Raw genomic sequence first — 57671 nt, 5'->3', positions numbered from 1 at the left:
TGGCTAGGGAAGATGCACGCGATGCCTTTGTTTCTAATGATTACGCCAGTCTTGAGGATCTTCCTCATGGGGCTATTGTGGGCACATCGAGTTTGCGACGTGAGTCAGTACTGCGCGCAAAGTTTCCACATTTGGTCATACAGCCATTACGCGGCAACTTAGATACTCGCATGAGCAAATTAGATCGAGGTGAATATCAAGCTATTATTTTGGCTGCTGCTGGCTTAAAGCGTTTGGGTTTAGAGTCCCGCATTCGTGCTTTTTTGCCATATGATCCCTACACTCCCGCTGCAGGCCAGGGTGCCTTAGGTATCGAAACTTTAAGCAAACATCCCAATATCAAACAGTGGCTTACTCCACTCAATGATTTGCCGACTTTGTTTGCTGTTTCTGCTGAACGTATGGTGTCTCGCCAATTAGGCGGGTCATGTGAAGTGCCGCTGGCTGCACACGCAGTATGGGATCAGAACCAAATGAACATTCGCTCTTTTGTAGCGAGTGTTGATGGCCAAGCAATTTGCCTGGCTAATGGTAGTGCTCAAGTGAAATCAGTTGAAGATGCCGAGGCCTTGGGCCTTGCAGTGGCAAAAGACTTGCTGTCACAAGGCGCCGCAGATTTAATTCCAGCACTTCCTAAGTAATACAAAGCGCAATCTTCGTCAGCATGAGCACCAAAACAATCATTGTTACTCGGCCTGCTGGTCAAGCGCGTCAATTGATTGAAGTGCTCACCAGGGCAATCGAGGCAAGCGGTGTAGGAAAGCGTAGTCTTCCAGAAATACTCTCTCTGCCTTTGCTAACGATTGTTCCAAAGTCGGATGGGCATTTAGCTGACCATATCGCTAGCACCCTGAGCGACGCAGATCTTGCCATCTTTGTAAGTCCTAATGCCATCGAGAGTGTGATGCGTTTATTGGAGCGAGATTGGCAAGATTTTTCTAAGAAGATTATTCCGATTGGTGTGATGGGTGGCAGCAGTCATCTTGCCCTGAGAAATCATGGCGTCGGATCGGAAGACAATCCCACTCCCATCATCATTCCAGGAAATAACGAAAACTGGGACTCTGAAGGTTTGTGGAAAGAGCTTCAATCCCTGAAATGGAATTGGCAGGGTAAAAAAGTAGTGATCTTTAAAGGTGAGGGTGGCCGTGATTGGCTGGCTGACACTTTGAAAAAGGCAGGGGCAACTGTGGAGGCTATTTCAACCTACACGCGCGTACCTTTGGATATTGATAACCCTGCTTGGCAACTTGTGCGAGAAATGGATTTGAGTAAATCACTTTGGTTGCTCACTTCTTCTGAGGCGGTGCGTTATCTCGGCGAAGTTATGAAAGACCAATTTACGCAAAACCTCAATGTCGCCAGTGCACTATGTCCACACCACAATATTGCGGATGCGGCCGAAATGATTGGGTTTGGTGAGGTCTTTACGAGTGAGCCAGGCGATGAAGCTTTGATCAAGTCAACCTTAGCTTGGCTGACAATCTAAAAGAAAAAGCGAATAACTAACGCTTTGCGGTCTGTAGTAAGGCAGGCAAGAAAATCTCATTTACCAAAATAGGATGACCCTTTAAGTGATAGAGGGTGCGTCTTGCCCATAAGGGTGAGTCCAAGCCAGCAAAGTGCTTAGAGCACTTTTTCCACAATTCACTGCTTTTATCTAGACGTGCAATATCGCGCGGTGGCTTGGCCTTGGAGTGTTTGCGAGTTTTGCTAAACAAGACTGCGCCCAAGGGCTTAGTGCCTAAGCGCAAGACCTGATGATTACTGCCACTGGAGCTGAGTGTTGGAATAACGCTGTGTGCCATCACTAAAGGAATGCCATTTGAGCAGAGCAGTACTTCACGTACTCTGCAGCGTCTGAGCTTTAAATGAAAATAGCGACTTTCGTCGCTATTAAGTGATTGAGGACAGTCGCGCAAAACCTGAACTTCTAGCTTTTGCCCAATTGCCTTCTCAATTTTTTGGGTGAGAGACCCTATATCGCTTAGCCAAGGTTGCCACTCGCGTGGCGCCCGATGGATTTCACCGGAACCGACTCGATTCCATGCAGAACGGAGACGATTACGGTGAATCATTTTTAGCTACCGCTAAAGCTGCGACGTTGACCGCCGGCCTTTGGTTTAGCAAAACGCGGGCCGCCTGCTGGACGTGAGTCACCAGAGCGTGCCGGACGTGAGTCAGCAGAGCGAGCTGGACGTGAATCGCCTGAACGACCACCACCAGCATTACCACCACCGAAGCCACCGCCAGAGCGAGACTCTGAGCGAGCGCCTGAGCCATAACGACCGCCGCCACCGCCAGAGCGATTGCCACCGCCGAAGCCACCACCAGAACGACCGCCACCAGAGCGATTGCCACCACCGCCACCACCAAAGCTTGGCTTGGCTTGTGGCTCAAGACCAGCGATGACTGAAGCAACGATATCTTGCTGTGTGAAGCGTTCGATATTGCGGATCTTCGCGCGATCACGATGTTCAACCAAAGTGATAGCAACACCATTGCGACCTGCACGACCTGTACGACCGATGCGATGCGTATAGTCTTCTGGTTTCATTGGCAAGCCAAAGTTAATCACGTGACTAATACGTGGCACATCGATACCACGAGCTGCTACGTCAGTCGCAACCAAAATCTTGGTGTGACCCTTACGTAAGGACTCGAGACGACGCATACGTACAGCTTGAGGCATTGCACCGTGTAGGGCAGTAGCTTCATAGCCATTGGCACGCAATGTGTCAGCAATTTTTTCGCTCTCAACCTGAGTGCTTGCAAACACAACCGCTTGATCCAAATCAGCATCAGCCAAAATGTGCTCGAGCAATTTATGCTTGTGTGACATGCTGTCAGCCCAATGTAACTTCTGTTCAATGTTGGCGTGCTTTTCACCTGCGTGAGCAAGTTCAATACGCTTGGCATCTGTAGTCAACTCGTTTGCTAAAGACATGATCTTTGGCGCAAAAGTTGCAGAGAACATTAAAGTTTGATTACGGCCTGCGCAACGCTTATCAATTGCCTCAAGGTCATCAGCAAATCCCATGTCAAGCATGCGGTCTGCTTCATCGATAACGAGTTGTTTAACATCATCTAAGCGAATTGCTTTGCTATCGCACAAGTCGAGCAAACGACCTGGAGTTGCAACAACTAACAACGCACCTTTCAATGCCTGGATCTGCTTGCCGTAAGGCATGCCACCCATCACAGTTGCAATACGGATACCTTTCATGCCACGAACTAAGTTCACTGCATCAGCGGCAACCTGTTGAGCCAATTCACGAGTAGGGCAGAGCACTAACACTTTAGGTTGTGCGCGACCTGGTACAGGTGAGTTGTTCGGGTTGTCTTCGATGAGTTGATTAATCAAAGGCAATAAAAAGGCTGCGGTTTTACCGCTACCGGTTTGGCTGCTGACCAATAAGTCACCACCAGCTAAAGCCGCAGGAATCACCTGAGCTTGCACGGATGTGGCTTGGGTATAACCCAGTTCAGCAACGTTTTTAAGGAGTGATGCCGCTAGGGCAAAATTCTGGAACTCAGTTCCAGTGCTCTTTGAGTCTTTCGACTCGTGATTAGTTTCTTTAGAAAAAGTCATGCTATTACACATCCCCTTTAAGGGATGTCTCCGTATGTTGCACCCATTGTTTTTTATAGGGTGCGATGGTCAAAGGCATCGACCATCAGACAAGCGGCAGCGCGTTTTGTGACTTCTGTGTTTATGACTTCTAAACGGTACGCTGAAATAGAGCTGGGGGGCGATGAATCAAATTGCTTTAAAAAGCCTCCTATTATGGCATTTTCAGCACTCGATTACAAGGGTTTTCCCGACTTAATTCAGAAATAGAGGTTTAAAGCTTCATCTTCTGAGCTTAGTAATAGAAGTATCGCTTGTTTATCTCTTTATTTGAGATAACGCAAAAGCCACTCAGTCATCTTTCCATATGGAGGGCGCGCAGTTTTAGTTCCCTTGAAAAGGTTTAAACCAAAGAAGCCGCGTACTTCCAGAATCGACTTTTGATGACTAAAGGTATTAAAGCCTGCTTTGCCGTGATAACTTCCCATGCCACTCGCACCCACTCCACCAAAAGGAAGGTCTTCAATGGTGATATGTAGGAGCGTGTCATTAATGGTGACGCCACCAGAACACGTTTCATTTAAAACCCGCTTCATATTCTTTTTATCTTTGCCAAACCAATATAGAGCCAAGGGATTGGGTTTGTTGTTGACATAAGTAATCGCTGCCGAGGTATCTGCAACAGTCACGATCGGCAGAATGGGCCCAAAGATTTCTTCATGAAGAACGCGGGCTTCCGGCGGAACATTGACCAATGCAATGGGCTCGAATGGTCTTGCACCAGCACCAGGGTTATTGAGCAAAGGAATCACTTTTGCACCACGGTCTAGAGCGTCGCTGACTAGATGCTGCCAGTATTCCAGTTGTCGCTCATCAATAGGGCCTGTCAGTTCTTCAGGGTTGCTAAATTGGGTTTGAGCTGCAGTTTGTAATTCTTGAATAAATTCTGCTTGAATGCCTTGCTCTAGCAAAACATAGTCAGGGGCAATGCAGGTTTGACCGCCGTTCAGTAATTTGCCGTAAGCAATAGAGGCTGCAGCATCTTTGAGTTTGGCGCTCTTATCAATGATGACGGGTGTTGTACCGCCAAGTTCCAAAGTGACTGGCGTCAGATTTTCTGCGGCAGCACGCATCACTTTTTTGCCAATGGCTCCTGAGCCAGTGAAGAAAAGATGATTAAAAGGCAGTGCTGAAAATTGCTCGGCTACTTCTGGGCCACCAGTGGTGACGCAGAACTCGCTAGGGTGGAAATACTCTTGAATTAAGCTAGCAATAAATCCAGAGGTGCGTGAGCTTCGTTCAGATGGCTTGAGCCAAACGCGATTACCAGCAGCAAAAGCGGCGATTGCTGGAATGAGCGCTAATTGAACTGGATAGTTCCATGGACTCAGAATGCCAACTACGCCTAGTGATTGACTTTGAACCCAAGCCTGCGAGGCGCCCATGTGTGTTGGAACTTCTCTTTGCTCAGGCTTCATCCATTCTTTGAGATGCTTGCGGGTGTGCTTGCAGGTCTGATAAATCATCTGGCATTCAGCAAGTCTCGTTTCTACTGGGTGGCGCACCCCGAAGTCAGCCTCGAGGGCTTTGCAGATTTTTTCTTCATTTGCCTCAATCATTTTTTCAATGCGAGCAATTCGATCCAGTCTCACTTCGAGGGTAGGGTTTGGTTCTGCAGCGTAGGCTGCTTTCATTTCATCGAGCTGGATAGTGAAGCGATTCATAGTCTATTAATAGTTGGCAGGTATTGGAATAAGGCATTAGGATAAAGCCATGGAAACAAATTTAGATAAAAAAGAACCACTTTTAGAGCGTGCCACCTTAGGTGGGGGCTGTTTTTGGTGTTTGGAAGCGGTTTACCAGCAAATTTCTGGGGTTCGGTTTGTGGTTTCTGGTTACGCCGGTGGCGCTAGACCTAATCCAACTTATGAGGCTGTTTGCACGGGTGTATCAGGCCACGCCGAGATTGTCGATATCTTGTTTGATCCGCAAATTGTTTCATTTAGGGATTTATTAGAAATCCTTTTCGTGATTCATGATCCGACTACCTTGAACTATCAAGGTAATGATCATGGCACGCAATATCGCTCAGTGATTTTTACGCACAGTGAAAAGCAGTCTGAGATTGCGCACGAGGTAGTGAAAGAGCTTGAGGATTCAAAAATCTATGCCAATCCAGTGGTGACGCAGATCGATGCTGCGCCAACCATTTATCCCGCAGAAGACTATCACCAGAATTATTTTCAGCAGCATCCCAATCAAGGATATTGCATGGCGGTAGTCGCACCTAAGCTGGCTAAATTTAGGGCGAAATTTAAATCGCTTATAGCGCCGCAATATTCCTGAGGGTTAACAGTTTCTAGGGTGCTAGGCGATTCACTCGCCAGTCGGCACCTTCTAGTTTGTAGTGCATGCGGTCATGCAATCTAGATGGGCGTCCCTGCCAGAATTCAATTTCAGTAGGGCGTAAGCGGTAACCACCCCAATGCTCTGGGCGTGGAGGTGTGTCACCAAACTCTGCCTTAAAACGTTTTTCCGCTTCTTCTAAGAATTCACGGTTTGGGATAGCAGTGCTTTGAGGCGAGGCCCAGGCACCAATTCTGGAGGCGGCTGGGCGAGAATGGAAGTACTCATCACTTTCGGCTGTACTAACCCGTTCAACAATACCCTGAATACGTACCTGGCGCTCTAATTCATGCCAATGGAAGAGGAGGGCTGCTTGAGGGCGGATGGCCAAGTCTTTGCCTTTTTGACTCTCGTAGTTAGTAAAAAAGGTAAAGCCATTTTGGTCTGCGCCTTTTAGTAAGACAATACGGGCTGATGGATTGCCAGCTTGGTTAGCTGTTGCCAAGGTCATTGAGTTGGGTTCAGGACATTCTGCTTTCACAGCTTGATCAAACCAAAGCTTGAAAAGCGGGAGCGGGTCTTGGGGAACCTCGGTCTCTGAGAGCTGACCAAAGGTATAGTTTTTGCGAAGTTGTGCAATGGAGTCCATTTATTCAGTATAAAGAGAAGCTATGGCAGAAGACAAGGTAGAAAGTAGCTTAGAAAATCGTCGTTTTGGCGGGGTCTCACGACTCTATGGGCCAGAACTGCGCGAGCGCTTTCTGAATGCAACGGTAGTGGTGGCTGGTCTAGGGGGTGTTGGGTCCTGGGCGGCAGAGGCCTTAGCTCGCACGGGTATTGGACACCTTGTCATTATTGATTTTGATCATATCTCCGAAAGCAATACCAATCGACAGCTGCACGCCATAGAAGGGCAGTTCGGCAAAGCAAAAGTCGAGGCGATGAAGGAGCGCATTCTGCAAATTAATCCAGAGATCAATTTGACTGCTTGCGATGAATTCTTGGAGCCAGAAAACTTAGATCGACTTATTCCAGCAAATGCATTGATATTAGACGCGACCGATTCAGTACAAACCAAAATTGCTTTATCAGTGTGGGCCGTGAAAAATAATCGTGCTTTAGTCATGTGTGGTGCTGCTGGTGGTAAGTCAGATCCCACATCGGTGCGCTGCGAAGATCTTTCTCGTACCGAACAAGATGCTTTATTGGCTAAGGTTCGCCAGGGACTCAGACAAGATCATGGGTTCTCCAGAAATCTGAAGAAAAAAATTGGCATTCGTGCAATTTATTCGCATGAACCACGAGCGGGAGCTTCCAGCGGAGGTCTGGCCTGCTCGGGCTATGGCTCCACCGTGATGGTAACGGCTGCTTGTGGGCTTGCAGCTGCCGCAGAAATTCTGAATCTCATCTCTGCACAGTAAGTTTTTCTCAAAAATTACTGTAAATCCTTAAGGGGATTCCCTGTAGGAAATTACTGATTCTGTTGCAATCAGAAATAATTTATTTCAAACTCGGCGTTGATTTCAAAGACATTTCAATATTTTCCTAAATAGATTTATTTAATTAATCACTTTAGTAATTTTTCTCCCCTAGTACTGATCACCAGTCCTCCCTAGACTTTGCTCCGTTGGCAAGTTGCCAATGACAAATCGAAAGGAGGTCTCCCTTGCAGACTGAACACTCTGGCTTAAAACGTCACCTCAAAGTGCGGCATATTCGTTTGATGGCCTTAGGCTCAACGATCGGCGTTGGATTATTTTTAGGGTCGGCAAGCGCAATTCAAATAGCAGGCCCATCCATTCTTCTAGGTTATTTGCTGGCAGGCATTGTTGCTTTCATTGTTCTGCGGACACTTGGTGAGATGGCGGTGCATGAACCTGTAGCCGGTTCTTTCGCAGCCTACGCCAATACCTATGTGGGTCCGCTGGCGGGGTATATGGTGGGCTGGGGATACTGGACTTATTGGATTGTGGTTGGAATTGCTGAAGTTACTGCGGTTGGCATCTATATGGGCATTTGGTTTCCCGAGACCCCGCAGTGGATTTGGGCACTTTCTTCTATTGTGATGATGGGCTTAATCAACCTGATTGCAGTAAAGGTATTTGGAGAATTTGAGTTTTGGTTTGCTCTGATCAAAGTGGTAGCGATTGTCGCCATGATTGCACTTGGAGGTTCGGTCATCTTGTTTGGCTTTACCAATGATTGGCAGCCCATTGGTCTGAATAATTTATGGCAACACGGCGGCTTCTTTCCAAATGGCATTAGCGGAATGTTGTTGTCATTGCAAATGGTCTTGTTTGCTTATGTTGGTATAGAAATGATTGGTCTCTCTGCAGGCGAGGCTGAGAGTCCACAAAAAACCATTCCGATGGCCATTGATTCATTGGCTTGGCGGATTCTCATTTTCTACATGGGTGCCATCCTGGTTATTTTGGCAATTTTTCCTTGGAATCAAGTTGGGCAGCAAGGCAGTCCATTCGTAGTGATGTTTGAAAGGCTGGGTTTGCGAGAAGCAGCGGGCTTAATTAACTTTGTCGTGATCACTGCAGCACTCTCTTCATGTAATGCAGGCATCTTTAGTGGTGGACGCTTGCTCTACTCCTTATCGTCTAACGGCTACGCTCCTAGATCTTTTTCAAAGCTCTCACGGCATGGCGTTCCTCATCGAGCGGTGATGACTACAGTCGGGGTCTGTATGTCAGGTGTAGTGCTGAACTACTTTGTACCTGACAAAGCCTTTCAATACATGATGGCTGCAGTGACCTTTATTGGACTAATGGTCTGGATCGCGATCTTAATTACACAGATCAAATTCCGTCGCTCGCTATCCAAATCCCAAGTGGCGGAGTTAGGGTATCGCGCTCCTTGGTGGCCTTATTCCTCATGGTTCGCTCTGGCATTCATCGGATTAGTGGTGGTGTTGATGGGCTTTCATGAGGATGCACGGATCGCACTCATAGTGGGGCCGTGTTTATTGGGCGTGTATCTCGCAATGTTTTATGTCGTGGGCTTACATCGCAAAACAGCAATCCAACGTGACTTTAAATAATAGGAGAAGGCAATGATTATTGGCGTACCTCAAGAGGTTAAAAATAATGAGTTCCGGGTGGGGTTAACCCCGGGTAATGTCAGTGGACTTTGTAAGCAGGGACATTCTGTCCTGATTCAGCGAGGTGCCGGCGAGCAAATCGGCTTAACGGATGAGTCTTATCGGCTTGCCGGTGCCTGCCTCGTGAATAGTGCAGCAGAAGTGTTTCAAAGGGCGGAGATGATTGTCAAAGTCAAAGAGCCTCAGGCGCAAGAATGCGCCATGCTGCGCGAGGATCAAATTTTATTTACCTATTTACACTTAGCGCCAGATCCGAGGCAGACAAAAGCTTTGTTGCAATCAGGATCTACCTGCATTGCCTATGAAACAGTGACTGCTATGAATGGCGCTCTCCCTCTATTGGCGCCCATGAGTGAAGTAGCGGGCCGCATGTCCATCCAGGCAGCAGCATCGCATTTAGAGAAAACCAATGGTGGCTTAGGTGTGTTGATGGCTGGTGTGCCTGGCGTATCACCGGCCAAGATTGTCATTCTGGGCGGTGGCGTCGTGGGCCGTAACGCTTTGCAAATGGCGGTCGGTATGGGGGCTGATGTTTGCATCTTTGATCGTGATATTGATCGCTTGCGTCAGATCGATATGTTCTATGGCAATCGCGTCAGAACTTTTTATTCTGACAGCTTGTTGATTGAGCAAGAAGTGTGTGAAGCGGATGTCGTGATTGGAGCGGTTTTGCTACCTGGAGCAGCGGCTCCCAAGTTGGTGACGCGTGAAATGATTAAAACAATGAAGCCTGGTTCGGTTGCGGTGGATGTTGCCATTGATCAAGGCGGCTGTTTTGAAACATCCAAACCTACTACGCATGCTGATCCAACTTTTTTAGTAGATGGCGTACTGCATTATTGCGTTGCCAATATGCCCGGAGCAGTTGCAAGAACATCTACCTTTGCTTTAACCAACGCGACTTATCCGTTTGTTGAGGCTTTGGCAAACCGGGGGGTGATGAAAGCGCTCTCAATTGATCATCACTTGCGCAATGGTTTGAGTGTGCATAAAGGGATGTTGACATCAAAGCCAGTTGCAATGGCTCAGGGCCTAGACTATGCAATGGCCGAGGAGCTTTTAGTGGCGTAGCAATATATTTCCAAATGATTGGGTCTAGTGAGCGCTAGGATTTAAACTATCCCTGACACGCAAAACTTTATGGACCTACATCATTTATGGATTTTTCAGCCTTAACCCTCTCTGCCGGGGTAGTTGCCCTAGCAGAGATGGGGGATAAAACCCAATTGCTTTCATTAATGCTTGCGGCTCGCTATCCCAAGCAAGCATTAGCGATCATTGCAGGCATCTTTATTGCCACGATTGCTAATCATGCTTGTGCTGCTTTATTGGGTCATTGGCTTACTACTCTAGTGTCACCGGACGTGATGCGTTGGATTTTAGGATTGAGCTTCTTGGGCATTGGTTTGTGGTTATTGGTGCCAGATCATATTGACGATGCAGCTGGCTCTAAGGTTGCTGACAAAGCCATGCAGGTATTTTTGCTAACAGTGGGATTATTCTTTTTGGCTGAGATGGGCGATAAGACGCAAATTGCGACCATTGCCCTGGGCGCCCGCTACGAGGATGTAGTTTCTGTAACGGTTGGCACCACATTGGGGATGATGCTGGCAAATGCCCCCGCCGTCTGGATTGGTCAGAAATTCACGAAACGCATGCCAATTAAATGGGTGCACGCGGTTGCAGCCGTCACCTTTATTGCAATTGGCTTGGCTACCCTGGTATGGGCCTGAGATAGCGAACCAACCCAGCTGCCAGCCAAGACTTAAAATAGGCTCATGAAAACCGATCTCCCCCTGAGCTTTCGTAGGCTCGAATACCTCCCGCCTGCATACACCTTCGATCATGTTGAACTCGATATCGCTCTAGATCCAGCGCGAACCATTGTGAAGAGTCGCATTGAGGTTTTGCCGGGCAAAAGTTTTAAGGCAGGCACCCCCTTGGTTTTGGTAGGACAAGAGCTCGAGTTTGTTAGTTTGCGCATCAATGGTGAAGCCCATCGTCATTTTGAATTAACACCAGAAACACTGACGATTCATTCGCTGCCAAATGAAGGTAAAGAAAAGTTTGTCGTAGAAATTATTTGCGTTTGCGTCCCCGAGAAAAATACTACTCTGATGGGCTTGTATGTTTCCAACGGGAACTTTTTTACTCAATGTGAGGCAGAGGGTTTTAGAAAGATTACTTACTTCTTGGATCGCCCGGATGTGATGGCGCGTTATCGCGTGACATTGCGTGCGCGCGAAGCAGAGTGTCCGGTGCTGTTATCCAACGGCAACTTACTGACTACAGAAAAACTACCTAATGGATGGCATAGCGCCACTTGGGAAGATCCGTTTCCTAAGCCATCTTATTTGTTTGCCTTGGTTGCTGGTAAGTTGGAATGCATTGAAGAAACCATTACCACTAGTAGCTGTGCTAAGAAGTTACTGCAGATCTGGGTTGAGCCGCATGACCTCAAGAAGACTCGACATGCAATGGACTCCCTGATTGCCTCTATTCATTGGGATGAAAAGCGTTTTGGATTGGAGTTGGATTTAGAGCGCTTTATGATTGTGGCCGTAAGTGACTTCAATATGGGCGCAATGGAAAACAAGGGTTTGAATATTTTCAATACCAAGTTTGTTCTTGCCCAGCCAGAAACTGCGACAGATGCAGACTTTGCCAATATTGAGAGTGTCGTTGCTCATGAGTACTTCCATAACTGGACAGGTAACCGCGTTACTTGCCAGGATTGGTTTCAGTTATCCCTGAAAGAGGGTTTGACTGTATTTAGAGATCAAGAGTTTTCTGCTGATCAAATGGGTAGTGAATCCGGCAGGGCAGTAAAGCGGATTGAAGATGTTCGCTTGCTTCGTCAATTGCAATTTCCTGAGGATGCAGGCCCAATGGCGCATCCGATTCGCCCGGATGAGTATCAAGAAATCAATAATTTCTATACCGTTACTGTCTATGAGAAGGGTTCAGAAGTTGTTAGGATGTATCAAACTCTTTTGGGTAAAGACGGCTTCCGCAAAGGAATGGATCTCTACTTTAAGCGCCATGATGGTCAGGCGGTTACCTGCGATGATTTCTTGGCTGCGATGGCAGACGCCAATGACAAGGACCTGACTCAGTTTAAGAATTGGTATAGCCAGGCCGGCACCCCAAGGGTTAAGGTGCAAGAGCACTATGACGCCGCTAAAAAGCAGTACCAGCTGACGCTGACGCAAAGTTGTGCGCCTAGCCCAGGCCAGCCCGAGAAGAAGCCCTTTCATATTCCATTGAAGATGCGCTTAATTACAAAGGCGAATGACCAAGCAGAGCAGTTATTGGAATTAACGCAAGAAACTCAAACTTGGACTTTTAACCATATTGAAGAGCAACCAGTGCTTTCAATTAATCGCAACTTCTCTGCGCCTATTAATTTAGATTTCAAGCAATCCGAGGCGGATCTTCTCACTTTATTCTCAAGCGATGATGATGCATTTAATCGTTGGGAGGCTGGTCAGAAGTTGGCGATGCAAATGATTTTAAATAATCGTTTGCCTGATGAAAAACTGATTGAGGCGTATCGCAATATCTTGTTAGACCCTAATTTGGATCCCGCTTTTAAGGATCTGGCTTTAACGCTGCCTGCAGAGTCTTATTTGTATGAGCAATGCACGAGCGTTGATCCTAAGAAGATATTTACTGCGCGACGCGCTTTCCGTAAAGAGATTGCCAAACAGTTGCAACTCGAGTGGGCTGCCTTGTATCAGCAGATGCAAACACCTGGACCATTTAAGTCTGATGGGGTAGATGCTGGTAAGCGTGCCCTGAAAAATCTAGCATTGAGTATGTTGCTGGAGGCGGCACCAGCAGTATGGGCGCCAATGGCAGCCAATCAATATCAAATTGCTGACAATATGACTGACCGTTATGCAGCCTTAGCCGCATTAGTGGTGCACGGCGCAAAACAAGCTAAAGATTGCTTAATTGATTTTTACAATCGATTTGCCAATGACGCCTTGGTAATCGATAAGTGGTTTGGCTTGCAATCTAGTCGTCCCCCTGTTGACGGTCTTGACTCCACTCTCGCCGAGGTGAAGAAGCTCCGCGAGCATCCTGCATTCAAGTTAAACAATCCAAACCGAGTTCGCAGCGTGATTCATTCGTTCTGCGCTAACAATCCAGCTAGCTTTCATCAGGCGGATGGCAGTGGTTATGAGTTCTGGGTCGATAGCGTATTAGCTCTTGATCCCATCAATCCTCAGGTAGCAGCTCGTCTTGCAAGAGCGCTGGACCGCTGGCGTTTATTTGCCCAACCCTATCAATATCATATGAAAGCGGCTCTAGAGCGTGTTTCTGCATGCCCAACACTCTCTCCCGATGTGAGGGAAGTGATTGGAAAGGCGCTGGGTAATTAAATTTAACGTGGGATGTCTTTCATTTCAGGAGTCATCCCCCCTAGGGCCACCAGTTTTTTAGTAGCCTGCAAGCGAACAAGGGTTGTAATTGCCTCGTTAATCAGGTCGCTAGGGCTAAGCTGTGGATCGAAATACTGCATGGCATCCCGGATCAATTCGTCATCAACATTGACTATCATTGCTAAAACCCCTGTTTTAAAGTGCGTAATTTCGTATCGATAAGCTATAAATTATGATGGCACCCAAGAACAAGGCAAAATAGACCTTAATTTCAATAGAGCTTTGGAGAAATACCCTTGTCCTCAAGTACTCATATCAATTTCAAGCAATATTTGACCTCCACAAAGCCGGCTGGTGCTGCTATCCCGGTTGGATTGCAAGATTTGCTGACCGCGGTTGTTAACACCTGCTCAACTCTCAGTCATGAAGTAGCGCAGGGCGCCTTGATTGGCTTGTTGGGTTCCGCAGGCACTGGCAACGTGCAGGGTGAAGTTCAGCAAAAACTTGACATCATTGCAAACGATTTGCTGATCGACGGCGTAAAGGGTTGTAAATCACTCGCAGGTTTAGCCTCAGAAGAAATGGAGCTTCCAGTTCCAGTTCAAGGTACAGGTGATTACCTGCTGTTATTTGACCCACTCGATGGCTCATCCAATATTGATGTGAACGTATCGATTGGAACTATTTTTTCAGTTCTCAAGAAACAAGATCCGAATGCACCTTTGCAGACCTCTGACTTTTTGTTGTCAGGGCGTCATCAAGTTGCTGCGGGTTATGTAGTGTATGGACCTCAAACCACGATGGCCTTGACCTTGGGTGATGGTGTGGTGATGTTTACCTTGAATAAAGTGACTGGTGAGTTTCTGCTCATCAAGGATGCGGTAAAGATTTCTCATTCAACCAAAGAGTTTGCAATCAATATGTCCAATATGCGCCACTGGGCTGACCCAGTACGTCGTTATGTTGAGGAGTGCTTAGCTGGCGTCAGTGGCACCCGTGACAAGGATTTCAATATGCGTTGGATCGCTTCGATGGTGGCGGATGTGCATCGTGTTTTATCTCGTGGCGGGGTATTTATGTACCCATGGGATCAGCGTGAACCGCACAAGCCAGGTAAGTTGCGCCTGATGTACGAAGCCAATCCAATGAGTTTCCTGGTAGAGCAGGCGGGTGGTGCATCTACCAATGGAACGGATCTCATTATGGATTTGCAGCCAACAGACTTGCATGAGCGAGTTTCTGTAATGCTAGGCTCTAAAGAAGAAATTGACCGCATTCAGAGCTATCACTCATAAGTGCATTAGTGCTTCACTAATAAAAAACCCAATCAAGCGATTGGGTTTTTTAATGACCATACAGTTGTGATTAAGGTCTCACCTGTTGTTTAAGGTAAGCAAGAGACTCTTCCACTTGGTCAATCAGAATCAAGCAAATATCGCCTGCAGCAAGATCATTTAGAGCTGTATCAATAGCCTTAAATTCACCATGAATCTCTTTGACTTGTTTGGCCTTAGTGGCGCCAACTAAGCCTTCTTGCAATAGCTTTAATACTTCGCCATCTTCACGGCCACGTTGGCAGGCATCTTGATAAAGAATGACGTTGTCAAATGAGTTGCCCAAGATACGGGTTAGATCACGGATATCTTCGTCACGACGATCGCCTGCACCGCTAATAACCACGTGGCTCTTCTTGGGTTTCATGGCCTCAACGGCGCTAGTAAGGGCGCGCATAGCATCGGGGTTGTGACCATAATCAGCAATGACGGTGGCGCCATTATGTTGAAATTGATTAAAGCGTCCCGGTACGGAATTCGGATCGCTTTCAAAGCTATGTAAACCGCGAGCAATCTTTTCAGCATCAAGACCAAGAGCCCAGGCTGCGCCAATCGCAGCCATGGCATTTTCAATTTGGAAGCCTAGTACGCCATTTTGGGTCAGGGGAATTTCGCTAACGGGGAAGCGATACATCACACGCGATCCCTTGGAGGCAACAATGTAGGTGCCATCAAAATAAATGACTTTTTTATTCTTAGCGCGATGAGCGGCAATGACTGGGTGATGTTGATTTTGGGCAAAGAAAATCACTCGACCAGAACACTTGTCACCCATCTTCACAACCATTGGGTCTGCCGCATTGAGTACTGCGGCACCGGTTGGGGCAACGTTTTGCACAATTACGCGCTTGAGAATGGCTAAATCTTCAACGCTAGTAATGTAATTAAGGCCTAAGTGATCACCTTCGCCAATATTGGTTACCACCGCAACTTCGCAGCGATCAAAGCCAAGACCTTCGCGGAGCATTCCACCGCGAGCAGTTTCAAGTACGGCAGCATCTACATCGGGATGCATTAATACATTGCGAGCACTTTTAGGACCACTGCAATCGCCGGTATCGATGAGGCGATGATTGATGTAAACGCCATCAGTTCCTGTCATGCCAACGCGTAGGCCAGTTTCATTTAACAGGTGAGCAATAAGGCGCACCGTAGTAGTTTTGCCGTTCGTGCCGGTAACCGCTACCACTGGAATGCGACCATCTTCACCTAGTGGGAACATCATATTGATGATGTCTTCGCCAACGGGGCGTCCTTTGCCATATGAAGGCTTGAGGTGCATACGTAAACCGGGCGCGGCATTGACTTCAACGATACCGCCACCTTGTTGTTCCAGTGGCTTATAAATGTTTTCACAAAGGATATCCACACCAGCAATATCAAGACCAATCATCTGGGCGGCAGCCACTGCACTTGCTGCCACGTCTGGATGAACATCGTCAGTAACATCAGTAGCGGTTCCGCCAGTACTGAGATTAGCGTTATTGCGCAGTAGAACGCGTTCGCCAGTCTTGGGAACGTATTGTGGAGTGAGGCCAGAGCTTGCCAGATGCGCCATGGCAATGTCATCAAAGCGAATTTTGGTAAGCGCTGTTGCATGTCCGTCGCCACGCAATGGATTTTTATTCTCGATTTCAACTAGCTCTGCAACGGAGTGACTGCCATCGCCAACTACTTGTGCTGGCTCACGGCGAGCAGCGGCCGAGAGGCGGTTGCCAACGACGAGCAAGCGGTAGTCTGCACCAGGGAGGTAGCGCTCAACAATGGTTTCCCGACCAAAGGCTTGGGTCACAATAAAGCCAGCGCGGACCTCTTCTTCGGTTTGAATGTTGGCAACAACGCCTTTGCCTTGGTTACCATCTTTCGGCTTTAAAACAATCGGACCGCCAATTTTTTGAGCAGCACGCCAAGCATCATCAGCAGTGGTAACTACTTCGCCAATAGGAACGGATACGCCAGCAGCGGCAAGTAAGTTCTTGGTGAGCTCTTTGTCTTGGGCAATCGCTTCAGCAATCGCGCTGGTATCGCTAGTCTCTGCAGCTTGAATACGTTTCTGTTTGCTACCCCAGCCAAACTGCACCATGCTGCCTTCGGTCATCCGGCGGTAGGGGATGTTGCGCTGTACTGCTGCATCAACAATGGATCCAGTGCTTGGTCCAAGGCGAACGTCTTCGTAAAGAGCTTCTAACTCTGAGAGGGCGGCAGCGAGATCAAACGGTGCATCGTTGAGGGTGGCTTGAATCAAAGCAAAACCAAAGTCGAAAGCCATGCGACCCACGACTTCTTCGGTGTATTCCACTACCACTTGATAAACACCAACATCGACTGTTTGCACTGTGCGACTAAAGGTAACGGGGCAACCTGCTTGAGCTTGAAGGCCAAGCGCTGCATGCTCAAGAGCATGAGCTAAAGAAAGCACTTCATTATGGCCGCCGCGACGCATGCTGCCTAATTGAGGAAAGCGCTCACGAATCTTGGTTTCAAATTGAGGGATAGAATCGATTGAGCGTTCAGACTCATCACAAGAAACAATCGCTTCTAAAGCGGTGTGGCGGCTCCATAAATTTGGGCCGCGCAACATGCGAATACGGGTAATTTCCAATTAAGCCCCTGTAGCAGTAGTGGCGTCAGGCACGAATGTTTCTGCGCCTGCTTCGATAACGTTAAATGGAATTTCAAGAGCCCAGGCTGCTGCTATAGCTGCACCTAAATTCATGGTCTTCCAAGGAGTAGAGTGGTTGGCTTCAGAGTGACGTGGCACAGGAATAGATTTCTGATCTAGCTTTCCAGATTTCAAGGTAATTTGCTGTTTGCCAATGACAACTGCACGACCACCGTTTGCTAAGTGAGATTTGATAATCTCAGAGTCCGAATTCTCGCTAAAGAAAATCACCTGACCATCGCAAAGCTCAGCCATTTGTACGCACATTGGATCATCAGCATTGAGTACGGCAACACCGGTTGGAAGAACGACATCAACCTGGGTGCGCACGACACTAAAGACTTGATCTTCGTCGTAAATAGCGTATTGCGGGAAGTTTGCCTTTGGATCAACATTGAGTACGACACCAACTTGACAGCGATCGTAGGCCAACCCTTCTATCAACATTGACAGGTGATTGTTTTCAATTACAACTGCCTCTACTGCGCGATTAAGTAGGGTGCGTCGGGCATTCTCCCAATTTGATGCATTGGAGTTTGGAATAGCTCGATTACCAAAGAACAGGCCTTTACTGCAAGAAAGACCAACATAGACATTTGTTAAGCGCAAAAAATGGGCAATCATTTCAGCAACAGGGGTTTTGCCGTGTTCACCGCAGACACCAACTACAGGAATGCGGAAATCCACTCCAGGTGGAAAGAGATGATTCGCAATTTCTTTGCCAACAGGTTGTGGTTTGCCGCTTGCGGGTTTGAGATGCATCAGTAGGCCAGGGCCTGCATTGACTTCAACAATGGCAGCATTTTGATCTGCCAATGGTTTGCTAATGTCCTGCGCTACTAAATCAACACCGGCAATTTCAAGACCAACAACACGAGCAGCTAAGGCTACCTGGCTAGCAACATCGGGATGAATTAAATCAGTAACATCAAATGCCACGTTGCCGTTACTTTGAATCAGTACCTTGTGATCTATTGCAGGAACACTGTCACCTTTTAATTGTTGACGTGCCAGCTCGAGCTCTACTGCAGAATCAATGCGTACAGGATTAAGAGGGTGCTCTTCTGCGGTGCCGCGACGGGGATCAGAATTAATCTGTAGTTGAATCAGTTCATGAACAGTATGTTTCCCATCACCAGTGACCCATACGGTTTCACCTTTTGCCGCAGCAACTACTTTGTTGCCTACGACTAGCAAGCGATGCTCATCACCAACAATGTGACGTTCAACTAAAACCTCGCTACCTTCATCAATGGCAACGGCATAAGCTGCTTCAATTTCTTGTTGGGTATATAGGTTGATGAATACGCCACGACCGTGATTCCCATCAATTGGCTTCACTACTACTGGTAAGCCAATATCTTGCGCCGCTTCCCAGGCATCATCAGGGCTAGTAACGGTTCTACCCTCGGGTGTTGGAACTCCGGCGCTCCGTAGCAAGCTCTTAGTTAAATCTTTGTCGCGAGAAATGGTTTCCGCAATTGCGCTTGTTTGATCGGTCTCTGCTGTCCAGATGCGGCGTTGTTTAGCGCCGTAACCCAGTTGAACCAGGTTGCCTTCAGATAAACGAATCGATGGAATGCCGCGCTCTTCGGCTGCATTCACAATACATGCTGTACTTGGACCCAGCAAAAGATCATCGCCAAGATCACGTAAATTTTCGATGATGGTTTGCACAAGAGCAACGCAGTCAGCATTGTCTTGCGCTAGAGCTAAATAAAGATCACGCGCATATTTGAGAGCGGTGAGTGTGACCTCCTCATTGATTGCGCTAACCATCACTTTGTAAACACCACGCCTATCGCCGTCACGTGCCTTGCCAAAACCGCCAGGGATACCGGCTAAGTTTTGTAACTCAAGAGTTAAGTGTTCGAGAATGTGAGCAGGCCAGGTGCCTTCTTCAACGCGCTTTAAAAATCCGCCAGTTTCACCATAGCTACAGCGATGTTCAACAAGGCTTGGGAGGGCTTTAACTAAGCGTTCATAAAAGCCAGGAATGAGGTTAGAGGGGTAGTCCTCTAAATCGCCAATATCGAGCCAAACCTCAATCACGGGATGGTAAGTCCACATATTGGGACCACGGAGATGCTTAACGCTCAGAATCTCGATGGATTTATCTAGTAATTGGGGCATATGCAGTATTGCGATGGTCAGCGCCAGCTTTTGGCGTTGACGCGTCAGACAGTCTCTCTGTTTCTAATAGTTATTTGAAAAACTCACAAAATTGGCAAAAATACATAAAAGGGCCTACTTAGACAATTTAACGGCTTTTGACCCCCTAAAGTTGACAGGAGCAATAAATCTAAAAAATTCAGCTCCACTATACTTTTAAGGTCAATGAAGCCACAAATCCTACCTTTTGCCCCCGTGCTACCGAGTTATTGGTTGGCTGTTTTGGAGGCTGAAACTTCCCCAGTAAAGAGCCCTGAAGCCCTACTAGCTTGGGTTGAGCTCGATTTGGGCGCCGATTTACGCTTTGAAAAAAGCCTGCTTTTGCTCAACGAAAAAGGTCTATTTTGGACGGACGGCAAGGTATTTGAGTCCTGGAAGTTGGAGACGGACACCCATTTAATTCACGGTGATCATGCTGGAGTAGGGCATCTCCGCCTAGAAACCCCCGATAAATTGTTGAGAGCCTGGAATTTCACCCTGGCGGTAAATCCCCAAGTGCTTCGCCTGCAATCTAGTTTTAAGCAATTAACTCGTGGCGAGGAAATGAGCAATGGTGAGGTCAGCGAGTATGACAAGCAGGTCTGCCAGGTTTGCTTAAGTCCTAAGCCCGCTAATTCTGATTCTTGTCCGACTTGTGATCCTGAGGATGATGCACCGCCATCTACTTGGACGCTCTTCAAGCTTTGGCGTTTTGCACGCCCTTACAAGAAACAATTGTTGTTGGGTTTTGTGTTGACTCTGTTATCTACAGGCGCGACTTTAATTCCGCCGTATCTCACTATGCCCTTAATGGATCATGTGTTGATTCCATATGAGCGCGGCAATCCAATTGATTTTCATTTGGCCAGCATGTATCTGTTGGCATTGTTTGGCGCTGCAATTGTTGCTTGGGGTCTGGGTTGGTGGAAGACCTATTTACTTGCATTGGTGAGCGAGCGCATTGGTGCTGATTTACGCAATACTACTTTCGAACATCTACTTAAACTTTCGCTGGAATACTTTGGCGGCAAGAGAACAGGTGACTTGATTGCCCGCATTGGCGCTGAGACCGATCGTATTTGCGTTTTCCTCTCCTTATACGCGCTGGACTTTGCTACCGATGTGTTGATGATCACCATGACCGCGGCCATCCTGGTATCCATTGATCCTTTGCTGGCCTTGGTTACCTTGGCACCATTGCCATTCATTGTTTGGATGATTCATGTAGTGCGTGATCGTTTACGTTTTGGGTTTGAAAAGATTGACCGCATCTGGTCTGAAGTAACTAATATTTTGGCGGACACTATTCCAGGCATTCGAGTAGTTAAAGCATTTGCACAAGAAGATCGCGAACTTAAGCGCTTCGTGGATTCTAATAAGCACAATCTACAAATCAATGATCGCGTGAATCGCGTGTGGGGATTGTTTTCTCCCACGGTAACTTTGCTTACTGAAACCGGTTTGCTAGTGGTGTGGGGTTTTGGTATCTGGCAAGTTGCGCACCAGAAAATTTCTGTTGGCGTCTTGATTGCATTCTTGGCCTATATCGGGCGTTTTTATATTCGCTTAGATTCTATGAGCCGGATCGTTTCCCATACCCAGAAAGCAGCCGCTGGCGCTAAACGTATTTTTGATATTTTGGATCACGTCTCTAGCGTTCCTGAGCCTATCAATCCAGCGCCTTTGGGTGAAGTCAAAGGCCGCATCTCCCTGCGTGGCGTAGGCTTCCGTTACGGTAATCGTGCTGTTTCTAAAGGTATTGACTTAGATATCGCGCCAGGCGAAATGATTGGCCTAGTAGGTCATAGTGGTTCTGGTAAGAGCACTTTGGTGAACTTGATCTGCCGCTTCTACGATGTGAGTGCAGGATCGATTTCTTTGGATGGTCGGGATATTCGCAGCATCAGAATTGCTGACTATCGCAAGCGTATTGGTTTGGTATTGCAAGAACCATTTTTATTCTTCGGCACGATTGCAGAGAATATTGCTTACGGTAAACCTGATGCGACTCGCGAAGAAATTATTGAGGCAGCACGCGCCGCTCATGCCCATGAATTTATTCTGCGCCTCCCTCTAGGTTATGACTCCTTAGTAGGAGAGCGTGGTCAATCACTCTCTGGCGGTGAACGTCAACGCATATCAATTGCACGTGCACTGCTTATTAATCCAAGCATTTTGATCCTGGATGAAGCAACATCATCGGTTGACACCACTACTGAAAAAGAAATTCAGCGTGCTTTGGATAACCTGGTTAAGGGCCGCACTACGATTGCAATCGCCCATCGCCTCTCCACCTTAAGAAAAGCAGATCGCTTAGTGGTTCTAGATAAAGGTGAGATTGTGGAAATAGGCTCTCACGATCAGCTGATGGAAGCCCGGGGCGCGTATTACACCCTGTATCAAGCCCAGCTGCGTCATGCTGCAGAGCTCGTTGAAGGCGGTGCTATTGGTGAAAGTCTGGAAGAAGAGCAAGAAGAAAAACTGGAAGAAGTAGCTAAGCACGTTGGGGGTGGAGTATGAGTCAGACTCATCAGTTAGAGCGTGATGCGCTAGGCCGTCTAGTCTTTATCGACAACAAAGGTGAGCGACACATTGGCGTTCATCCTGTCAGAGCTTTTCCAATTGCTGCACCTGCTGCTGGTATTAGCATCATGAATCAATCTGGAAAAGAGCTTTACTGGTTTTCGGATATCACCGCTATTTCTGAAGCGGAACTTGGATTGATCGAGGAAGAATTGGCTGAACGCGAGTTCATGCCCGTTATTGAGAAGATCACTAAGGTTTCTACGTTCGCTACCCCTAGTATTTGGGATATCGAAACGGATCGAGGCCCAACTCGAATTCGCCTCAAGGGCGAAGAAGACATTCGTCGAATTGCCGGGAATACATTGCTGATTGCCGATTCCAACGGACTACAATTTCTCATCAAAGACTCTACGCAATTGGATAAAGTCAGCAAAAAACTGCTAGATCGGTTCCGCTAAAAAAGATTTACCCTGCCAATCCCAGTTCGGCAGGCGCCACCAGGGCATCCCCCCAATTGAGTGAATTCTCTGTCAAAACAGAGGGTTACGACTTGCGCATCCGTGTTTTAGGCCTGCTGCATTGCATTAGTATTAGGGTTATAATCTAGGTACTAACCCTTAAGGAGATTCAAATGACTGTTTTATTGAATATGATCAACCAGCTTTTTTCTGAAAGCAAGCCAAGCCAAGACAAGCCAGCTCGTCACTATGATTTTGACGGCGCTTACCGCGGCATGTAATTTAAAAATTACAGCAATTCAAAAGCCACCTTCGGGTGGCTTTTTTTATGACCAAGGGGAATTGGGAATGCTGGCAACTAAGTGGAAGTGCCTTGCAATTCAATTACTTGGCTTAGGGGTAATCACTAGTGCGCAAATAAAATTATCTTGATTCCAATCAAGATAATAAAGAGGATGATGTTTGAGAATGATTGAGCCCCTAAAGAGGGCGTGAAATTTATAAGAGAAATAATTAAAAGGAGCACGGACAGTGAATAAGCCATGGCATAACCGTTGGGCGCAGTTGGTATTTGGGATTATTTGCATGGGATTGGTTGCCAATCTTCAATATGCATGGACTTTGTTTGTTAACCCCATTCAAATCAAAACCGGTTGGGCCTTATCTGCAATTCAATTGTCTTTTTCTATCTTCATCGTAGTTGAAACATGGTTAGTCCCTGTTGAAGGTTGGATGGTGGATAAATTTGGTCCAAGAATTGTTATTCTGATTGGTTCAATCTTTGCTGCTGCCGGATGGGTGATGGATAGCTATGCCAACTCAATCGAAATGCTGTATGCGGCAGCTGTCGTAGCGGGTATTGGTGCTGGCTGCGTGTATGGAACTTGCGTTGGAAATGCGCTCAAATGGTTTCCGGATAAGCGCGGTCTTGCCGCGGGCTTAACTGCTGCTGGCTTCGGTGCTGGTGCAGCAATTACCGTAATTCCAATCGGCAACATGATTCTTTCTGATGGATATGAACATGCTTTCTTGTTCTTTGGCCTTGCACAAGGCGCATTGATTTTTTGTTTAGCATTGCTCATGACTAAGCCAACCCCACCAAAGGGGGTGCAGGCTGCGCCTCGCATTGTTACAACTAAAGTGGATTACACCTCCGGACAAATGATCAGAAAACCTTTGTTCTGGCTAATCTATGTCATCTTCGTGGTGGTGGCTGCCGGTGGATTAATGGTAACTGCGCAAATTGGTCCGATTGCTAAAGATTGGGGCCTTGCGAAATTGCCAATGGTGTTATTCGGCACTACTTTGCCACTACTCACAATGACTTTATCAATTGATAACCTGTGCAATGGCTTTACTCGCCCTCTGTGTGGATTTATTTCGGATCGTTTTGGGCGGGAGAACACAATGTTCTTCGTTTTCCTTGGTGAAGGTTTATCAATGCTCGGTTTGATGCATTTTGGTAAAGACCCATATGCATTTATGACTTTTGCTGCATTGATCTTCTTGTTTTGGGGTGAAATTTTCTCGATCTTTCCAGCGATCTGTGCGGATACATTTGGTGTGAAAAATGCGGCTGGTAATGCCGGCACTTTATACACAGCAAAAGGAACTGCTTCTTTGTTGGTGCCTTTGGCATCCATTCTTTCCTCAACCGGGGATTGGAATACGGTTTTCATTGCGGGCGCAATCGTGACAATTACTGCGGCCTTTGCGGCAAAGTTCATTTTGGCGCCGGCTCGTAAGCGCTTTATTGATGATGCCAACAAGAATGCTGGTCATTAAAGTAGCAGTCTAAGTTTGTCAAAAGGGGTCTTCGGACTCCTTTTTTATTGCCTGCACCAATACGAGGGCAAACCCAAGATGAGGTAGGGGAAAGTCAGATAAAATCCTATCATCATGAATTCCTCCAAAAACCGCTTCGTTCACTGGATTGCTGCCTTGGCAATTGCAATGAGTGCGCTGGCGCCGGCTGCATCTCAAGCAGTTTCAGTCGCTAAGCATGGCGAAGGTTTTGCAATGGAGATTTGTTCTGTCGATGGCAGCAAGATGCAAATCGATGTTCAAGATGACGGGAAAGACGTTGCCAATCAAATGAAGCCTTGCCCGTATTGTGTAGCGCAGAGCGTTATCACTCCGGCATTCAACACTAATCTCAGATTTGAAGCTCCGCAGACTTTCGCTTTGCTGCCTCAGCTTTTCTACCAATCACCCAAACCACTTGCTGTTTGGATAACCCCGCCTTCAGCAGCTCCACCAGTACAAGCCTAATCAAATTAGGGCATAGCCTAGCTATGTAGTTGGCAACGATTTAATCAATACGTTGTCGTATTGTTCAGTGGAGCGGTAAATGTTATTTCAGCAAAAGAAAATCAGCGTATGCGTGGGTGTGCTATTTGGGTCTGTACTAATCAACGCGCAAGCACAAATTGCGCAGCCACCCGACTACGGTCAAAAAATAGGTGATGTGGTTGTTAGTGCCACTCGCTCTGGTACCGAGCTAAAGGACATGACTCAAAACACTTCTATTTTGACGAATGAAGATATTCAAAACGCCCCGGAAATGACGGTTGACCAGGTCTTAAAGAATCAAGCAAGTGTATTTTTAAATGATCAACCGTATTATGAAAAGGACCCCACCGGTCAGAGTTTGAATGTTCGTGGTCTTGGTGCTGCGCGGACTCTTGCATTGATCGATGGGCTGCCTGCAAACGACGCTATGTATGGAACCATTCAATGGAATCTTGTCCCCCTCTCAGCAGTGCAGGATGTAGAACTGGTTCGCGGTGGCGTCTCCAATCTTTATGGCAACTATGGCATGGGTGGTTTAATCAACATCACTACCAAGCCCATTAACGATAACAAAGGCGAAGTGTCTGCCAGTTACAGTTCATACAATACAAGCAATGTGGCTGCTTCAAAAGAGGTGGCAGTAAATGACGTATTAAAACTGCGAGTATCTGCGGACTACTTTAATACGGATGGTTATATTAACCAGCCTACTATTTCTCCGGCAACAGTCTATCCAGCAAAGAACAAAGCAGGGCAGTCAGCGCCTCTATTGCCTGGGATGGGTCCTGAAAGCGCTAACAGTGCAAATTACCGACTTCAAGGAGCCTTGAAATTAAGTTCTGATACGGATGCATTTTTTAATCTTGGTTCCCACAATATGCAAAATCTACCAACTGGTGGATATAACTTTGCTACCAAGACAACTCAAGAAACTACTTTTTCTGGAGGAGCAACTACGCGTTTGAGTGCAGCGCAAAAGGTTCAGGTGAATGCTTTTTACGAAAACACCACTCTTTGGCAGCAAAATGTCAGTAATAGCGGTGCAACACCAGCTTATATTAGTGCCAACTATAACGATCCTTATTCAACACTGGGGGCATCTGCGCAATATACCCATGACTTAAAGGATCAAACCATTAATCAGGTAGTAGTAAGTGTTGATGGAAGACAGGTAGCTGCACAGAATTTAACGAATTCCTTTAGCTCTGCTGCTGGATATGCAAATGGAGTAGTTACCTCCTCTGATTATGCAAAAGGTCAGCAGCAGTTTTATGGTGTGATGGCGCAAATGAAGGCTAAAACAGATGTCATCCCATTGCAAGCCACTCTCTCGCTTCGAGAGGATCAATGGCAAAGTCAGACTCCAACCTATTGGATCGCAGGTGCAAATGGTGTTCAAAATTACACCAATGTCCCTAATCAAACCGTGAACAAGTTCAGCCCAAATTTAGGATTACTTTTGCAAGCAACTAAAGAATTGGATTTTAGAGGCGCAGCATATCAAGGCTTTCATGCTCCTGGCTTGAACAACACGCTTCGTACTTATGGAAATTCAACGAGCGTTAGCCTGGCCAATCCATTGCTGAGCCCCGAGAACATGACTGGTTATGAACTAGGGACTGACTATCGTTGGAATGCGGGCTTTGTGCAGATCACGGGCTTCAATGCGAATGTAAAAAATGCAGTTTATGCGCCCAATGTTTCTCAGGTGCAAGCTGCTGCTGCAGGTTGTCCAATCTCAGTTTGTACCGGAGCTAATGGCCAAACATTTAGTTTGTATGGTAATAATCAGAATCTTCAAAGTCGTGGACTTGAGGTACAGGCACATCATGATCTCAATGCTCAGTGGGCTGTTGATGGTACATATACCCATACGAACACTATTCTTACTTGGATTGGTTCGGGGGTTAGTGCATCCTTAAATCCAATCGGATCTCAGGTTGGCGGTGTGCCACAAAACATGGGTTATGCAGGAGTGACCTATATACCGCTTCCAAAGACTAGTCTGACAGCCAATGTTCGTTATATTGGTAACTCTTGGTTGGATGGCGCGCACACCTTACCAGTTCCTTCCTATGCAGTTGTTGGTTTAAAGGTGAACCACCAATTAACGCCAGAAGCCTCGGTATTTGCCAGTGTGATCAATATGTTCAATCGAAGCTATATCACTTACGGTACGGGAACTAGTCAAGGAAGTTATATCGCTGGGCAACCACAGAGCATTACTATCGGCGCACGTATCATCCTCTAATCATGAATCCGATCCCATACTCTTTTAATCGATTCTTATTGCTTGGAGCGCTTCTATTGGGGGCGCTGAGCCTTCCTGCGCAGGCGCAGATACAAATGGATCATTCGTCTATGGCTAGTACAAAGCCTGGCAATACCTGTCAGGGCGCTGGTTTGGAGTGCGCCAATGCTGCAACCCCATTTTTTACGCAGGATGGAAAGCTATTGTTGGCATGGACGGCAAATGGGGTAGTTGCTGTTGCGCAGTCTTCTGATTTAGGAAAAACATTTTCACCAGCAGTCAAAATTGCTGAGCACGGTAAATCATTAGATGCTGGCGCTGATGCACGTCCGCAAATTGTTGCTGATAAACAAGGGAATGTCTTTTTGGCATATGCATTTTTCAAAGATGCTAATTGGAATGCGCAAATCAATACTACTAGATCGACTGATGGGGCTAAGACATTCACCAAACCAGAGTCCTTGGTCAATGACAGCTCTAGTCAGCGTTTTCCATCCGTTCTGATAAAGTCAGATGGCGATATTTTTATCTCTTGGATCGATAAGCGTTTAGTGTCTGCAGCGAAGCAGGGTGGACAAAATCGTCTTGGTGGCTCAATTGCCTATTCTTTTTCTCAGGATGGCGGCAAAAACTTCCAGGCAGAGCGCTTTGCTAATGAGAGTAGTTGTGAGTGCTGTCGCATCGGAGCCAGTCTTGATCCCAGTGGCAATCCTGTGCTGGCGTACAGAGCAATATTTCCTGGGGGCATTCGGGATCAAGCTAGCCAAGTGATTTCAGCTTCAGGTGCCGGACCAATCCGCAAGGTTGCTGATGACAACTGGAAGACAGATGCCTGCCCGCATCATGGGCCATCCATAGCAGTATCAAACGCAGGTACATTCCATGTGGCTTGGTATACCCAAGGTAGTAAGCGCTCTGGAGTGTTTTATGCCAATTCCACCAATCAAGGTGCCACCTATTCCAGGCTTACTCGCATAGGCGCTGAAAGTGCCAATGTGTCCAGGCCATATCTATTGGCATTGGGCCAGCAAGTTTGGTTGGTATGGAAAGAATTTGATGGGGTACAGTCTTCCATATATTTAAAAGAATCTAGTGATGATGGAAGAACTTGGGCGGCTCCTAAAATTCTATCCAGCACAGCTGGGTACAGTGATCATCCATTGTTGTTAGCCCAAGGTAATCATGTATTTTTATCTTGGCTTACACGTCAGGATGGATACCAACTCATCAATATCGGACAAAAGCAATGAAAAAATATTGGCTCTTTTTTATACTCGCCTTATCGGTGGCTGGGTTTACCTTTGCCGATCCAGTTTCTCTGAAGCCTTATCAGGCAGGCGATTGGAAGGCCATCATCAAAGCGGCAAATGGTGGACCTCTGGCTATTAATTTTTGGGGGGTGACTTGCCCATCTTGCGTTAAAGAGATGCCGCAGTGGGGTCTTTTTATCAAGAACAATCCAAGCGCTAAAGTAGTTTTTATTCAGGTTGATGATGTATCAATCGAGTCGATGAAAAAAATGTTGAGCAAAGCAAATCTGGACAAGGCCAATAATTATTATGTCGCAGTGCCTTTTGATGAGCGCCTGCGCTATGAAATTGATCCTAAATGGCATGGCGAAACACCTACAACCATAGTGATCGATAAAAATGGTAAAGCTACCAGAAAAACAGGCTTAGTAGACTTTCAGCAATTGCAAAATGCTTTGATAGTTAAACCATAATTAAATGTATCGCTTATCAATTACCGGGAGAATATAAATGAAGACAAAATTATTAGTAACACTGTGTACCGTTGCAGGGATGGCTTTCGTAGGAACGACATGGGCGCAAAACGTTTCCAAAACCGTCACTACTAACGCTATCAAAATTGAAGATGCCTATACCCGTGCCACAGTTCCTGGACAGCAGGTAGCCGGTGGCTTTATGAAGATTGAAAACAAAGGCGCTGCTGATCAATTGATCTCTGCCAGCTCACCTGTTGCAGGTGAAGTGCAGCTCCACGAGATGGCAATGGAAGGTAATGTCATGAAGATGCGTCAAGTGAAGGATATCGCTGTGCCAGCAGGTGGCGCCGTTGAATTAAAACCTGGTGGCTTGCACTTAATGTTTATCAACATTAAAGCTCCATTAGCTGCAGGTGAAACCGTTCCCGTGAAGCTGAAGTTTGCTAAGGCAGGTGATGTTGAGGTCAAGATGCCAGTTAATGCAATGGGTTCTGGAGCTATAAAGCACTAAGTCAATAGATTGGGTGGTACACGTAATAAAAAAGCCCCTAGTTTTACCTGGGGGCTTTTTCTTTTAAGGCTCTTACTTGATTAGCTTAGTCACCCAAGTTCAAGTCAGTTACCGCACCTTTACTTGCGGTACTGGCAAGGCGAGCGTATTTTGCCAATAAGCCACGAGTGTAGCGAGGCTTAGGTTGTACCCAAGCTGCGCGACGCTTCTCAATTTCTGCTTCATCAACGTTTAGCTGAATGAGTAGTTGATGGGCATCAATGGTTACCGAGTCGCCTTCATGAATGAGGGCAATCGTGCCGCCAACGTAGGCTTCAGGGGCCACGTGACCTACAACCATGCCCCAGGTGCCACCAGAGAAGCGACCGTCAGTGATGAGGCCTACAGACTCACCTAGACCTTGACCTACAAGAGCAGAGGTTGGGGCAAGCATCTCGCGCATGCCGGGACCACCTTTAGGGCCTTCATAACGAATTACAACGATGTCACCATCCTTGATCTTCTGGGCCATGATGGCTGCCATTGCATCATCTTCAGAATCAAATACGCGGGCTGGGCCAGTGATTGATGGGTTCTTGAGGCCGGTAATCTTAGCCACGCAACCCTCTGGAGAAATGTTGCCCTTCAAAATTGCCAAGTGACCTTGTTTATATAAAGGATTGTCTAAAGTGCGAATCACTTTTTGATCAGCGCGCGGTACAGATGGAACATCCTTCAATACTTCAGCAATCGTTTTTCCAGTGATAGTCATGCAATCGCCATGCAATAAACCGCCGTCAAGCAAGATCTTCATGACTTGTGGAATGCCACCAGCTTGATGCAAATCCGTTGCAAGGTAAGTACCAGATGGTTTCATATCTACGATCACGGGAACGCGCTTACGAATGCGCTCAAAGTCATCAATTGTCCAATCAATTTCAGCAGCGCTGGTAATGGCCAAGAAGTGCAAAACAGCATTAGTGGATCCACCAACTGCCATGATCACACTGACTGCGTTCTCAATGGACTTTTTGGTGATGATGTCACGGGGACGCAAGTTATTTTTGACTGCTTCAACCAGTACGCGCGCTGATTCGGCAGCGCTTGCTACTTTTTCAGCATCCACGTTCGCCATCGTAGAGGAGTAAGGCAAGCTCATACCCAAAGCCTCAAACGAAGAACTCATGGTGTTCGCTGTATACATTCCACCACAAGAGCCACTACCTGGACATGCGTGCTGTTCCACACCTTTTAAATCTTCTTCACTCAATCGACCGGAAGTAAATTCACCAACCGCTTCAAATGCGGAAACAATATTGAGTTCCTTGCCCTTGTAATGGCCTGGTTTAATCGTGCCACCGTATACATAGATGCCGGGTACATTGGTGCGGGCTAAAGCCATCATGCCACCAGGCATATTTTTATCGCAACCACCAATGACGACAACGCCATCTTGCCAAAGACCATTGACACACACTTCAATACTGTCAGCAATCACTTCACGTGACACTAGGGAGTACTTCATACCCTCAGTGCCCATACCGATACCATCGGAAACGGTTGGTGTGCCAAACACTTGTGCTTTTGCGCCAGCCGCTTCTAGGGCTTCAACAGCAGCGTCAGCTAATTTTTGTAAACCACTATTACAAGGGGTAATAGTGGAGTGGCCGTTCGCAACGCCAACCATTGGCTTTACGAAATCCTTTTCTTCGTAACCCATTGCGTAATACATCGAACGATTAGGTGCGCGAGCGACCCCTTCGGTGACCATGCGCGAGCGTTCATTAAGGCGTTTCATGCTTATTACTCCAGAAAAGGTTTGTGTCGAAAGGCTCTATTGTGCCGTGAGATGGGTTAAGGGTGCTCTAGATCGATGAGCTCATATTAATTACTACAAATGCTGCACTGCAGTATGAAAATGCCAATGAAATCATTGATTTAGATCTATATATTAGCTAAGGAGCTAATAGCTTAGTAAAAGAGGCTGCAGTACATTAAGTCATCAATCACTTTTTCCTTTGAATTCAATGACTAAAGTCGGCCACATATACCTAGTTGATGATGACGAGTCGATGCGCATCTCTCTATCTAGAATGCTGCGTGAATTAGGCTATCTTGTCGATGACTATGCGTCTGCTACCGTTTTCTTGGAGAAATCAGTTCCAGTCTCACCCGCTGTCATTCTCTTAGATATGCAGATGCCAGATATGACTGGCCTTGATTTACAAGAAAAACTGCAAAAGTTAGGTCGTAAAACGCCCATCGTATTTGTGAGCGGTCAAAGTCACCCACACCAAATTGTTCAAGGCCTTAAGCGGGGCGCACTAGATTTCTTATTCAAGCCTTTTAATTTAGAGGAGCTCTTAAAGGCCGTGGCAGACGCAATTGACTTTGATAGTCGCCAGTTGAAGCGCGTTTCTTTAGATGTTGAAGCTAAGAAAGATTATGAAAGTCTCACCCCTAGAGAGCGTGAGGTATGCGGATGGCTTGTTAAGGGGCTTCTAAACAAGGATATTGCTGTAAAGCTGGGAACTACCGATGCAACCATTAAAGTCCATAAGGCTAGGGTGATGGACAAAATGCATGCGGATTCTGTTCAGGCGTTGGTGAAAAAGTATCTTGAATCCAATCTTGAGAACCATTCATTAAACACCTAGCTTTGTGGCTAATTACCCTTGTCCCATTTTGGCATTACTATCAATCTTATTAATTTCATATGAGATGGTTACTGCGTAGTGAATAAACCGGTCAAACTCCCTGAGATTCGCAAAGAGGCATTTACTAAGGCTAGAGAAAGCCTTGGCCTCAGCACGAAAGATCTTTCGGGAATGGCCTGTCTATCTGTTCGCCAAATTGAGCAGATTGAGAATGGTGAAAGCAGCTCTTTTTACGGTGATCAAGTTAAATTCACAGCAACAAAAAAGGTAGCTGGATTACTCAAGCTCACACCTGAAGAGGCATTTGATTTTTCTGGTGTCGTGCAGCCTGTTAAAGCAGCTGATGTTGAAGAGAAATTTCAGGTGGAGACAAAAGCTTCTGCGGTAGAAAAAAAGGCAAAGACCGAAAAAGTAAAAGAAAAAGAGGCTAGCCCTGTAGCGGTAGAGAAAGTCGCAGAACCAAAACTAAAACCTGAGAAGGTCAGTGCTAGCAAATTCTCACAAAAAGCGATTGATTACAGCCAGAAATCAAAAGCTTCAGTAGGACCTAAAAAGAAACTTTTTTTACTGTTGGCAATTGGTGCGGCAGTGATTTTCTCTGTAGTGAACTTGCGCCCCCTATTTTTTCCCGAACCGGCTAAAGAAGAGGTGGTGATTATTCAAGAAGTAGCACAAGAGCCTGCGCCAGCAAATGCACCAGCAGAGCCTGTGACAGAGACTAAGCCAGCTCCAGCAACGGTACTAGAGCCAACTCCAGTAGCAGTTACGGCGGAATGCCCACCTGCAGATGCATCCGCACTCAATTACAAGCCCGAAGCCCCTAAAAAAGCTGGCGACATGGTTTATCTGCAATCAAAGACTGCTCAAACAGTATGTGTGGTGGATGCTACCGGTAAGACCCAGAATAAAACTCTAGAGCCAGGAGTTGGTGCAAGTGTTTATGGCAAGCCACCATTGAAGGTGCTTACTGGCGGTTTAAATCAAGTGGATTTGTATTACCAAGGTGCAAAGGTGCGTGTGGGTAGTACTGCTGGTAAAACAATTATTTTGGAGCCGGCTGAAATTATTCAGCCTGCAGCTCCATCAAACTCCACAGACTCTCAGTTGCGTTGATGGCCTGAGAGGTTCGCAGGTTTAATTCGTTGAATTAAACCGCAGCGTTATCGGTTTCACCGGTACGAATACGAATCACTTGCTCGACTGCAGTCACGAAAATCTTGCCGTCACCAATCTTACCGGTACGAGCAGCTTTAGTAATTGCTTCAATAGCAGCTTCAACGCGGTCATCAGAAACTACTGCTTCCACTTTTACTTTAGGTAAAAAGTCGACTACATACTCAGCGCCGCGATAGAGTTCAGTATGCCCTTTTTGACGGCCAAAGCCCTTAACTTCAGTAACGGTCAGGCCTGTAACACCGACTTCTGCCAATGACTCACGAACTTCATCGAGTTTGAACGGCTTAATGATGGATGTAATTAATTTCATGTGTTCCCCCTAATGCACTAATCATACCTAGATCTGCTCTGAAATACCAAAAACCGACCCGCTGAGCGTTCTAGGCTCTAAATTGCGAGGTAATAGGGTAGCGCCAATCGCGGCCAAAGGCGCGCGTGGTTACACGGACCCCGGGTGGAGCTTGGCGACGCTTATATTCATTAAGCTTGATTAAGCGGGTTACTTTTTCAACGCTCTCACCATCAAAGCCTGCAGCAATGATTTGAGCAATCGATTGGTTTTGCTCCATATAGCGCTCAACAATGCCATCCAGCACTTCATAAGAGGGCAGGTTATCTTGATCTTTTTGGTCTGGACGCAATTCTGCCGAAGGTGCGCGGGTCAGAATTCGCTCCGGAATCACTGGCGTAATACTGTTGCGATAGGCGCACAGGCGATACACCAAAGTCTTGGCGATATCTTTAATGACTGCAAAGCCACCCGCCATATCGCCATAGAGTGTGCAGTAGCCGACTGCCATTTCACTCTTGTTGCCGGTAGTCAAAACAAGTCGACCTGTTTTATTAGATAGGGCCATCAGCAGAGTGCCACGAACGCGTGCCTGAATATTCTCTTCGGTAGCATCTACTTTTAAACCGGCAAATTGCTCAGCTAGAGAAGCTTCTAAAGCATCCACTGGCCCACTAATCGGAATCTCGTCGTATTGCACGCCTAAGTTCTTCGCCATCTCCCTTGCATCGATCCAGGAGATATCAGCGGTATAGCGAGAGGCCATCATGACGGTGCGTACCTTATCAGCGCCTAAGGCATCGACTGCAATTGCCAATACCAAGGCTGAATCTACGCCGCCAGATAGGCCAATAATCACACCAGGGAAGCGATTTTTAGTGACATAGTCACGTACACCCAAGACCAGCGCTTGATAAGCCTGCGCCTCAACAGATTGGGGCAGGGTGATCAAACCTTTTTCTAGTTCTCCAGATGCTGTCACTGTAACAAGGCCTAGGCCGGTTTCAAACTGAGGCATTGCCATCACGACTTTGCCATCACTATTTAATGCAAATGAGCCGCCATCAAAAACCAACTCATCCTGACCGCCAACAGCGTTGACGTAAACCAGTGGCATTTTGGTTTGTGCAATATGCCCACGGAGCACTTCAATACGCAAGGCTTCTTTTTGCAGGTGGTAAGGAGAGGCGTTGGGGACTAACAATATTTGTGCGCCAGCAGCATGAGATTGTTTGGCGGGACCTGCATGCCAGGCATCTTCACACAAGATCAATCCATAGCGAACACCTTCGCATTCAAAAACACAAGCTTCATTGCCAGGTACGAAGTAACGAACTTCGTCAAATACTTCATGGTTAGGTAATTCTTGTTTTGCGTAGCCCGCAATGACCTTGCCGTTTCGTAAAACAGATGCGTAGTTTTGCAAACCTGCGGATGTTTGCTTAGGATGACCGACGATCACTGTCAGATCAGAATGTTGAGCTAGCTCTTTCATCAAGAGTTCGAGCTGTAATTGCGCCGCTTCAATAAAAGCAGGGCGGAGGAGTAAGTCTTCTGGGGGGTAGCCGGTAAGAGAGAGCTCCGGGGTGACTACGAGTTTGGCGCCTTGAGAGTAGGCATCTAGAGCGGCTTTGTGAATGAGTTGCGCGTTGCCAGCCAAATCACCCAGTAATGGGTTGATTTGGGCTAAGGCAATTTTCTGCGTGCTCACTCCGAATCACAAAGCCTTTTCAATAAAAGAATTACTTGTTCTCTTTGTTGTAGCGCTCGATGCCTTCAAGAATTTCTTTATGAGCATCAGCAACGCCACCCCAGCCTTTAACTTTTACCCATTTGCCTTTTTCGAGATCTTTATAGTGCTCGAAGAAGTGTTGAATTTGATTCAAGCGCAATGGGTTCATGTCTTCAGGTTTTTGCCAGTGTGTATAGATAGGCAAAATTTTGTCTTCTGGAACGGCCAATAATTTAGCGTCTTGACCAGCCTCATCTTCCATTTGTAAGATGCCAATTGCACGGCAGCTTACAACTACACCTGGAATGAGTGGGAATGGAGTAATTACGAGAACGTCAACAGGGTCGCCATCACCGGCAATCGTTTTATTGATGTAACCGTAGTTGCATGGATAGTGCATTGCAGTACCCATAAAACGGTCTACGAAAATTGCGCCACTCTCTTTATCTACTTCATACTTGATTGGATCAGCATTCATTGGGATTTCAATAATGACGTTGAAGCTTTCAGGGATCTTTTTACCTGGCTTGACCTTTTCGAGACTCATAAATACTCCGAATAATGATTAGTAAATACCCTGATCCTAAAAAGGGGGCGCAGGGGTGATTCTGTTACATACTGATACAGCTTAAAGACCATAGTTTAAAGCTTTCGGAAACCAGGTCTACCTAAGTGCAGTTATACAAAACAATAAAGATTAACAAATGATTAACTTTGGGGAGTTCAAGCATGAGTAATGTCACTTTAGGCTTGTATTTTGCCTTGGCGTGCGGTGTCCTGGCCGTGATTTACGGTTTTGTGATGCGCGGCTGGATTTTGAAGCAAAGTACGGGCAATGCCAAAATGCAAGAAATTGCCGAGGCGATTCAGCAGGGGGCGGCAGCGTATTTGTCGCGCCAATATAAAACGATTGCTGTGGTTGGGGTGGTTCTGGCCATTCTTATGGCGCTCTTCCTTGATTTTGCGACCGCGATTGGCTTTGTCATTGGCGCTGTGCTTTCCGGCGCTTGCGGATTCATTGGTATGAATGTCTCAGTACGCGCAAACGTGCGGACAGCGGAAGCGGCCACCAAGGGTATGAACGAAGCTCTTAATGTGGCATTCAAAGGCGGTGCTATTACCGGCATGTTGGTAGTTGGATTGGGTCTCTTGGGTGTTGGCCTCTTCTTTATGTTCCTCGTATCGATTGGCGCTGGACAGGATCTCTCTTCCGTGTTGCATCCCCTGATTGGTTTGGCATTCGGTTCCTCTTTGATTTCGATCTTTGCTCGTTTAGGTGGCGGCATCTTTACTAAGGGTGCAGACGTCGGCGCTGACTTGGTCGGTAAGGTTGAGGCTGGAATTCCGGAAGATGATCCACGCAATCCTGCGGTGATTGCTGATAATGTTGGCGATAACGTTGGTGACTGCGCAGGTATGGCGGCGGACTTATTTGAAACTTACGCGGTTACGCTGATTGCAACCATGGTGCTGGGATCCTTAATGGTTTCTAGCGCACCAGTGGCTGCGATTATTTATCCATTAGTGCTGGGTGGCGTTTCTATCATCGCCTCCATCATTGGTTGCTCATTTGTAAAGGCAACTCCTGGCATGAAAAATGTGATGCCTGCTTTGTATAAGGGCCTGATCATTGCTGGTGGTTTGTCATTGATTGCTTTCTACTTTGTAACCAACTTCATCATGCCAGACGATGCATTAGGCATCCCCGGTAGCCAATGGCGTTTGTTTGGTTCAACTGTAGTGGGCTTGTTGCTTACAGCAGGTTTGGTATGGATTACCGAGTACTACACCGGTACCCAGTTCAAGCCAGTGCAGCATATTGCTGAAGCTTCAACCAAAGGTCACGGTACCAACATTATTGCTGGCTTAGGTATTTCGATGAAGTCAACTGCTTACCCAGTGCTCTTTGTTTGTGCAGCGATTTTTGCAGCGTATTGGTTGGCTGGTTTATATGGCATTGCAATTGCAGCAACAGCCATGTTGTCCATGGCAGGTATTGTGGTTGCGCTTGATGCATATGGCCCAATTACAGATAACGCTGGTGGTATTGCAGAGATGGCAGGCTTGCCACAATCTGTTCGCGATATTACCGATCCATTGGATGCGGTTGGCAACACTACTAAAGCAGTTACTAAAGGCTATGCAATTGGTTCAGCTGGTTTGGCATCGCTCGTACTCTTTGCTGACTACACCCATGCTTTAGAGGGTATGGGCCAACAAGTATCTTTTGACTTGTCCAATCACATGGTCATCATTGGCCTCTTTATTGGCGGCATGATTCCTTACTTGTTTGGTGCGATGGCGATGGAAGCAGTAGGTCGTTGCGCTGGCGCGGTAGTAGAAGAGGTGCGCCGTCAGTTCCGTGATATCCCTGGAATCATGGAAGGTACTGCAAAGCCAGAGTACGGTAAAGCTGTAGATATGCTGACTTCTGCTGCTATTAAAGAAATGATCGTTCCTTCCCTCTTACCAGTGGTTGCCCCAGTCGTTGTTGGTCTCTTGTTAGGTCCAGCTGCATTGGGTGGCTTACTCATGGGAACTATTGTGACTGGCTTATTCGTAGCGATCTCGATGTGTACCGGTGGCGGTGCCTGGGACAATGCCAAGAAATATATCGAAGAAGGTCACTTCGGCGGTAAAGGTTCTGAAGCTCACAAAGCTGCAGTGACTGGCGATACCGTTGGCGACCCTTACAAAGATACTGCGGGTCCTGCGGTGAACCCGCTGATCAAGATCATCAACATCGTGGCATTACTCATCGTGCCACTCTTGCCAGTGATCTCACGTTAAGCAATACAAGTGCAACAAACAAAAACGCCTAGCATTGCTAGGCGTTTTTTTGTCCACAAATTATTTGGGTAATTATTAAATGCAATACTAGTATTTTATTTATAAAGGGGCTCTATGACTAAGAAGAATTTGTGGACCTCATTTTTTCTCAATGACTCGAATGTATCTGAAGATTTTTTTGGCGATCAAAGTGTATGTCCAGAAGGAGAAATTACGATTAAGATATCTGTGGATCCTAATAATCCGGAGACATTTCCCAAAGGATTTGTAAATAAAGATGCTCTGGATGCAACTACTAATGTTGAAATTGAGTTGCATACAAAAGAAGATGATGAGCAGGCGAGATTGGATGCGCTAAACAAAAACGCCTAGCATTGCTAGGCGTTTTTTATTGCTCTAATGCAAATTCAGTTACCTAGAAATTATTCTAATGTTTCCAAGTAACGTTGCGCATCTAATGCAGCCATACAACCTGTACCAGCACTGGTAATGGCTTGACGGTAAATATGGTCTTGCACATCGCCAGCAGCAAACACGCCAGGGATATTAGTAGCAGTGGCATTGCCTTCAAGGCCTGAATGGGTCTTGAGGTAGCCATTGTTCATGTCGAGCTGACCAACAAAGAGTTCGGTATTCGGTTTGTGACCAATTGCAATAAAGGCGCCTGTTACAGCAAGGTCTTCAGTGCTGCCATCTTGTTTCTTGATGCGCACACCAGTAACGCCTTTTTCATCGCCAAGAACTTCGTTGAGAGTGGAGTTCAGTTTCAGTTCCACTTTGCCTTCAGAAACTTTTGCCATGAGGCGATCATTCAAGATTGGTTCAGCGCGGAACTTATCGCGACGATGAATGACGGTTACTTTTTTAGCAATACCGGTCAGGTAGAGCGCTTCTTCAACTGCAGTATTACCACCACCGACTACACAAACATCTTGATTGCGGTAGAAGAAGCCGTCGCAAGTTGCGCAACCAGAAACACCACGGCCCATGAATGCTTCCTCACTTGGTAAGCCAATATATTGAGCAGAAGCGCCAGTGGAAATAATTAAAGCATCGCAGGTATAGGTTCCGGAATCGCCAACTAGGCGAATCGGTTTTTCTTTCAGGGCTGCTGTATGAATATGGTCAAAAATGATTTCAGTATTAAAGCGTTCGGCATGCTTTAAAAAACGCTCCATCAGCTCTGGGCCTTGAACGCCATCAGCATCCGCCGGCCAGTTTTCGACGTCGGTGGTGGTCATTAATTGACCGCCCTGAGCAAGGCCAGTAATTAGGGTGGGGCTTAAATTGGCTCGGGCTGCGTAGACAGCTGCTGTATAGCCAGCAGGGCCGGATCCGAGGATCAGAACTTTGGAGTGTTTTGGGGTATTTGTAGTCATATTCAAATTATAGATTTGCTTGATTACAATCGGTAGAACATGGTAAGAACCGCATACCCGAAGTCTAAGGCCCCAATAAGCCCCCAGCCCCCAGATAATGGCCCGCAGGGCAGGATGCCCCGCCTATTATTGGAGGCTCGCTGGTTCATCTCTCTAGGCTTGTGCCTGGGCTTATTTGCCATTTTGCTGACCTATTCCAAGGCTGATCCAGCCTGGTCCCATGCCAGTTTTGAGGCTCCCAAGAATCTGGGGGGTCGTTTTGGGGCCTATCTAGCCGATTTAATGCTGTATATCTTTGGTATTTCTGCCTTTTGGTGGGTTGCTCTCTTTGGGCGCCGCGTCTTAAATGGCTGGCGCGAGCTTTGGAGCATACCTTTGCCACCAGATCCAGATGCTAAGCCAGACTCTCTGCTAATGCGTTGGTTAGGCTTTGGACTGACTCTGGTATGCAGTATGGGATTGGAGTCCATCCGCATGCATTCGCTGTCCTGGGAGCTCCCTAGACCTCCTGGCGGTATTTTGGGTGAGCTGATTGGTGATCCATTGCAAATGTCTCTTGGATTTACCGGTTCCACTCTGGTGCTCCTATTTGGCCTTTGTGCTGGCCTGTCTTTGTTCTTGCATTTCTCCTGGCTGGATGTGGCTGAAAAAGTAGGGCGTTTCTTGGAGGTGACTTATCACCGCATTCGTGAACGTCGCGACAGCGAGGAAGACCGCAAGTTAGGCGAAGTTGCTGCTGAAGAGCGTGAAGAGTTTGTAGAAGAGTTCCGCGGACGCGTTGAGGTTGCAGCGCCAGTGCAAATCGTACGTGCTCCAATTGAGATTCCGAAGAGTGCTCGTGTAGAGCGCGAGAAACAGCAGCCATTGTTTGTGGATATTCCAGATTCAGAATTACCACCGCTCGCATTGCTTGATCCAGTACCCGAAGCAAAAGAAACTATCTCTGCTGACGTACTGGAATTTACTTCGCGCTTAATTGAACGCAAGTTAGCCGAGTTTAATGTTCAAGTAAAAGTGATTGCCGCCTATCCTGGCCCGGTAGTGACTCGCTACGAGATTGATCCAGCTATTGGTGTGAAGGGTAGTCAGATCGTGAACCTCTCACGTGACTTAGCACGCTCACTAGGTGTTGTCAGTATGCGTGTTGTAGAAACTATTCCTGGCAAAACTTGTATGGCTTTGGAGTTACCAAATCCCACGCGCCAGTCGGTTTACTTGTCAGAGATTCTGACCTCACAGGTATATAACGATAATCATTCCCTGTTGACTCTAGCCTTAGGTAAAGATATCTCTGGCAGTCCAATGGTGGCTGACTTAGCAAAGATGCCTCACTGTTTAGTTGCGGGTACTACGGGTGCTGGTAAATCAGTTGGTATTAACGCCATGATTCTGTCGCTGCTCTTTAAGGCTAAGCCTGATGAAGTGCGTTTGATCATGATTGATCCGAAGATGCTGGAGATGGCCATCTACGACAAGATCCCCCATTTGTTGTGCCCAGTTGTAACGGATATGAAGCAGGCTTACAACGCACTTAACTGGGCGGTAAATGAGATGGAACGCCGCTACAAACTGATGAGTAAGTTTGGCGTGCGTAATCTAGCTGGCTTTAATAAAAAGATTCTGGAAGCGGAAGAAAAGGGTGAGAAGCTCACCAATCCATTTAGCTTAACTCCAGATGATCCAGAGCCAATCTATAAAGCGCCAGTCATCGTCATCGTGATCGATGAGTTGGCTGACTTGATGATGGTCTCCGGTAAGAAGATCGAAGAGTTGATTGCCCGTATTGCGCAAAAGGCTCGTGCTGCAGGCATTCATTTGGTATTAGCAACACAGCGTCCAAGCGTTGACGTCATTACCGGTTTGATTAAAGCCAACGTACCAACCCGTATCTCATTCCAAGTAAGCTCTAAGATCGACAGTCGTACGATTTTGGATCAGCAGGGCGCCGAAGCATTGCTCGGTATGGGTGACATGCTCTATATGGCTCCGGGCACCGGCCTGCCAGTTCGCGTACATGGCGCCTTTGTATCCGATGATGAGGTTCACCGCGTAGTGGAGTGGCTCAAAGAGAAGGGCGAAGCCAATTACATTGATGGCGTGCTCGAAGGTGCTGACGAATCCAACGTAGATGCATTGACGGGCGAGGGTAGTGGTGAAGCGGATCCGCTTTACGATCAAGCCGTTGCTATCGTTCTAGAAAATAAACGCCCATCGATTTCACTAGTACAGCGTCACCTGCGCATTGGTTACAACCGTGCCGCACGCCTACTCGAGGATATGGAAAAAGCGGGACTTGTATCCAAGATGGGTAACGGTGGTAATCGCGAGATTCTTCATCGCCCTTCAGAGTAAGGCATTTATTTTGCAAAGATTCTTATCTGCAGTATTGCTTGGAACAGCCATTCTGTTTTCAAATGCAGCCCATTCCCAAAGCGAAAGTGGATCAGAGCAGTTACGTCAATTTGTGCGTAGCTCTAAGACTGCTGAAGGCGACTTTGTGCAGCAACAGTTGCGTGCACCAAAGGCCAACGAGTCACAAGATAAGGGTTTAAAAGTTCTGCGCCAGACACAGGGTCATTTTGTATTTCAGCGTCCAGGTCGTTTTATCTGGGATACGCAGAAGCCTTACGAGCAAAAGTTAATTGCCGATGGCAAGCAACTAATTTTGTGGGATAAGGACTTAAACCAGGCGACTTTTCGTCCAGCGGGGCAGGCCTTAGCTTCTACACCAGCAGCTATTCTGTTTGGCGAGACTTCACTAGAACAGCATTTTGATTTGGTTGAGGGCGAAGAGCGCTTAGGAATGAAGTGGGTAGCTTTGATTCCTAAAAAAGATCCTAATGCCAAGAATAAAAATGACTTGCCTTATACAAAGATCTCGATTGGCATGGCCAGTGGCTTGCCTAAAGCCCTAGAGTTAACTGATGGCCTGGGTAGCGTTGTTCTAGTCACTCTGGATAAGATCCAACTCAATGTTAATTTGCCCGCCAATCGCTTTACTTTCACTCCGCCAGCCGGAGCCGAAGTCTTGCGCTTAAACTAGAGCCCGTATAAAACTAAAACCTAGAACCCCTAATCTACAGAGCATCACATGATTGATCCGCAATTACTCCGTAAAGATATCGCCGCAGTTGCTGCACGTTTAGCGACTCGCAAATTCCAACTCGACGTTGAGAAATTCAATGCCTTGGAATCTGAGCGTAAATCTCTGCAAACCCGTACTGAAGAATTGCAAGCCAAGCGCAATCAATTATCTAAAGCCATTGGCATGAAAAAAGGTAAGGGTGAGGATGCCTCTGCCGAGATGACTGAAGTTGCAGGCGTTAATGCTGATATGGAATCTGGTGCCGCAAGACTGGGTACGCTGCAAGCAGAAATTTCTGATTTCTTGATGGGTATTCCCAATCTACCAGATGAGTCTGTGCCTGCTGGTAAAGATGAAACTGAAAACAAAGAAGTAAAGCGTTGGGGTGAAGAGCCCATTTTTGATTTTGAGATTAAAGATCACGTTGATCTCGGCGGTCCACTCGGTTTGGACTTTGAAGTGGCGGCTAAGATTAGCGGCTCACGCTTTGTAGTTCTCAAGGGGCCGATTGCCAGATTGCACCGCGCCTTAGCGCAATTCATGATTGATACGCATGCTACAGATCACCATTATCAAGAGGTATATGCACCTTACATGGTGAATGCTGCTTCTATGCGCGGTACTGGTCAGTTACCGAAGTTTGAAGAGGATCTATTTAAAGTTCCCCGTCAAATGGGCGGTGAAGACGAGGGCGGTGAAGCGAAGACTGAAAACTTTTACCTTATCCCAACTGCTGAAGTGCCTGTAACGAATTTAGTCCGAGACGAAATCGTTAACGCAGATAGCTTACCAATGAAGTTTGTGGCTCACACGCCATGTTTCCGTTCAGAAGCCGGCAGCTATGGTCGTGATGTCCGAGGCATGATTCGTCAGCATCAGTTTGACAAAGTTGAGTTAGTACAAATCACTAAGCCAGAAGATTCCATGCAAGCCTTGGAAGAGCTCACGGGCCACGCTGAGCGTATCCTGGAATTGCTCGAGTTACCTTACAGAAAAGTATTGCTCTGTACTGGTGACATGGGTTTTGGCAGCACTAAGACTTATGACTTAGAAGTTTGGGTCCCTTCACAAAAAGCCTACAGAGAAATTAGCTCATGCTCCAGCATGGGTGATTTCCAGGCAAGACGGATGCAAGCCAGATTTAAAGCGGGTCAAGGCAAGCCAGAATTGGTGCATACCCTAAATGGTTCAGGTCTTGCAGTAGGCAGAGCATTGGTCGCATTGCTTGAGAACAAGCAACAAGTGGATGGCAGTATTGCTATCCCTAAGGCATTGCAATCCTACTTGGGTGGCCTAGCGGTATTAAACCCAATCTGAGCAAAAACCACAAAACCACCCCAAAGCTATAATTGGCTTTGGTTCGGAGAGGTGGCAGAGTGGTCGAATGTACTTGACTCGAAATCAAGCGTAGGGTCAAACCTACCGTGGGTTCGAATCCCACCCTCTCCGCCATACAGTATATAAGTTATTGATTTATATAGATATTTTTCTTAAAGCCCTGCGCGCTGTGGGCCTCATGCCTACTCTAATTTCTCTATTACCTATATATACGTAACCATCTAGGGAATTTACCTTCTTTTCTCAGTAGCTATTTTTTACGGTAGGTTTGCACGCGCTTAAGTCGCAATGTCGCACCATCATGAGAGGGTCATGCCCACCCAATCCAGTAAATGGCTTATTTGATGCGAGTAAGTTGATGCGATTTTGCTTTAGCTTCTTTTACAAGCGATTCCCAATCATCTGGTGGGTGACCTTGTTTTAGCATTTTTGAAAATACCTGGTAAGCATCATTCTTACTTTCATAAGCACGCTTAGTATCCTCATCGTTGACCCAGGCGTAGACAATGATTTTGCTTGCCTCGTGGTAACGAAAAAATAATCGATACTGCTGAAAGAACTTAGCTCTTAACCAGTGCTTATGATCTTCGCCAAGAGTATTGCCTTGTCGATATACGGGGAGGGTGGGATCTTGCGGAATGACTTCATTGACGAGTTTTAAAATCGCAGCCAATCGTTTAGTTACATTTTTGTTTTGATAAGTTGTGGGATGCTTTTTCTTGAGTGCTTCTACGTCATTGGTTAGTGCTTGAACTTGATTAAGAAATAAAGGATGGGCGAAGATGGTCCAGCCGGCAATGATGAGAGGTGATGACTGTATGGAAATAATTAAGCCCCATCATCAGGTAGGGGTGCATCTAAATCAAACTGCACATTTCCTACTAATGATTGCAAGCGCTCAACCCAAGCACTGTCGAGCGCTTGTAAACGCTCGGGATGTGCTGCGAGATCTTGAGATAAAAAATGAAGAAAGTTTCCAAGCGCTGGATCATCAGACCTAGCCTCTTGCCCGCGACTCATCAGCACATCTCCATTGTCCAAAATAGCGTAGTGGACCTTATCGCGCTTGCCGAGTTTTAAGACTTGGCGAATAGACTCGGGTACGGTAGTTTGGTAACGATCTGTGAGGGTAGATTCAGCTTCGAGTACGGCAGTATTCATGGTCGCGCCTCTAGAAATGTGAGAAGGGAATTCATGTCACCAATGGTAATGCGATTGCATTACTTAGTCAACATAAGCCCACATAAGGCAATTATGAATTGGCAAAATATTCATAAGTTATTGTTTTTAAACAATAAAAGTTAAATATACCAGTGCTTAGAGCCATACTGTAATGGTGGGAATCTAACTCTACTGAGGATTCGAATCGCGAGCTCTCTGCTAGCCAGTCTCCATATTCCGCGTAAGTAGAGAAAACAACGAATGAGCCCCATAAGTTGAATAGCCAATCCAACTAAAAGGGGTCAGTTCATTTCGAGGTGATTTTTTGCTCCTGATATTCACTTTTGCCCAACAAAAGCCTTATGCAGTAATGATTGCTTGATTTATGTTGGGCGGGGTAGAATAAGGATCACAAGCCATGCGGCTCCGAAATACTTCAGCCCATTGGTTTATGAAAAAACATCTATTCGTTTTATTTTCAATATCTATTGCCATCTTATTACTTGGCTCTTGTAGTGGTGGAGGCGGCAGTTCTGCATCTCAAACCCCCAACATTCTATTTGTAGTAATGGACGATGTCGGTATCGACCAAATGCAGATTTTTGGTTACGGTGGTGCCACCCCTCCAAATATGCCGAACATGGCGGTAGTTGCCAAATCTGGGGTGCGCTTTCGTAATGCATGGTCAATGCCCGAATGCTCGCCAGGTCGAGCATCCTTTTTTGTTGGGCGCTTCCCGTTTCGAACGAATATTTACTCGGCTCTTGGAACCTATGACCTAGCTAATGCTCAGGTGTCGCCATACGACATGACGACACCTAAGTTATTAAAGCAGGCTAATTATGAAAGTGCGATGTTTGGTAAATTCCATTTGGCCGGCCCTGACAATAATCAGGCCGGAAACGGAACGCCTGCACAATTAGGTTGGGACTATTTTTACGGCTGGATTCGTGGGGGGCCTGCCTCGCTTGATACAACTGGTGGCGGAGGTAATCCCAATCCAGCAGGCAACCCTTATGTCTGTGGTTTTGCGCCAAGCGCTGCCGCTGGAGGTGCCGATACAGGCGCCTGTTATCAGCCAAATCACTCTTGTCAGGTAATTTCTAGCTTGAATCCTGGTGGCGATGTGCCTGGTAAGCAGTGCTTGATGAGTGGTGGTGTTTTTGTTCCCAATGCAGCTTGCCAAAGTACGGCGCCTAGCGGCCTGAACTTTAGTACGGCTAATGGCTACTATGTTTCGCCTTTGGTAATTAATAGCGCTGATGGCGGAGTCCAATCTATTCCAAACACGGATCCGCGTAATCGTGGCTATCGCACTACTATCGAGACGGATGCTGCGATTGGTTGGATCAATAGTCGCAGCCCCAATAAACCATGGATGGCAACTGTGAGCTATAGCGCTGCCCATACTCCTTACCAACAGCCTCCTGGAGCGCTGGTTAAGGGTGGCCCTAATGATGATTTGAATTGCAAGGATTTAATTCAGCAACGCGTTGTTTCTGACAAGATGACAGAGGCAATTGATACCGAGTTTGGACGCCTCTTGGTGCAAACTGGTCTAGCAAGTAAAAACGCAGATGGAACTTTGGCCTATAGCCCTCAGGCAAGCAACACAATGATTGTGATTGTTGGTGATAACGGTACTTTTGCGAATGCAGTGAAGTATCCGTTTGATTTAACGCGCGCAAAGTCAACAGCATATCAAACGGGTGTATGGGTGCCTTTGATCGTTTCAGGCCCTAAGGTTGTTCAACCCAATCGCGACGTCGAGCATATGGTGAATATGGTTGATGTGTTTCAGTTATTTGGTGAGATTGCAGGCATTGATGTGCCTAGTGCAGTGCCTCGAGTCATTGATTCTGCCCCATTGCTTCCTTATCTAACCAATCCTTCTCAGGCGAGTATTCGTACAATTAACTTTACCGAGGGCGGCTATAACGTGCAGGCCAATGGTCAGCGTAATGGCGCTTGTTTAGTATCTACTGCAATTGCTGGTCAAACCCTATCAACGATTTGTACGCAAAGCGTGTTTGATAAGGGGCCTTGCGAAGATAATGCAGGCGTGTGGTGGGGGCCTGGTTACACCGATCCTTCTGTGATTGGTCCTCCATACGGGCAACCCTCTAGTACGGGGTATCGTACCTGCTGGCAAGTCAACCAAGCTCAGTCCAAGACCGGCATTCCCTCAAGTGCATGGACGCCTATCGCTGCTGAGGTCACGATGGCTGTCAGAAATGATAACTATAAGCTTGTGCGTAACCAGACTCAAACCTATTTTCCGGCTACCGATACAGGTTCATCGGTGACAACGAATGAGTTCTATCAGATCAATCAAGCGGTTCCGATCCCGATGATTGATACTGCGAGCTTGAATTTAATGCCAACAATGTCATCTTGGTCTAGCACTGTGCTCCAAAATTACAACAGCTTAATGGTATCGCTTAATGGCATCCTTGCCTCACAACCTGCATGTTCTGGAGATGCCAATCTTGACAGTCAAGTCAACTCTCAAGACTTGAGTATTTGGCAGCAGTTTTTAAATTGGGCACTGTCCAGTATTGCTGACTTTAACTTTGATGGCCTTACAAATAATCTAGATGCGCAAATCATTCAAAACAACCAAGGTAAGTGTGCCACTCCTACTGCGGTGTATTGATGTTTGGGCCCAAAATGAATCGTCACACCGTCCTGCTCGTAATTGCAATTGCGATAGCTGGAAGTATGGCGGCCTATTTCTATCTAAAGCACTCTAATCCCCAAGTATCGCCCGTGGTCATTCAGAGTGATGGCAAGAATGCACCTGTGGGTATGGTGTGGATTCCTGGTGGTGAATTTTTGATGGGTAGCGATAGTAAAAAGGCCCAAGCCAATGAAAAACCAGTTCACCATGTCCAGGTGAATGGGTTCTGGATGGATGCAACGCACGTTACCAATGATCAATTTGCGCAGTTTGTAAAAGAAACCAATTACAGAACGACAGCAGAGCAGTTGCCTGATTGGGATACGATTAAGGTTCAGTTGCCACCTGGCACGCCACAACCCCCAGCTTCTGCTTTTGTGCCGGGGGCGATGGTTTTTGTGGGCAGTAAAGATAAAGTCAATTTAAATGATTACTCTCAGTGGTGGGCTTTTGTTCCTGGTGCCAATTGGAAGCATCCGACAGGACCGAGTAGCAATATTGAGGGCAAAGCGAATCACCCGGTAGTGCAAGTGAGTTATGAAGATGCTTTGGCGTATGCCAAATGGGCGGGTAAGCGTCTTCCTACCGAAGCAGAGTGGGAGTTTGCTGCCAGAGGTGGTCTTAATCAGGCTACTTACGCTTGGGGCGACCAATTGGAGCAAGCGGGGAAGTTACCGGCTAATATTTGGGATGTTAAAAAGCAAGCCTTTCCGGTGGTAAGCCCCAAAGCGGGTGGAGCTATTGGGACAAGTGCGGTAGGCACCTTTCCCCAAAATGGTTATGGCCTGTTTGATATGACTGGTAATGCTTGGCAGTGGGTAGCTGACTGGTATCGCGCTGATTATTTTGCTCTTCAAGTAAAAGAGAATGGCGATCATTTGATTCTAAATCCGCAAGGACCTAGTGATTCATTTGATCCAGCCGATTATGGAGTGCCCCCATTTGCTCCTAAGAAGGTCATCCGCGGGGGATCATTTTTATGTAATGAGGATTACTGTCAGTCTTATCGGCCTAGCGCAAGGCGAGGCTCAGACCCCTTTAGCCCAATGTCGCACCTTGGTTTTAGATTAGTCAAGGATCCGTCCAATTAAACTCTGATGCTAGTCAAGGTTATGCTGGCAGTTTTTAGATAATGCTTTATCATTTTTCCCAGAATGCCTTATAAATTTTCCTGATTGCAGGGAGGTATAACGAGGCAATATGGGCGGTGACTTGGCTCGCCGCCACTCAGGCTCTGTGTCATCTATAGAGAAAATATTGAATGAGCCCTGTATGCGTGGGGCTTTTTATTTATACGTAGTTTGCAATCCGCAGGTATTGAATAAGACAAGGGAGTATTACTTTTGCAGTCGAGCCACCAAGTTCTTCATGATGTTTTTGGTTTTGATCAATTCCGTGGTGCTCAAGAGTCTATTGTTAGGCATGTAGTGGCAGGCGGCGATGCTTTGGTTCTCATGCCCACTGGCGCTGGTAAGTCGCTGTGCTATCAAATTCCCTCGCTTGTTCGACGTGGTGTAGGCGTAGTAGTGTCGCCCTTAATTGCACTAATGCAGGATCAAGTTGATGCATTAACCCAGTTAGGCGTTAAGGCCTCATTTTTAAACTCGAGCTTAGATGCGGCTACTTCTCAAAAGATTACCAGTCAATTACTGGCTGGAGATCTTGACTTAATCTACGTGGCGCCTGAACGCCTAATGAATCCTGGTTTTCTATCGATACTCGATAGACTTAATGCGGGCCCTGGAATTGCCTTGTTCGCGATTGATGAGGCGCACTGTGTTTCTCAATGGGGTCATGATTTCCGCCCAGAATATCGTCAGTTAACTGTTTTGCACGAGCGATTTCCTAAGGTACCTCGTATCGCCTTAACGGCAACCGCAGATGCGCCAACCCGAGCAGAAATTGTGGAGCGTCTTTCGCTCGAATCTGCCGAGCAGTTTGTCTCGAGCTTTGATCGGCCCAATATTAAATATCGAGTTCTGCAAAAGCAGAGTACTAAACAACAGTTAGAGCACTTTTTAGATGCGGAGCATGCCGATGACTCAGGGATTATTTATTGCCTATCGCGTCGCAGTGTAGAAGAGACTGCTCAATGGTTGGTAGACCGCGGCTGGGATGCTATGCCGTATCACGCAGGTTTAAGCGTTGAAACACGCAGCGCCAATCAAAAACGTTTCTTGCGTGAAGAGGGTGTCATCATGGTCGCAACCGTAGCGTTCGGCATGGGCATTGATAAACCTAACGTACGCTTTGTAGCTCATCTAGATCTTCCAAAAAGCATGGAAGGGTATTACCAGGAAACAGGGCGTGCAGGACGTGATGGCTTGCCCGCAAATGCCTGGATGGCCTATGGATTTGGGGATGTAGTGAGCTTGCGGCAAATGGTAGATTCTGGCGAAGCATCTGAAGACCGCAAGCGGGTAGAGCGCCAAAAACTCAATGCACTACTGGGCTATTGTGAGTCCACATCATGCCGTCATCAAACAATCTTGCGCTACTTTGGAGAGATGCATCCTGGTGGCTGTGGGAACTGCGATAACTGTCTAGAGCCCGTGGCGACTTGGAATGCCACACAGGAAGTACAAAAGGCGTTGTCATGCGTTTATCGGACAGGTCAGCGTTTTGGTGTGACCCATTTAATTGATGTGCTCCTTGGTAAGGTTACCCCCAGAGTGAAGCAGTACTTTCATGAGCAGATCAGTACCTTTGGCATCGGCACAGAACTCAATCAGGCCCAATGGAATAGCATTTATCGTCAATTGGTAGCAGGCGGTTATTTGGATGCGGATATTGCCCTGCATGGTGGCTTAAAGTTAGTCGATGAGATCGCATTACCTGTATTACGTGGCGAGCAAGAGGTTTGGTTGCGTAAAGAAGCGGGCTACTCCAAGACTAAGGCTACGAAATTGGGAGCAAAGAAAAGTTCTACGCATCCCTTTAGTAATATTGCGGATGAAAAATTGTGGGAGGCACTCAAAGCTAAGCGCACTGAGCTGGCACGTGAGCAAGGGGTCCCACCCTATGTGATTTTTCATGACAGCACTTTGCAGGAGATGGTAAGGTCTACGCCAACGACCTTAGATCAATTTAGTCGTATAAGTGGGGTGGGGCAAGCCAAGTTAGAGCGCTATGGCGAACACTTTATTGAAGCCATTCAGGAAAACCTAGTGAATCCCGCATAAATCTCTATATTTACTGGGATTACTATTAAATGAATTTCGTTCATTTAACGTGCTTGATAGCTTTTCTATTAAGAGTGATTTGAGTGATTAATGCCTCTAGGCATGCAAAAAACGCAGTTTTTGGGGTGTCATAGAGCTGTCATATAGCTGTCACATTCCATCCGTATCGTTCTTATATCGCGCTGCTGCGCATATTCAATTTAAGGACGAATTAAATGAAATCTTTTTTGAAAAAAGCCCTCGTTATTGGTGCTATTTCTCTTGCTCCAACAGCATTCGCTGTGGAGATGACGGGTGCTGGTTCTTCATTTATTTACCCAGTTCTAAGTAAGTGGGCTGAATCCTATAAAGCCAAAAGTGGCGACAGCTTAAATTATCAGTCGATTGGTTCTGGCGGCGGTATCAAGCAGATTAAGGCAAAAACTGTTGATTTTGGCGCTACCGATGCTCCATTAAGTTTTGATGATCTGCAAAGCCATGGCATGGTTCAGTTTCCAGCAATTATTGGCGGTGTAGTTCCTGTAGTGAACATCGAAGGCATTGGTCCTAACCAGTTGAAACTTTCTGGTGACCTATTGTCAGATATTTTCCAAGGTCAAGTAACTGATTGGAGCGACAAACGTGTTGCCCTGCTCAATCCTGGCGTGAAGATTCCTTCTGGCCCAATCACAGTTGTTACTCGTGCTGATGGCTCTGGTACTACGGCAATTTTTACCAGCTTCCTTTCTAAAGCAAGCAGCAACTTCAAGGATGCCGTTGGTTTCGGTGCGCAAGTTAAATGGCCAGCAGCTTCAACTGTAAGCGGTAAGGGAAATGAAGGCGTTGCTGCAAACGTTGCACGTATTAAGAACTCTGTTGGCTATGTTGAGTATGCTTACGCCAAAAAGAACAATCTGAGCTACACGCAGGTTCGCAATGCTGATGGCGTAATGGTATCTCCAACAGCAGAAGCATTTGCTGCTGCATCTGCTGGTACAGACTGGTCTAAATTTCCTGGAATGAATACTTTCATTACCTATGCATCAGGCGCTAAAGCATGGCCAATCACAGGCGCAACTTTTGTGGTGGTTTACAAAAAGCCTGAGAATAAAGTACAAGCCGCAGCAGTACTGAAATTCTTTGACTATTCATTCAAGGATGGTAAAAAAGCTGCTTCAGAGTTAGATTACGTCCCAATGCCTGATGCAACCGTGGATTACATTCGCAAGCAGGTTTGGTCGCAAGTTGACTCTAAATAATAATTATTTTTATTATTATGTTTTTAACGACCCTGTTGTTCAGGGTCGTTTTTCTACTTAAGTTAAGCATAGAATGAATACTCTAGAATCTTCCGGTGCTCCGACGCTCATGGCTTCAAGAATTGCGCGACTCCAGCGGGTTCAGGATTTTTTATTCCATCGCGTTACCCAATTTTTTTCTCTATCGGTGTTATTCGCGCTATTAGGAATTATTGGCTCCTTGTTCGTAAATGCGTGGCCTGCCTTGCAAGAGTTCGGCCCCCAGTTTTTTATAACCTCGAACTGGGATATTGTTAATGGCGAATTCGGCGGCTTGATAGCAATTTATGGAACATTAGTTTCTTCAGTGATTGCATTGTTGATTGCTGTCCCCCTGAGTTTTGGTATTGCCTTTTTCTTAACAGAAATTTGCCCTCCATCGCTCCGCCGCCCTCTTGGTACGGCAGTTGAGCTATTGGCTGCAGTGCCTTCCATCATCTATGGCATGTTTGGTTTATTTGTTTTTGCCCCAATATTTGGCGACTATATTGAACCTGCTCTTCAGGCTACTTTAGGTCAAATTCCACTAATTGGAATTCTGTTTTCAGGAGCGCCCAATGGCATTGGTATGTTGTGCGCCGGATTAATTCTTGCCCTCATGATTTTGCCTTTTATTGCCTCTGTGATGCGTGACGTATTTGAAATTGTTCCACCAGTTCTCAAGGAATCGGCCTACGGAATAGGTTGTACAACCTGGGAAGTTGTCAGAAATATTGTGTTGCCTTATACAAAGGCAGGCGTCATTGGCGGTGTGATGTTAGGTTTAGGTAGGGCACTCGGAGAGACTATGGCAGTCACCTTCGTGATTGGAAACGCCCAACGTATTTCACCATCCCTCTTTGCGCCAGGTAGCTCTATTGCATCGACTTTAGCAAACCAATTCGGTGAGGCGGAAGCTGGTTTGCATTACTCCTCGCTTTTTGCCTTGGGGCTAGCGCTATTTTTTATTACATTTATTGTTCTAGCCTTTGCTAAATGGCTTTTAATTAGCATGGAGAAAAAACAAGGGCTTAAATCATGAGTTCCAATGTTAATTTGGATATGGCAGTATTTGCCCGTCGTAAGAGAGCAAACAAAATTGGATTAACTCTTTCTATGCTAGCTATGGCCATTGGTATGGCTAGCCTTATTTGGATTCTCAGTATCCTTTTCATTAAAGGATTCTTTGCCATTAATTTGAATATGTTCACAGCAAGTACTCCTGCCCCTGGCACTGAAGGCGGCGGTTTAGCCAATGCCATTGTGGGAAGTCTCTTATTGGTTGGCTCATGTACCTTTATTAGTACACCTGTCGGAGTTCTAGCTGGCCTATATTTATCAGAATACGGGGATCGCAGCAAGGTTGCCTCTCTCACCCGTTTCGTGACTGATATCATGCTTTCCGCACCTTCGATTGTGATTGGCCTGTTTGTTTATGCCTTATATGTTGCCAAGGTTCAGCATTTCTCAGGATGGGCTGGGACCGTAGCATTAGCTTTGATTGCTATTCCGGTAGTTGTACGCACTACTGAAAATATGTTGCGTTTGGTTCCTGGTAGCTTGCGAGAAGCCGCCTATGCATTAGGAACTCCCAAGTGGAAAGTGGCCTTTATGGTTACTTTACGTGCTGCGCAAAGCGGCATCATGACAGGAATTCTGTTGGCATTAGCTCGGGTTAGTGGTGAAACAGCGCCTTTACTATTTACCGCCCTAAGTAATCAGTTTTTCTCAACAGATATGAATAAGCCTATGGCCAATTTGCCGGTGGTGATTTTCCAATTTGCTATGAGTCCATATGACAATTGGGTTAGCTTGGCCTGGGGTGGATCTCTCCTGATTACATTTGCGGTGCTGGGTTTGAATATTTTGGCGCGTGTTGTATTCCGTGACAAGGTGCAGGGATGATGAGCAATATGAGAACAATGTTTGACTTAAATAAGATTGATGGTCAAGGAGGTAGAGTGGATACGGTAAACCAAGAGCCGAAAAAAACGGCTATTAATGCTATTGAAGTGCGCGATTTAAATTTTTACTATGGCGCATTTCAGGGATTAAAAAAGATTAACTTAGATATTGAGCAAGGCAAGGTAACCGCATTTATCGGCCCATCAGGCTGTGGAAAATCCACCCTACTACGAACACTAAACCGGATGTATGACCTCTATCCAGGTCAACGTGCTGAAGGCGAAATTAACTTCTACGGTCAGAATATTTTAGAGCCTGGACAGGACCTGAACTTATTGCGTTCTCGTATTGGTATGGTTTTTCAGAAGCCAACCCCATTCCCAATGTCTATTTATGAAAACATTGCTTTTGGTGTTCGTCTCTACGAAAAGCTTTCCCGCTCTGAAATGGATGAGCGCGTAGAGTGGGCATTGAATAAGGCAGCCTTGTGGAATGAGGTGAAAGATAAGTTAAACCAGAGTGGTTTATCCCTTTCTGGTGGTCAACAGCAGCGTTTATGTATCGCACGTGGTGTAGCGGTCAAGCCTTCAGTGATTCTTCTGGATGAACCAACATCAGCTTTGGACCCTATTTCTACTGGAAAAGTGGAAGAGTTGATTCATGAGCTCAAAAAGGACTATACGATTGCGATCGTGACTCATAATATGCAGCAAGCAGCGCGTGTATCTGACTATACGGCCTATATGTATTTGGGCAGCATGATTGAGTACGGCAAAACGGACGAAATATTTATTAAGCCTAAGCGTAAAGAGACCGAAGACTATATCACCGGCCGCTTCGGTTAATTGGAGAAATATATGCCAGATAAACACCTATCATCACAATTTGATGCCGATCTCAATTCTCTTTCAAGCCGCTTGCTTGAAATGGGCGGTCTAGTTGAATCCCAAATCGCAACAGCGATGCGTGCTTTTACGCAAATGGATCTCGATACCTGCAATGTAGTTATCGAAAATGAAAAGTTAGTCAATGACTTAGAGATTCAGATCGACTTGGCTTGTACTGAACTGATTGCACGCAGACAACCAACTGCTCGAGACTTGCGTTTGGTAATGGCGGTTTCTAAAGCCATTACCAATCTAGAGCGTGCTGGTGACGAGGCTGAGCGCGTTGCTAAGCGCACTAAGCGCTTAATTGAATCCGGCTTGCCACACAATATTAATGTTGCAGAAATCCGTCTTTCGGGTCAAATGGCAATTTCCTTATTGCGTCGTAGCCTCGATGCTTTTGCTCGTCTAGATACGATCGCAGCCGCTGATGTGGTCCAGGAAGATCGTCAGATTGACGAAGAGTTCAGAGGCTTTGTGCGCAAGCTCATTACCTATATGTCTGAAGATCCACATATGATCAGCACAGGCTTGGATATGCTGACGATTGCGAAGGCAATTGAGCGTATCGGTGATCACGCCAAAAATATTGCAGAGTTCGTCATCTACATTGCTAAGGGGTCTGATGTACGTCACATCCCGCATGAAGATTTAGTCCGCGAAGCCAACAGACAATAATTAGGGGCCCCTAATAATGACTCACCGCATACTCATAGTAGAGGATGAGCCATCAATTGCAGAATTGATTGCGATTAACCTGTCACATGCAGGCTATGAAGTTGAAAAGGCCATGCAAACCGATCTCGCATTGACGATGATGAAGGATCAGCTGCCTAATCTGATCATTCTGGATTGGATGTTGCCTGGTAAATCTGGCGTCCAGTTTGCAAAAGAACTACGCTCTAATGAGCGCACTAAGGCATTGCCGATTTTGATGTTGACCGCCAAAAGTGAAGAGTCTGATAAGGTTCTTGGCTTGGACTCAGGTGCAGATGATTACGTTACTAAGCCATTTTCACCAAAAGAATTGGTGGCTAGGGTGAGGGCAATCCTACGGAGGCAGATGCCGATCGAGGATACTGGTCCACTGACTGTTGGTCCATTAAAGTTGGATCCAAGCTCTCATCGTGCACTGGCTATCTGGCCGAATCAGGAGCCTAAATCCATTGCTCTTGGGCCAACAGAGTTTCGATTGCTCCAGTATTTCATGGCTAATCCTGAGCGTGTTCACTCTCGGGGCAGCTTGCTGGACAAGGTGTGGGGTAGTGAGGTTTATATTGAAGAAAGAACGGTCGATGTTCATATTAAGCGCTTAAGAGCAGCTCTCGCTCCGTTTGATTGTGACCGCTATATTGAGACGGTGCGTGGTAGCGGCTACCGCATTACCAAGACTCCAACCGAAACTTAAGCCTGTATTTGACGATTTTATTGGGAATCTCCAGGGATTTTTGGAGATGCTCTAATATTGCATCATGCTATCTGTACTCACCCGTTTCTTTGTCATTATTTGCGTCGCATTTGTATTGGCATTCACAACATTGTCTTTATGGGGTGCGCAGTGGGCTATCGCAGTTGGAATTTCTGTGCTCTCCATCCCGCTGGTCTACGCTTATATCAACTTAGCGCGCCTGAGAAAATATACCCTTGCCGACTCTGTTGAAAGCATGCCCTTACCCAGTGGCTTTTGGGAAGAGGTGTTTTTTAGGCTTCAGCGTCTCGTCAGAAATCTAAAGCAACATATCCGAAGTATTGAGCAGCAACACGAGCACTTTATTGAGGCATTCCAGGCCTCCCCCAATGGAATCGTCATGCTCGATGAGAGCGACCAGATTGAATGGTGTAACGGTATTGCTGAGAGATTCTTTGGCCTCATCTTTAAACGCGATGTCATGCAGCGCATTAATTTTTTGATACGACGTCCAGAATTCATACAGTATTTAAATAAGCGTAATTTTGATGAGCCTTTATTAATGGAGCGCATGGGGCCCGATGGTAGTTTGAGTTTGATGTTGCAAGCATTTCCCTTTGGTCAAAAGCGCCATCTCCTCTTGGTGCAGGATGTAACCGATTTGCAAAAAGCGGATGCCATGCGTCGTGACTTCGTAGCCAATGTTTCTCATGAAATGCGCACACCGATCACTGTGCTGATGGGATTCTTAGAGACTGTTCAGTCCCTAGAGCTCAAGAAAGACCAGCAGGATCAATACTTTGAAATGATGATGTCGCAGGCACAGAGGATGAAGAGTTTGGTTGAGGACTTATTGACCTTGGCAAACCTCGAGTCAAATGCATTACCAGCCACAAATACGGTAGTCAAAGTAGAGACTTTAATGGCGCTTCTGAAAAATGATGCTGAAGCGCTTTCTCAAGGTAAGCATGCATTTAATTTTGTTGTGAATTCCAAACAGAATTTAATGGGTGATGAAAGAGAAATTCTTTCTGCATTCAGTAATTTGGTATCTAATGCCATTCGCTACACGCCTGATATTGGTTCTATCGGTGTTGAATGGAATGTTAACGAGCAAGGGCAGGGTGAGTTCTCCGTTACTGATACGGGCCCAGGCATTGCATCTGAGCACCTGTCAAGGTTAACTGAGCGCTTCTATCGTGTAGATCGAAGCCGATCAAGAGATACGGGTGGAACAGGGTTGGGATTGGCTATTGTGAAGCATATTGCCAATCGGCACCAGGCTCAGCTGGTAATAGAAAGCACTCCGGGAAGAGGCAGTAAATTTATGCTCCGCTTCCCTAAAGAGCGCGTTACTTCTTAAGTCTTAATCTTTTTTCTTTTTCTTCTTCTTTTTGGATTCTTTAGGTAGTTTCTCGGCTTTGCCGTTGGCATAAAGACAC

At 46.5% G+C, this 57671-nt stretch carries 47 protein-coding genes, 1 tRNA gene and 1 pseudogene (1 of these 49 running past the window's edge); 35 read left to right on the top strand and 14 right to left on the bottom strand.

Annotation, left to right across the window (positions count from 1 at the left end; all coding sequences use genetic code 11):
• Both hemC and ICN40_RS10855 read left to right on the top strand, forming a co-directional pair.
• A protein-coding gene (hemC, locus tag ICN40_RS10860; RefSeq protein WP_216121321.1) for a hydroxymethylbilane synthase crosses the window boundary here: on the top strand, positions 1–641 show its 3' portion. Its footprint begins 325 nt before the window's first position; the window shows 641 of its 966 coding nt (coding positions 326–966); the start codon falls outside the window, past its left edge; it ends in the stop codon at positions 639–641.
• A 23-nt stretch (positions 642–664) separates the two neighbouring features.
• Positions 665–1489, top strand: coding sequence for a uroporphyrinogen-III synthase (locus ICN40_RS10855; protein ID WP_072583768.1), 825 nt, complete (start codon positions 665–667; stop codon positions 1487–1489).
• Between the two features lie 16 nt (positions 1490–1505).
• On the opposite strand, the gene ICN40_RS10850 is transcribed toward ICN40_RS10855, so the two are convergent.
• The 3 genes from ICN40_RS10850 to ICN40_RS10840 form a co-directional block, all read right to left on the bottom strand.
• Positions 1506–2078: a chorismate lyase gene (locus ICN40_RS10850; RefSeq protein WP_216243930.1), complete on the bottom strand. Its 573-nt coding sequence runs from the start codon at positions 2076–2078 to the stop codon at positions 1506–1508.
• A 2-nt stretch (positions 2079–2080) separates the two neighbouring features.
• Positions 2081–3592 (bottom strand): DEAD/DEAH box helicase, encoded by a 1512-nt coding sequence (locus ICN40_RS10845; RefSeq protein WP_216243929.1) that lies wholly within the window; start codon positions 3590–3592, stop codon positions 2081–2083.
• A 305-nt stretch (positions 3593–3897) separates the two neighbouring features.
• Entirely contained in the window at positions 3898–5295 is a 1398-nt protein-coding gene (locus ICN40_RS10840) for a coniferyl aldehyde dehydrogenase (protein ID WP_216243928.1), read from the bottom strand.
• A gap of 49 nt (positions 5296–5344) precedes the next feature.
• On the opposite strand from ICN40_RS10840, the gene msrA reads away from it, so the two are divergent.
• Positions 5345–5917 carry a peptide-methionine (S)-S-oxide reductase MsrA gene (gene msrA / locus ICN40_RS10835; RefSeq protein ID WP_216243927.1) on the top strand — a complete coding sequence of 191 codons (573 nt, stop codon included), beginning with the start codon at positions 5345–5347 and terminating at the stop codon, positions 5915–5917.
• Positions 5918–5930: 13 nt separating this feature from the next.
• On the opposite strand, the gene pdxH is transcribed toward msrA, so the two are convergent.
• On the bottom strand, positions 5931–6566 hold the full coding sequence (gene pdxH, locus ICN40_RS10830) for a pyridoxamine 5'-phosphate oxidase (RefSeq protein ID WP_072583763.1): 636 nt from the start codon (positions 6564–6566) through the stop codon (positions 5931–5933).
• A 22-nt stretch (positions 6567–6588) separates the two neighbouring features.
• Here pdxH and ICN40_RS10825 point away from each other — a divergent pair, with 22 nt between their 5' ends.
• The 5 genes from ICN40_RS10825 to pepN all read left to right on the top strand — a co-directional run bounded on the left by ICN40_RS10825 (position 6589) and on the right by pepN (position 13414).
• Positions 6589–7338, top strand: a complete 750-nt coding sequence (locus ICN40_RS10825; protein WP_216243926.1) for a ThiF family adenylyltransferase — start codon at positions 6589–6591, stop codon at positions 7336–7338.
• A gap of 245 nt (positions 7339–7583) precedes the next feature.
• A complete protein-coding gene (locus ICN40_RS10820) occupies positions 7584–8966 on the top strand; it encodes an amino acid permease (RefSeq protein ID WP_216243925.1) in 1383 nt (460 codons plus the stop codon).
• A 12-nt stretch (positions 8967–8978) separates the two neighbouring features.
• The gene (ald, locus tag ICN40_RS10815; RefSeq protein ID WP_216243924.1) at positions 8979–10097 is read left to right on the top strand and encodes an alanine dehydrogenase; all 1119 of its coding nucleotides are present in this window, start codon (positions 8979–8981) and stop codon (positions 10095–10097) included.
• A gap of 86 nt (positions 10098–10183) precedes the next feature.
• A complete protein-coding gene (locus ICN40_RS10810) occupies positions 10184–10759 on the top strand; it encodes a TMEM165/GDT1 family protein (protein WP_216243923.1) in 576 nt (191 codons plus the stop codon).
• 45 nt (positions 10760–10804) lie between these two features.
• Positions 10805–13414, top strand: a complete 2610-nt coding sequence (gene pepN, locus ICN40_RS10805) for an aminopeptidase N (protein WP_216243922.1) — start codon at positions 10805–10807, stop codon at positions 13412–13414.
• A 2-nt stretch (positions 13415–13416) separates the two neighbouring features.
• On the opposite strand, the gene ICN40_RS10800 is transcribed toward pepN, so the two are convergent.
• Entirely contained in the window at positions 13417–13593 is a 177-nt protein-coding gene (locus ICN40_RS10800) for a type II toxin-antitoxin system VapB family antitoxin (protein WP_216243921.1), read from the bottom strand.
• Positions 13594–13710: 117 nt separating this feature from the next.
• Between ICN40_RS10800 and ICN40_RS10795 the strand changes: the two genes are divergently transcribed.
• Positions 13711–14709, top strand: a complete 999-nt coding sequence (locus ICN40_RS10795; RefSeq protein WP_216243920.1) for a class 1 fructose-bisphosphatase — start codon at positions 13711–13713, stop codon at positions 14707–14709.
• A 70-nt stretch (positions 14710–14779) separates the two neighbouring features.
• Here ICN40_RS10795 and cphA (ICN40_RS10790) read toward each other — a convergent pair whose 3' ends face one another.
• Positions 14780–17350: a cyanophycin synthetase gene (gene cphA, locus ICN40_RS10790; protein ID WP_072583755.1), complete on the bottom strand. Its 2571-nt coding sequence runs from the start codon at positions 17348–17350 to the stop codon at positions 14780–14782.
• A gap of 12 nt (positions 17351–17362) precedes the next feature.
• Positions 17363–19543: pseudogene (gene cphA, locus ICN40_RS10785) on the bottom strand (cyanophycin synthetase); the annotation flags it as partial.
• Between the two features lie 204 nt (positions 19544–19747).
• Here cphA (ICN40_RS10785) and ICN40_RS10780 point away from each other — a divergent pair.
• The 8 genes from ICN40_RS10780 (at position 19748) to ICN40_RS10745 (ending at position 29325) form a co-directional block, all read left to right on the top strand.
• Complete coding sequence (locus tag ICN40_RS10780) at positions 19748–22081, top strand: ABC transporter ATP-binding protein (protein ID WP_216243918.1); 2334 nt, start codon at positions 19748–19750, stop codon at positions 22079–22081.
• A complete protein-coding gene (locus ICN40_RS10775) occupies positions 22078–22545 on the top strand; it encodes a DUF1854 domain-containing protein (protein ID WP_216243917.1) in 468 nt (155 codons plus the stop codon). Before ICN40_RS10780 ends, ICN40_RS10775 begins: the two co-directional genes overlap by 4 nt.
• 585 nt (positions 22546–23130) lie before the next feature.
• Positions 23131–24330, top strand: coding sequence for an oxalate/formate MFS antiporter (gene oxlT, locus ICN40_RS10770; protein ID WP_237767790.1), 1200 nt, complete (start codon positions 23131–23133; stop codon positions 24328–24330).
• A gap of 114 nt (positions 24331–24444) precedes the next feature.
• Positions 24445–24816, top strand: coding sequence for a DUF2946 domain-containing protein (locus ICN40_RS10765; protein WP_216155635.1), 372 nt, complete (start codon positions 24445–24447; stop codon positions 24814–24816).
• A 79-nt stretch (positions 24817–24895) separates the two neighbouring features.
• A complete protein-coding gene (locus ICN40_RS10760; protein ID WP_216243916.1) occupies positions 24896–27088 on the top strand; it encodes a TonB-dependent receptor in 2193 nt (730 codons plus the stop codon).
• Between the two features lie 2 nt (positions 27089–27090).
• Positions 27091–28338, top strand: a complete 1248-nt coding sequence (locus ICN40_RS10755) for a sialidase family protein (protein WP_216243915.1) — start codon at positions 27091–27093, stop codon at positions 28336–28338.
• Entirely contained in the window at positions 28335–28811 is a 477-nt protein-coding gene (locus ICN40_RS10750; RefSeq protein ID WP_216243914.1) for a TlpA disulfide reductase family protein, read from the top strand. The genes ICN40_RS10755 and ICN40_RS10750 overlap by 4 nt, the downstream gene beginning before the upstream one ends.
• Positions 28812–28848: 37 nt before the next feature.
• Positions 28849–29325, top strand: coding sequence for a copper chaperone PCu(A)C (locus ICN40_RS10745; RefSeq protein ID WP_216243913.1), 477 nt, complete (start codon positions 28849–28851; stop codon positions 29323–29325).
• An 85-nt stretch (positions 29326–29410) separates the two neighbouring features.
• On the opposite strand, the gene ilvD is transcribed toward ICN40_RS10745, so the two are convergent.
• On the bottom strand, positions 29411–31102 hold the full coding sequence (gene ilvD / locus ICN40_RS10740; RefSeq protein ID WP_216243911.1) for a dihydroxy-acid dehydratase: 1692 nt from the start codon (positions 31100–31102) through the stop codon (positions 29411–29413).
• Positions 31103–31331: 229 nt separating this feature from the next.
• On the opposite strand from ilvD, the gene ICN40_RS10735 reads away from it, so the two are divergent.
• Positions 31332–31961: a response regulator transcription factor gene (locus tag ICN40_RS10735; protein ID WP_072583816.1), complete on the top strand. Its 630-nt coding sequence runs from the start codon at positions 31332–31334 to the stop codon at positions 31959–31961.
• 78 nt (positions 31962–32039) lie between these two features.
• Positions 32040–33074, top strand: coding sequence for a helix-turn-helix domain-containing protein (locus tag ICN40_RS10730; RefSeq protein WP_072583817.1), 1035 nt, complete (start codon positions 32040–32042; stop codon positions 33072–33074).
• 34 nt (positions 33075–33108) lie between these two features.
• Here ICN40_RS10730 and ICN40_RS10725 read toward each other — a convergent pair whose 3' ends face one another.
• The 3 genes from ICN40_RS10725 to ppa all read right to left on the bottom strand — a co-directional run bounded on the left by ICN40_RS10725 (position 33109) and on the right by ppa (position 35705).
• On the bottom strand, positions 33109–33447 hold the full coding sequence (locus tag ICN40_RS10725) for a P-II family nitrogen regulator (protein ID WP_072583818.1): 339 nt from the start codon (positions 33445–33447) through the stop codon (positions 33109–33111).
• Positions 33448–33517: 70 nt separating this feature from the next.
• Positions 33518–35137 carry an NAD+ synthase gene (locus tag ICN40_RS10720; protein ID WP_216243909.1) on the bottom strand — a complete coding sequence of 540 codons (1620 nt, stop codon included), beginning with the start codon at positions 35135–35137 and terminating at the stop codon, positions 33518–33520.
• A gap of 31 nt (positions 35138–35168) precedes the next feature.
• Entirely contained in the window at positions 35169–35705 is a 537-nt protein-coding gene (gene ppa / locus ICN40_RS10715; RefSeq protein ID WP_072583820.1) for an inorganic diphosphatase, read from the bottom strand.
• Between the two features lie 182 nt (positions 35706–35887).
• Between ppa and ICN40_RS10710 the strand changes: the two genes are divergently transcribed.
• Both ICN40_RS10710 and ICN40_RS10705 read left to right on the top strand, forming a co-directional pair.
• Positions 35888–37948, top strand: a complete 2061-nt coding sequence (locus tag ICN40_RS10710; protein ID WP_216243907.1) for a sodium-translocating pyrophosphatase — start codon at positions 35888–35890, stop codon at positions 37946–37948.
• Positions 37949–38062: 114 nt separating this feature from the next.
• The gene (locus tag ICN40_RS10705; protein WP_216243906.1) at positions 38063–38320 is read left to right on the top strand and encodes a hypothetical protein; all 258 of its coding nucleotides are present in this window, start codon (positions 38063–38065) and stop codon (positions 38318–38320) included.
• A gap of 50 nt (positions 38321–38370) precedes the next feature.
• On the opposite strand, the gene trxB is transcribed toward ICN40_RS10705, so the two are convergent.
• On the bottom strand, positions 38371–39327 hold the full coding sequence (gene trxB / locus ICN40_RS10700) for a thioredoxin-disulfide reductase (RefSeq protein WP_216243905.1): 957 nt from the start codon (positions 39325–39327) through the stop codon (positions 38371–38373).
• Positions 39328–39441: 114 nt separating this feature from the next.
• Between trxB and ICN40_RS10695 the strand changes: the two genes are divergently transcribed.
• From ICN40_RS10695 to ICN40_RS10680, 4 genes are all read left to right on the top strand, one after another.
• Complete coding sequence (locus ICN40_RS10695; protein ID WP_216243904.1) at positions 39442–41679, top strand: DNA translocase FtsK; 2238 nt, start codon at positions 39442–39444, stop codon at positions 41677–41679.
• Positions 41680–41689: 10 nt separating this feature from the next.
• Positions 41690–42370 carry an outer membrane lipoprotein carrier protein LolA gene (locus tag ICN40_RS10690; protein WP_216243903.1) on the top strand — a complete coding sequence of 227 codons (681 nt, stop codon included), beginning with the start codon at positions 41690–41692 and terminating at the stop codon, positions 42368–42370.
• Between the two features lie 48 nt (positions 42371–42418).
• The gene (serS, locus tag ICN40_RS10685; RefSeq protein ID WP_216243902.1) at positions 42419–43729 is read left to right on the top strand and encodes a serine--tRNA ligase; all 1311 of its coding nucleotides are present in this window, start codon (positions 42419–42421) and stop codon (positions 43727–43729) included.
• 45 nt (positions 43730–43774) lie between these two features.
• Positions 43775–43864: transfer RNA gene (locus ICN40_RS10680), tRNA-Ser, on the top strand.
• A 223-nt stretch (positions 43865–44087) separates the two neighbouring features.
• Here the strand turns inward: ICN40_RS10680 and ICN40_RS10675 are convergent.
• Together ICN40_RS10675 and ICN40_RS10670 are read right to left on the bottom strand one after the other, a co-directional pair.
• Positions 44088–44579, bottom strand: a complete 492-nt coding sequence (locus tag ICN40_RS10675) for a type II toxin-antitoxin system YhaV family toxin (protein ID WP_216244009.1) — start codon at positions 44577–44579, stop codon at positions 44088–44090.
• A complete protein-coding gene (locus tag ICN40_RS10670) occupies positions 44579–44911 on the bottom strand; it encodes a type II toxin-antitoxin system PrlF family antitoxin (protein WP_216243901.1) in 333 nt (110 codons plus the stop codon). The genes ICN40_RS10675 and ICN40_RS10670 overlap by 1 nt, the downstream gene beginning before the upstream one ends.
• A gap of 418 nt (positions 44912–45329) precedes the next feature.
• Here ICN40_RS10670 and ICN40_RS10665 point away from each other — a divergent pair, with 418 nt between their 5' ends.
• The 10 genes from ICN40_RS10665 (at position 45330) to phoR (ending at position 57592) form a co-directional block, all read left to right on the top strand.
• Positions 45330–47567 carry a sulfatase-like hydrolase/transferase gene (locus ICN40_RS10665; protein WP_255561312.1) on the top strand — a complete coding sequence of 746 codons (2238 nt, stop codon included), beginning with the start codon at positions 45330–45332 and terminating at the stop codon, positions 47565–47567.
• Between the two features lie 14 nt (positions 47568–47581).
• Entirely contained in the window at positions 47582–48682 is a 1101-nt protein-coding gene (locus ICN40_RS10660) for a formylglycine-generating enzyme family protein (protein WP_216243900.1), read from the top strand.
• A gap of 252 nt (positions 48683–48934) precedes the next feature.
• Positions 48935–50773, top strand: coding sequence for a DNA helicase RecQ (gene recQ, locus ICN40_RS10655; RefSeq protein ID WP_216243899.1), 1839 nt, complete (start codon positions 48935–48937; stop codon positions 50771–50773).
• A 215-nt stretch (positions 50774–50988) separates the two neighbouring features.
• Positions 50989–52011: a phosphate ABC transporter substrate-binding protein PstS gene (gene pstS / locus ICN40_RS10650; protein ID WP_215357313.1), complete on the top strand. Its 1023-nt coding sequence runs from the start codon at positions 50989–50991 to the stop codon at positions 52009–52011.
• Between the two features lie 73 nt (positions 52012–52084).
• Entirely contained in the window at positions 52085–53071 is a 987-nt protein-coding gene (pstC, locus tag ICN40_RS10645; protein ID WP_216243898.1) for a phosphate ABC transporter permease subunit PstC, read from the top strand.
• Positions 53068–53934, top strand: a complete 867-nt coding sequence (gene pstA / locus ICN40_RS10640; RefSeq protein WP_216243897.1) for a phosphate ABC transporter permease PstA — start codon at positions 53068–53070, stop codon at positions 53932–53934. The genes pstC and pstA overlap by 4 nt, the downstream gene beginning before the upstream one ends.
• The gene (gene pstB / locus ICN40_RS10635) at positions 53931–54779 is read left to right on the top strand and encodes a phosphate ABC transporter ATP-binding protein PstB (protein ID WP_304442074.1); all 849 of its coding nucleotides are present in this window, start codon (positions 53931–53933) and stop codon (positions 54777–54779) included. The genes pstA and pstB overlap by 4 nt, the downstream gene beginning before the upstream one ends.
• A 12-nt stretch (positions 54780–54791) precedes the next feature.
• Complete coding sequence (gene phoU / locus ICN40_RS10630) at positions 54792–55499, top strand: phosphate signaling complex protein PhoU (protein ID WP_072583832.1); 708 nt, start codon at positions 54792–54794, stop codon at positions 55497–55499.
• A gap of 16 nt (positions 55500–55515) precedes the next feature.
• Positions 55516–56229: a phosphate regulon transcriptional regulator PhoB gene (phoB, locus tag ICN40_RS10625; protein WP_216243896.1), complete on the top strand. Its 714-nt coding sequence runs from the start codon at positions 55516–55518 to the stop codon at positions 56227–56229.
• Between the two features lie 64 nt (positions 56230–56293).
• The gene (gene phoR, locus ICN40_RS10620) at positions 56294–57592 is read left to right on the top strand and encodes a phosphate regulon sensor histidine kinase PhoR (protein ID WP_216243895.1); all 1299 of its coding nucleotides are present in this window, start codon (positions 56294–56296) and stop codon (positions 57590–57592) included.
• The last annotated feature ends 79 nt before the right edge of the window (positions 57593–57671 follow it).

Source organism: Polynucleobacter sp. Fuers-14 (assembly GCF_018882045.1).
GTDB lineage: Bacteria > Pseudomonadota > Gammaproteobacteria > Burkholderiales > Burkholderiaceae > Polynucleobacter.
Note: the sequence above shows the minus strand (reverse complement) of the source record. Positions and strands in the feature narration are given on the sequence as shown.

Coding starts and splice junctions, on each gene's coding strand:
- ICN40_RS10735 (WP_072583816.1), top strand. CDS start 31,332: ATGACTAAAGTCGGCCACATATACCTAGTTGATGATGACGAGTCGATG.
- ald (WP_216243924.1), top strand. CDS start 8,979: ATGATTATTGGCGTACCTCAAGAGGTTAAAAATAATGAGTTCCGGGTG.
- pstB (WP_304442074.1), top strand. CDS start 53,931: ATGATGAGCAATATGAGAACAATGTTTGACTTAAATAAGATTGATGGT.
- ICN40_RS10750 (WP_216243914.1), top strand. CDS start 28,335: ATGAAAAAATATTGGCTCTTTTTTATACTCGCCTTATCGGTGGCTGGG.
- ICN40_RS10695 (WP_216243904.1), top strand. CDS start 39,442: ATGCCCCGCCTATTATTGGAGGCTCGCTGGTTCATCTCTCTAGGCTTG.
- ICN40_RS10660 (WP_216243900.1), top strand. CDS start 47,582: ATGAATCGTCACACCGTCCTGCTCGTAATTGCAATTGCGATAGCTGGA.
- pstS (WP_215357313.1), top strand. CDS start 50,989: ATGAAATCTTTTTTGAAAAAAGCCCTCGTTATTGGTGCTATTTCTCTT.
- ICN40_RS10850 (WP_216243930.1), bottom strand. CDS start 2,078: ATGATTCACCGTAATCGTCTCCGTTCTGCATGGAATCGAGTCGGTTCC.
- ICN40_RS10800 (WP_216243921.1), bottom strand. CDS start 13,593: ATGATAGTCAATGTTGATGACGAATTGATCCGGGATGCCATGCAGTAT.
- ICN40_RS10780 (WP_216243918.1), top strand. CDS start 19,748: ATGAAGCCACAAATCCTACCTTTTGCCCCCGTGCTACCGAGTTATTGG.
- phoR (WP_216243895.1), top strand. CDS start 56,294: ATGCTATCTGTACTCACCCGTTTCTTTGTCATTATTTGCGTCGCATTT.
- pstA (WP_216243897.1), top strand. CDS start 53,068: ATGAGTTCCAATGTTAATTTGGATATGGCAGTATTTGCCCGTCGTAAG.
- ICN40_RS10755 (WP_216243915.1), top strand. CDS start 27,091: ATGAATCCGATCCCATACTCTTTTAATCGATTCTTATTGCTTGGAGCG.
- ICN40_RS10810 (WP_216243923.1), top strand. CDS start 10,184: ATGGATTTTTCAGCCTTAACCCTCTCTGCCGGGGTAGTTGCCCTAGCA.
- ICN40_RS10745 (WP_216243913.1), top strand. CDS start 28,849: ATGAAGACAAAATTATTAGTAACACTGTGTACCGTTGCAGGGATGGCT.
- ilvD (WP_216243911.1), bottom strand. CDS start 31,102: ATGAAACGCCTTAATGAACGCTCGCGCATGGTCACCGAAGGGGTCGCT.
- ICN40_RS10725 (WP_072583818.1), bottom strand. CDS start 33,447: ATGAAATTAATTACATCCATCATTAAGCCGTTCAAACTCGATGAAGTT.
- phoB (WP_216243896.1), top strand. CDS start 55,516: ATGACTCACCGCATACTCATAGTAGAGGATGAGCCATCAATTGCAGAA.
- trxB (WP_216243905.1), bottom strand. CDS start 39,327: ATGACTACAAATACCCCAAAACACTCCAAAGTTCTGATCCTCGGATCC.
- serS (WP_216243902.1), top strand. CDS start 42,419: ATGATTGATCCGCAATTACTCCGTAAAGATATCGCCGCAGTTGCTGCA.
- ppa (WP_072583820.1), bottom strand. CDS start 35,705: ATGAGTCTCGAAAAGGTCAAGCCAGGTAAAAAGATCCCTGAAAGCTTC.
- ICN40_RS10855 (WP_072583768.1), top strand. CDS start 665: ATGAGCACCAAAACAATCATTGTTACTCGGCCTGCTGGTCAAGCGCGT.
- oxlT (WP_237767790.1), top strand. CDS start 23,131: ATGGGATTGGTTGCCAATCTTCAATATGCATGGACTTTGTTTGTTAAC.
- msrA (WP_216243927.1), top strand. CDS start 5,345: ATGGAAACAAATTTAGATAAAAAAGAACCACTTTTAGAGCGTGCCACC.
- pstC (WP_216243898.1), top strand. CDS start 52,085: ATGAATACTCTAGAATCTTCCGGTGCTCCGACGCTCATGGCTTCAAGA.
- ICN40_RS10840 (WP_216243928.1), bottom strand. CDS start 5,295: ATGAATCGCTTCACTATCCAGCTCGATGAAATGAAAGCAGCCTACGCT.
- ICN40_RS10670 (WP_216243901.1), bottom strand. CDS start 44,911: ATGAATACTGCCGTACTCGAAGCTGAATCTACCCTCACAGATCGTTAC.
- ICN40_RS10705 (WP_216243906.1), top strand. CDS start 38,063: ATGACTAAGAAGAATTTGTGGACCTCATTTTTTCTCAATGACTCGAAT.
- ICN40_RS10760 (WP_216243916.1), top strand. CDS start 24,896: ATGTTATTTCAGCAAAAGAAAATCAGCGTATGCGTGGGTGTGCTATTT.
- ICN40_RS10775 (WP_216243917.1), top strand. CDS start 22,078: ATGAGTCAGACTCATCAGTTAGAGCGTGATGCGCTAGGCCGTCTAGTC.
- phoU (WP_072583832.1), top strand. CDS start 54,792: ATGCCAGATAAACACCTATCATCACAATTTGATGCCGATCTCAATTCT.
- ICN40_RS10665 (WP_255561312.1), top strand. CDS start 45,330: ATGCGGCTCCGAAATACTTCAGCCCATTGGTTTATGAAAAAACATCTA.
- ICN40_RS10845 (WP_216243929.1), bottom strand. CDS start 3,592: ATGACTTTTTCTAAAGAAACTAATCACGAGTCGAAAGACTCAAAGAGC.
- ICN40_RS10710 (WP_216243907.1), top strand. CDS start 35,888: ATGAGTAATGTCACTTTAGGCTTGTATTTTGCCTTGGCGTGCGGTGTC.
- pepN (WP_216243922.1), top strand. CDS start 10,805: ATGAAAACCGATCTCCCCCTGAGCTTTCGTAGGCTCGAATACCTCCCG.
- ICN40_RS10825 (WP_216243926.1), top strand. CDS start 6,589: ATGGCAGAAGACAAGGTAGAAAGTAGCTTAGAAAATCGTCGTTTTGGC.
- ICN40_RS10765 (WP_216155635.1), top strand. CDS start 24,445: ATGAATTCCTCCAAAAACCGCTTCGTTCACTGGATTGCTGCCTTGGCA.
- pdxH (WP_072583763.1), bottom strand. CDS start 6,566: ATGGACTCCATTGCACAACTTCGCAAAAACTATACCTTTGGTCAGCTC.